The organism is Mesonia sp. K7, assembly GCF_003233725.1.
GTDB lineage: Bacteria > Bacteroidota > Bacteroidia > Flavobacteriales > Flavobacteriaceae > Mesonia.
Map to the genome: position 1 here is coordinate 56091 of NZ_QKQV01000010.1, position 51667 is coordinate 107757.

Annotated in this window: 48 protein-coding genes (1 of these 48 running past the window's edge); 26 read left to right on the forward strand and 22 right to left on the reverse strand. The window is 37.1% G+C overall.

Translation table 11 applies throughout. The features are described from left to right. The 9 genes from DNG35_RS08400 to DNG35_RS08440 all read left to right on the forward strand — a co-directional run. On the forward strand, nt 1–598 hold the 3' portion of the coding sequence (locus DNG35_RS08400) for a DUF6588 family protein (protein ID WP_146228848.1). Its footprint begins 395 nt before the window's first position; 598 of the gene's 993 nt are visible here — the last part of the coding sequence; the start codon falls outside the window, past its left edge; the stop codon is at nt 596–598. A 41-nt stretch (nt 599–639) separates the two neighbouring features. Beyond that, nucleotides 640–1653: a DUF6588 family protein gene (locus tag DNG35_RS08405; RefSeq protein WP_111127861.1), complete on the forward strand. Its 1014-nt coding sequence runs from the start codon at nt 640–642 to the stop codon at nt 1651–1653. A gap of 92 nt (nt 1654–1745) precedes the next feature. Continuing rightward, nucleotides 1746–2672, forward strand: coding sequence for a malate dehydrogenase (gene mdh, locus DNG35_RS08410; RefSeq protein WP_111127864.1), 927 nt, complete (start codon nt 1746–1748; stop codon nt 2670–2672). 154 nt (nt 2673–2826) lie between these two features. Next, nucleotides 2827–5853: a protein translocase subunit SecDF gene (secDF, locus tag DNG35_RS08415; protein ID WP_111127868.1), complete on the forward strand. Its 3027-nt coding sequence runs from the start codon at nt 2827–2829 to the stop codon at nt 5851–5853. 132 nt (nt 5854–5985) lie between these two features. Further along, nucleotides 5986–6846 carry an SPFH domain-containing protein gene (locus DNG35_RS08420; RefSeq protein WP_111127871.1) on the forward strand — a complete coding sequence of 287 codons (861 nt, stop codon included), beginning with the start codon at nt 5986–5988 and terminating at the stop codon, nt 6844–6846. A 33-nt stretch (nt 6847–6879) separates the two neighbouring features. Then, nucleotides 6880–7035 (forward strand): Arc family DNA-binding protein, encoded by a 156-nt coding sequence (locus tag DNG35_RS08425; protein WP_111127874.1) that lies wholly within the window; start codon nt 6880–6882, stop codon nt 7033–7035. Between the two features lie 3 nt (nt 7036–7038). After that, nucleotides 7039–8412 carry a S9 family peptidase gene (locus tag DNG35_RS08430; RefSeq protein ID WP_111127877.1) on the forward strand — a complete coding sequence of 458 codons (1374 nt, stop codon included), beginning with the start codon at nt 7039–7041 and terminating at the stop codon, nt 8410–8412. Between the two features lie 46 nt (nt 8413–8458). After that, nucleotides 8459–8893 (forward strand): hypothetical protein, encoded by a 435-nt coding sequence (locus tag DNG35_RS08435; protein ID WP_111127880.1) that lies wholly within the window; start codon nt 8459–8461, stop codon nt 8891–8893. Between the two features lie 150 nt (nt 8894–9043). Further along, nucleotides 9044–9748, forward strand: a complete 705-nt coding sequence (locus DNG35_RS08440; RefSeq protein ID WP_146228849.1) for a zinc-dependent peptidase — start codon at nt 9044–9046, stop codon at nt 9746–9748. Between the two features lie 48 nt (nt 9749–9796). On the opposite strand, the gene DNG35_RS08445 is transcribed toward DNG35_RS08440, so the two are convergent. The 8 genes from DNG35_RS08445 to rpsO all read right to left on the reverse strand — a co-directional run bounded on the left by DNG35_RS08445 (nt 9797) and on the right by rpsO (nt 18011). Further along, entirely contained in the window at nt 9797–10708 is a 912-nt protein-coding gene (locus tag DNG35_RS08445; RefSeq protein ID WP_111127887.1) for an alpha/beta fold hydrolase, read from the reverse strand. Then, on the reverse strand, nt 10686–11363 hold the full coding sequence (gene rpe / locus DNG35_RS08450) for a ribulose-phosphate 3-epimerase (RefSeq protein ID WP_111127890.1): 678 nt from the start codon (nt 11361–11363) through the stop codon (nt 10686–10688). The genes DNG35_RS08445 and rpe overlap by 23 nt, the downstream gene beginning before the upstream one ends. A gap of 76 nt (nt 11364–11439) precedes the next feature. Beyond that, complete coding sequence (locus tag DNG35_RS08455; protein ID WP_111127893.1) at nt 11440–12303, reverse strand: RNA polymerase sigma factor RpoD/SigA; 864 nt, start codon at nt 12301–12303, stop codon at nt 11440–11442. 207 nt (nt 12304–12510) lie between these two features. Further along, nucleotides 12511–13710: a glutamate-5-semialdehyde dehydrogenase gene (locus DNG35_RS08460; protein WP_111127896.1), complete on the reverse strand. Its 1200-nt coding sequence runs from the start codon at nt 13708–13710 to the stop codon at nt 12511–12513. Nucleotides 13711–13749: 39 nt separating this feature from the next. After that, the gene (proB, locus tag DNG35_RS08465) at nt 13750–14532 is read right to left on the reverse strand and encodes a glutamate 5-kinase (RefSeq protein WP_111127900.1); all 783 of its coding nucleotides are present in this window, start codon (nt 14530–14532) and stop codon (nt 13750–13752) included. Nucleotides 14533–14538: 6 nt separating this feature from the next. Beyond that, nucleotides 14539–15357: a pyrroline-5-carboxylate reductase gene (gene proC / locus DNG35_RS08470; RefSeq protein ID WP_111127903.1), complete on the reverse strand. Its 819-nt coding sequence runs from the start codon at nt 15355–15357 to the stop codon at nt 14539–14541. Between the two features lie 84 nt (nt 15358–15441). Beyond that, the gene (locus tag DNG35_RS08475; protein ID WP_111127905.1) at nt 15442–17604 is read right to left on the reverse strand and encodes a polyribonucleotide nucleotidyltransferase; all 2163 of its coding nucleotides are present in this window, start codon (nt 17602–17604) and stop codon (nt 15442–15444) included. A gap of 137 nt (nt 17605–17741) precedes the next feature. Continuing rightward, nucleotides 17742–18011: a 30S ribosomal protein S15 gene (gene rpsO / locus DNG35_RS08480; protein ID WP_111127908.1), complete on the reverse strand. Its 270-nt coding sequence runs from the start codon at nt 18009–18011 to the stop codon at nt 17742–17744. A gap of 135 nt (nt 18012–18146) precedes the next feature. On the opposite strand from rpsO, the gene DNG35_RS08485 reads away from it, so the two are divergent. The 3 genes from DNG35_RS08485 (at nt 18147) to DNG35_RS08495 (ending at nt 21298) form a co-directional block, all read left to right on the forward strand. Beyond that, nucleotides 18147–18566 carry a hypothetical protein gene (locus tag DNG35_RS08485; protein WP_233494468.1) on the forward strand — a complete coding sequence of 140 codons (420 nt, stop codon included), beginning with the start codon at nt 18147–18149 and terminating at the stop codon, nt 18564–18566. Nucleotides 18567–18663: 97 nt separating this feature from the next. Then, nucleotides 18664–20907, forward strand: coding sequence for a TonB-dependent receptor (locus DNG35_RS08490; protein WP_111127911.1), 2244 nt, complete (start codon nt 18664–18666; stop codon nt 20905–20907). Between the two features lie 25 nt (nt 20908–20932). Beyond that, nucleotides 20933–21298, forward strand: coding sequence for a heavy-metal-associated domain-containing protein (locus tag DNG35_RS08495; protein WP_111127914.1), 366 nt, complete (start codon nt 20933–20935; stop codon nt 21296–21298). Nucleotides 21299–21420: 122 nt separating this feature from the next. Here DNG35_RS08495 and accD read toward each other — a convergent pair whose 3' ends face one another. The 3 genes from accD to DNG35_RS08510 are packed head-to-tail and all read right to left on the reverse strand — an operon-like array spanning nt 21421 to nt 25975. Next, nucleotides 21421–22278 carry an acetyl-CoA carboxylase, carboxyltransferase subunit beta gene (accD, locus tag DNG35_RS08500; protein ID WP_111127918.1) on the reverse strand — a complete coding sequence of 286 codons (858 nt, stop codon included), beginning with the start codon at nt 22276–22278 and terminating at the stop codon, nt 21421–21423. Between the two features lie 11 nt (nt 22279–22289). Beyond that, nucleotides 22290–23363: a class II fructose-bisphosphate aldolase gene (gene fbaA / locus DNG35_RS08505; RefSeq protein ID WP_111127921.1), complete on the reverse strand. Its 1074-nt coding sequence runs from the start codon at nt 23361–23363 to the stop codon at nt 22290–22292. Between the two features lie 47 nt (nt 23364–23410). Then, nucleotides 23411–25975 (reverse strand): BamA/TamA family outer membrane protein, encoded by a 2565-nt coding sequence (locus tag DNG35_RS08510; RefSeq protein ID WP_111127924.1) that lies wholly within the window; start codon nt 25973–25975, stop codon nt 23411–23413. 37 nt (nt 25976–26012) lie between these two features. On the opposite strand from DNG35_RS08510, the gene DNG35_RS08515 reads away from it, so the two are divergent. Further along, a complete protein-coding gene (locus DNG35_RS08515) occupies nt 26013–26735 on the forward strand; it encodes an RNA methyltransferase (RefSeq protein WP_111128002.1) in 723 nt (240 codons plus the stop codon). Here DNG35_RS08515 and DNG35_RS08520 read toward each other — a convergent pair. From DNG35_RS08520 to ubiE, 4 genes are read right to left on the reverse strand one after another with little or no spacing between them, the layout of a single operon-like run. Further along, complete coding sequence (locus DNG35_RS08520) at nt 26732–26947, reverse strand: hypothetical protein (RefSeq protein ID WP_111127927.1); 216 nt, start codon at nt 26945–26947, stop codon at nt 26732–26734. The genes DNG35_RS08515 and DNG35_RS08520 overlap by 4 nt on opposite strands. After that, a complete protein-coding gene (locus tag DNG35_RS08525) occupies nt 26948–27169 on the reverse strand; it encodes a hypothetical protein (protein WP_111127930.1) in 222 nt (73 codons plus the stop codon). Between the two features lie 6 nt (nt 27170–27175). Next, nucleotides 27176–27871, reverse strand: coding sequence for a porin family protein (locus DNG35_RS08530; protein WP_111127933.1), 696 nt, complete (start codon nt 27869–27871; stop codon nt 27176–27178). Nucleotides 27872–27875: 4 nt separating this feature from the next. Further along, on the reverse strand, nt 27876–28535 hold the full coding sequence (gene ubiE / locus DNG35_RS08535) for a bifunctional demethylmenaquinone methyltransferase/2-methoxy-6-polyprenyl-1,4-benzoquinol methylase UbiE (RefSeq protein ID WP_111128005.1): 660 nt from the start codon (nt 28533–28535) through the stop codon (nt 27876–27878). 188 nt (nt 28536–28723) lie between these two features. Here ubiE and trkA point away from each other — a divergent pair, with 188 nt between their 5' ends. Then, nucleotides 28724–30073: a Trk system potassium transporter TrkA gene (trkA, locus tag DNG35_RS08540; RefSeq protein WP_111127937.1), complete on the forward strand. Its 1350-nt coding sequence runs from the start codon at nt 28724–28726 to the stop codon at nt 30071–30073. Next, on the forward strand, nt 30073–31569 hold the full coding sequence (locus DNG35_RS08545) for a TrkH family potassium uptake protein (protein ID WP_111128009.1): 1497 nt from the start codon (nt 30073–30075) through the stop codon (nt 31567–31569). Before trkA ends, DNG35_RS08545 begins: the two co-directional genes overlap by 1 nt. A gap of 3 nt (nt 31570–31572) precedes the next feature. Here DNG35_RS08545 and DNG35_RS08550 read toward each other — a convergent pair whose 3' ends face one another. Both DNG35_RS08550 and DNG35_RS08555 read right to left on the reverse strand, forming a co-directional pair. Continuing rightward, nucleotides 31573–32757, reverse strand: a complete 1185-nt coding sequence (locus tag DNG35_RS08550) for a pyridoxal phosphate-dependent aminotransferase (RefSeq protein ID WP_111127945.1) — start codon at nt 32755–32757, stop codon at nt 31573–31575. Between the two features lie 9 nt (nt 32758–32766). Next, nucleotides 32767–33870 carry an acyl-CoA desaturase gene (locus DNG35_RS08555; RefSeq protein WP_111127948.1) on the reverse strand — a complete coding sequence of 368 codons (1104 nt, stop codon included), beginning with the start codon at nt 33868–33870 and terminating at the stop codon, nt 32767–32769. Between the two features lie 120 nt (nt 33871–33990). Here DNG35_RS08555 and rsmG point away from each other — a divergent pair, with 120 nt between their 5' ends. After that, entirely contained in the window at nt 33991–34620 is a 630-nt protein-coding gene (gene rsmG / locus DNG35_RS08560) for a 16S rRNA (guanine(527)-N(7))-methyltransferase RsmG (RefSeq protein WP_111128012.1), read from the forward strand. Between the two features lie 346 nt (nt 34621–34966). On the opposite strand, the gene pruA is transcribed toward rsmG, so the two are convergent. The 4 genes from pruA to DNG35_RS08580 form a co-directional block, all read right to left on the reverse strand. Continuing rightward, nucleotides 34967–36598 (reverse strand): L-glutamate gamma-semialdehyde dehydrogenase, encoded by a 1632-nt coding sequence (gene pruA / locus DNG35_RS08565; RefSeq protein WP_111127951.1) that lies wholly within the window; start codon nt 36596–36598, stop codon nt 34967–34969. Nucleotides 36599–36726: 128 nt separating this feature from the next. Continuing rightward, nucleotides 36727–37113 carry a Co2+/Mg2+ efflux protein ApaG gene (gene apaG / locus DNG35_RS08570; RefSeq protein ID WP_111127955.1) on the reverse strand — a complete coding sequence of 129 codons (387 nt, stop codon included), beginning with the start codon at nt 37111–37113 and terminating at the stop codon, nt 36727–36729. Nucleotide 37114: 1 nt separating this feature from the next. After that, on the reverse strand, nt 37115–38107 hold the full coding sequence (locus DNG35_RS08575) for a DUF3667 domain-containing protein (protein ID WP_111127957.1): 993 nt from the start codon (nt 38105–38107) through the stop codon (nt 37115–37117). A gap of 7 nt (nt 38108–38114) precedes the next feature. Further along, nucleotides 38115–39365, reverse strand: coding sequence for a DUF5103 domain-containing protein (locus DNG35_RS08580; RefSeq protein ID WP_111127960.1), 1251 nt, complete (start codon nt 39363–39365; stop codon nt 38115–38117). A 177-nt stretch (nt 39366–39542) separates the two neighbouring features. Here DNG35_RS08580 and DNG35_RS08585 point away from each other — a divergent pair, with 177 nt between their 5' ends. The 7 genes from DNG35_RS08585 (at nt 39543) to DNG35_RS08615 (ending at nt 45881) form a co-directional block, all read left to right on the forward strand. Continuing rightward, nucleotides 39543–40892 (forward strand): Na(+)-translocating NADH-quinone reductase subunit A, encoded by a 1350-nt coding sequence (locus tag DNG35_RS08585; RefSeq protein ID WP_111127964.1) that lies wholly within the window; start codon nt 39543–39545, stop codon nt 40890–40892. Nucleotides 40893–40902: 10 nt separating this feature from the next. After that, nucleotides 40903–42126 carry an NADH:ubiquinone reductase (Na(+)-transporting) subunit B gene (locus tag DNG35_RS08590; protein WP_111127967.1) on the forward strand — a complete coding sequence of 408 codons (1224 nt, stop codon included), beginning with the start codon at nt 40903–40905 and terminating at the stop codon, nt 42124–42126. A gap of 2 nt (nt 42127–42128) precedes the next feature. Beyond that, the gene (locus DNG35_RS08595; RefSeq protein WP_111127970.1) at nt 42129–42881 is read left to right on the forward strand and encodes a Na(+)-translocating NADH-quinone reductase subunit C; all 753 of its coding nucleotides are present in this window, start codon (nt 42129–42131) and stop codon (nt 42879–42881) included. Between the two features lie 3 nt (nt 42882–42884). Further along, nucleotides 42885–43532, forward strand: a complete 648-nt coding sequence (locus tag DNG35_RS08600; RefSeq protein ID WP_111127971.1) for an NADH:ubiquinone reductase (Na(+)-transporting) subunit D — start codon at nt 42885–42887, stop codon at nt 43530–43532. Nucleotides 43533–43562: 30 nt separating this feature from the next. Continuing rightward, nucleotides 43563–44282 (forward strand): NADH:ubiquinone reductase (Na(+)-transporting) subunit E, encoded by a 720-nt coding sequence (gene nqrE / locus DNG35_RS08605; protein ID WP_111127973.1) that lies wholly within the window; start codon nt 43563–43565, stop codon nt 44280–44282. Between the two features lies 1 nt (nt 44283). Then, the gene (gene nqrF, locus DNG35_RS08610) at nt 44284–45591 is read left to right on the forward strand and encodes an NADH:ubiquinone reductase (Na(+)-transporting) subunit F (RefSeq protein WP_111127975.1); all 1308 of its coding nucleotides are present in this window, start codon (nt 44284–44286) and stop codon (nt 45589–45591) included. A gap of 62 nt (nt 45592–45653) precedes the next feature. Then, nucleotides 45654–45881 (forward strand): PLDc N-terminal domain-containing protein, encoded by a 228-nt coding sequence (locus DNG35_RS08615; RefSeq protein WP_111127978.1) that lies wholly within the window; start codon nt 45654–45656, stop codon nt 45879–45881. 9 nt (nt 45882–45890) lie between these two features. Here DNG35_RS08615 and DNG35_RS08620 read toward each other — a convergent pair whose 3' ends face one another. Further along, nucleotides 45891–46364: a Na(+)-translocating NADH-quinone reductase subunit F gene (locus tag DNG35_RS08620; RefSeq protein ID WP_111127981.1), complete on the reverse strand. Its 474-nt coding sequence runs from the start codon at nt 46362–46364 to the stop codon at nt 45891–45893. Nucleotides 46365–46442: 78 nt separating this feature from the next. Between DNG35_RS08620 and DNG35_RS08625 the strand changes: the two genes are divergently transcribed. The 3 genes from DNG35_RS08625 to DNG35_RS08635 form a co-directional block, all read left to right on the forward strand. Next, nucleotides 46443–46808 carry a Na(+)-translocating NADH-quinone reductase subunit F gene (locus DNG35_RS08625; protein ID WP_111127984.1) on the forward strand — a complete coding sequence of 122 codons (366 nt, stop codon included), beginning with the start codon at nt 46443–46445 and terminating at the stop codon, nt 46806–46808. A 1-nt stretch (nt 46809) separates the two neighbouring features. Next, complete coding sequence (locus tag DNG35_RS08630; protein ID WP_111127988.1) at nt 46810–47817, forward strand: FAD:protein FMN transferase; 1008 nt, start codon at nt 46810–46812, stop codon at nt 47815–47817. 125 nt (nt 47818–47942) lie between these two features. Then, a partial coding sequence (locus tag DNG35_RS08635; RefSeq protein ID WP_199489109.1) for a choice-of-anchor L domain-containing protein occupies nt 47943–51667 on the forward strand: 3725 nt, incomplete at its 3' end.

The window sequence follows — 51667 nt, forward strand, 5'->3', positions numbered from 1 at the left end:
TCCGCAGGGAATTGAAGACGAAAGTGTGAACAACGCGCCGAATATGATGTTACAAGGTTCTGTGGGGGTTTTTAAAGCTACGGAATTGAAATTGCGATTTTCACCAAAAATAAAATTTGATAATGTAACGAAAGAACTTTATGGGTTTGGGTTGCAGCACGAAGTGACACGCTGGTTTGATACAGAAAACTTTCCTTTGGATGTTTCTGCTTTAATTGGTTTTACGAATGTAAAAGGGTTTTATGAAGCGGGAATCAGCGACGAAAGTCAATTAGAACAAGGGCTGGATATCGATATGCAAACATGGAATTTTGCGGCCATCACTTCTACCAAATGGGAAAAATTTAATCTTTATGGCGGGGTTTCTTACCTAACAGCAACTTCAGAGAACAAGTTTAGGGGGTTGTATGATGTGTTGGGTAATAATGAGTTAATACAGGAATTGCTTAACGAATTTACCGTAGAAAACAAATCGAATGGGATAAGCGGTACACTTGGGGTTAGTTACGAAGCGTTGAAAAACTTGAAAATAAATGTAGGAGGTTACCTGCAGGAGTTTCCAAATTTTGAGGTGATTGTCACCTATCGAATAAAATAATTCCTATCTTTAGCTAACCAAAAAATCTAAATCTTAAAAACATGAAAAAGCTAATATCTATTATCTTATTGCTTGCTGTTGGAGTAATACAGGCGCAGAACAACATAGGTCAGTTATTAAACTCAGGTATAGAAGATGCAAAAACATTTACAGAAGATTATCTAATGCCTGCTACAGATGGTGTGGTAAATGCATTGAGTAATGGTTGGTACAATACCGCAGAAGGTAAAAGCTGGGGTAAATTCGAAATTAGCATTATTGGTAACGCTTCGTTTATTCAGGATGAGAATAAATCGTTTACTTTAAATGTTGATGATTATGAAAACTTGAGATTTCAAAATCCAAGTCAAACAATGGGTACAGTAGCTACTGTATTTGGAGAAAATAACCCAGATGTAGTGATGGTAGTAGAATACCAAGATGAATTTGGAATGACACAAGAGCTTGATATTACCCTGCCCCAAGGTTTGGGAACTGCAGGGGTAGATATTATCCCTTCTGCCTATCTGCAGGCAAGTGTAGGTGTTTTACCAGGTACCGAGATTAAAGGTCGTTTTATTCCAAAAGTAGATGTAGATCAAGGTTATGGTCAACTTTATGGGGCGGCAATTCAACACGAAGTGACCAATTGGCTTCCCCTGGCAGAAAATTTTCCAATACATATTTCTGCTTTGGTAGGTTATACCAATCTTCAAGGTGGTTATGATCTAGATGAAGCGAGTGATATAGAAGGCGAAAACCAACGAGTAGAAACAGAGGTCGATTCTTGGTTATTTACGGCCATTCTTTCTACCAAATTGCCTGTCATCAATTTTTATGGAGGTTTAGGTTACTATACAGGAAAATCAACTACAGATTTATTGGGAACCTACGAAATACAAACAGGTTTGGTTAGTACAGCTACAGTTACCGATCCTTTTAGTGTTACCCAAGAAGCAAGCGGAATGAAAGCAACCATAGGTGCCAAACTAAAATTGGCTTTTTTTAGGCTTCATGCAGATTATAGCTTTCAGCAATACAATAACTTCTCCGTTGGTCTTAACTTCGGGATATAAAATTCTTAGGCTATAAGAAATTCAAAAAAAAAAGTAAAATGTTTTTCGTACTTTTGCAACCTAATTTATTAATCTTAAAAAACTTAAAATAAATGAAAGTTACAGTTGTAGGTGCAGGAGCCGTCGGTGCAAGTTGTGCCGAATATATTGCTATTAAGAATTTTGCTTCAGAAGTGGTTTTGGTAGATATCAAACAGGATTTTGCCGAAGGTAAAGCGATGGATTTGATGCAAACCGCTTCCTTAAATGGTTTTGACACCAAAATAACAGGAAGTACCAACGATTATTCAAAAACTGCCAATAGTGATATTGCTGTAATTACAAGTGGAATTCCCAGAAAACCAGGGATGACGCGTGAGGAACTTATCGGAATTAATGCCGGTATCGTAAAAGAGGTTTCTTCAAACATTATCAAACATTCACCAAATGTGATTATCATTGTGGTAAGTAACCCAATGGATACCATGACTTATTTGGTTCACAAATCTACAGGTTTGCCAAAAAATAGAATCATCGGAATGGGTGGAGCTTTAGATAGCGCGCGTTTCAAATACCGTCTAGCGGAAGCTTTAGAAGCACCAATTTCTGATGTCGACGGAATGGTAATTGGTGGTCACAGTGATGTCGGAATGGTGCCATTAACAAGATTGGCGACAAGAAACAGCGTTCCTGTTTCAGAATTTATATCAGAAGAAAGGTTAAATCAAGTTTTGGAAGACACCAAAGTTGGTGGAGCAACCTTGACTAAAATGTTAGGAACTTCGGCATGGTATGCTCCAGGAGCAGCAGTTTCTGGCTTGGTTCAGGCAATTGCTTGTGATCAAAAGAAAATTTTCCCGTGTTCGGTTTTATTGGAAGGAGAATACGATTTGAATGATATTTGTATCGGAGCTCCAGTAGTTTTAGGTAGAAATGGTATCGAGAAAATTGTAGAAATTAAGCTTTCTAATGACGAAAAAGAACAACTTCAAACGAGTGCTGAAGGTGTAAGAAAAACCAACGGACTTCTAGAAGTATAGTTAAAAAATAGATGAAATATTCAAAGGCCTGCATTGTAAAAAATGTGGGCTTTTATTTTATTAAATATATCTTAAAAAAAATATTGGCATTTCATATTTGAAAGCCTATATTTGTCCGTTTTTAATTAAAGAATCAAATTAATTTTAATTTACAATGCAAAATAAAGGAGTTATAAAGCTGTTTGCAATTTTGTTTGGGTTGGTAAGTATTTACCAATTGTCATTTACTTTTATGACCAACAAAGTTGAAAATGAGGCAGAAGAGTTTGCCATTCAGAAAATAAGCAGCGATGTAGAAGACTATTCAAAACTTCGTGAGGCAGAAGAGAGCAGGTATTTAGACTCGATAGGGAACGAGAACATCATTGCGGGCGTGACCTATAACACTGCTAAAGAAAAAGAACTCAACAAAGGTCTCGATTTAAAAGGAGGTATCAACGTGATTCTTCAGATTTCTGTAAAAGATATTTTGATAGAATTGGCAAATAAAAGTACTGATCCTGCTTTTAATCAAGCTTTAGCCAAAGCAGACGAAATGCAAGCTTCTAGCCAAGATGCTTATATCGATTTATTTTTTGATGCTTTCGATGATATTCCTAATGCAAAATTGGCTTCTCCTGATATTTACTTTAATAGAAGTTTACAAGATGAGGTTGAATCATCTGAAATGAGTAATGATGAGGTAAAACCTATCATTAGAAGAAAAGTCAATGAAAGTATTGTTTCTGCTTTTGAAGTTTTAAGAAAGCGTATTGATAAATTTGGGGTTACTCAGCCTAACATCCAACGTTTGGGTGAGTCGGGTAGAATCTTGGTAGAATTGCCAGGAGCAAAGGATATCGAACGTGTAAAAGGACTTTTACAAAGTACAGCTCAATTAGAGTTTTGGCATGTTTTCAGAGGTCAAGAGTTGGGAGGTTTCTTAGTTCAAGCCGATGCTAAAATAAAAGAATTACAAGCGCCTGTAAAAGAAGAGGTGCAAGATACGGTTGCTCAAGACTCAACAGCGGTAGATCAGGAAGCAGACATCGAAGATTTAATTGCGGAAGCAGATGATTCTAGTGAAGAAGCAACTGGAGGAGAAGAAAGTCCGCTTTTAAGTTTAGTGCAAGGAGCTGGTTACCAAGGTGGGCCAGTAATTGCTACCTTTAAGTTGGCCGATACGGCTAAAGTAGGGAATTACTTAAGAATGCCGCAAGTTCGCTCATTGCTTTCAGCAGAACAGCGTTATGCAAAATTTGTTTGGGGTAAAGCTACCGACGACGAAATGGTAGATTTATATGCTCTAAAAGCCAATAAACAAAACGAACCAGATTTAAGCGGAAGCGTAATTACAAATGCAGTTCAAACTTATGATCAGATGAGTAGAGTTGCGGTTTCTATGGAAATGAACGGAAAAGGAGCGAAGAAGTGGGAAGAAATGACGACGCAAGCTTATAACGATCGTACTCAAATAGCTATTGTTTTAGACGACGTGGTCTATTCTGCTCCTGGTATTTCAAGTGGGCCAATTTCTGGAGGAAGAAGTGAGATTACCGGAGATTTTACGGTTAACGAAGGCCAGGATTTAGCAAACGTATTAAGAGCAGGTAAATTACCAGCTTCCGCAGATATTGTGCAAAGTGAAGTTGTTGGGCCATCTCTAGGTCAAGAAGCAATCGATAGCGGGATTATGTCTTTTGTCATTGCTTTAGCATTTGTATTGGTGTGGATGATTTTATATTATGGGAGAGCAGGTTTTTATGCTGATATCGCTCTTGCGGTAAACATTCTTTTCATTTTTGGTATTTTAGCAGGAATAGGAGCTGTGCTTACCTTACCAGGTATCGCCGGTATCGTTTTAACGATTGGTATGTCGGTAGATGCGAACGTTCTTATTTTCGAAAGGATTCGTGAAGAGTTATATAAAGGAAAATCGCAAGTTGATGCGATAAAAGACGGTTTCAATAATGCGTTATCTTCTATTTTAGATGCAAACATTACCACTGGTCTTACGGGTATTATCTTATTGGTTTTCGGAACAGGACCTATCAAAGGTTTTGCAACTACTTTATTGATCGGTATTTGTACATCATTATTTACTGCTATTTTCATCACGCGTCTATTTATCGATCGTTATGGTAAAAACGGTAAAGAATTGCCATTTGCAACAGGATTTAGTAAAAACTTGTTTAAAAATGTGAACATCGATTTTATCGGAAAAAGAAAAGTTGCTTATATGATTTCCGCTATAGCGATTGTAGCTTCTTTAGGTTTCTTGTTTACTTCAGGATTAAATCAAGGAGTTGATTTTGTTGGAGGTAGAACCTATACAGTTAGATTTGATAAAGATGTAAATGCTACAGATGTTCAGGCTAATTTAGCGCAAGCTTTTGGTAGTGCTGAAGCGAAAACTTTTGGAGCCGATAACCAGTTGAAAATTACAACCAAGTATAAAGTAAACGAAGAAGGTGAAGAAGTAGATAGAGAAATCACTCAAAAACTTTTTACATCGCTACAAAGCGAATTGCCACAAGGAATGACTTACGATGATTTTATGATATCTGACGAAAACAGTAAAGTGGGTATCATGTCTTCGATGAAAGTTGGGCCGACAATTGCAGATGATATCAAGAAAGCATCGGTTTGGGCGGTTCTTGGCTCGTTAATTGTCGTTTTCTTGTATATCTTATTCAGGTTTAGAAGATGGCAGTTTAGTTTAGGTGCCGTTGCGGCGGTTTTCCACGATGTACTCATCATTTTAGGAGTCTTTTCTATCTTCAAAAATATTATGCCATTTAATATGGAAATAGACCAAGCATTTATCGCAGCGATTCTTACTGTAGTAGGTTACTCGCTTAACGATACGGTGGTTGTTTTTGATAGAATCAGAGAATACTTCAACGAGTACGAAAAATGGCCGTTTAAGAAAACTATTAATGCAGCTTTAAATAGTACCATCAGTAGGACGGTAAATACATCGTTAACCACTTTAATTGTATTGTTGGCTATCTTTACTTTTGGAGGAGAAGGCATCAGAGGGTTTATGTTTGCTTTGATTATTGGAGTCTTGGTTGGTACCTATTCTTCATTGTTTATCGCAACACCAATTATGTATGATACAGCTAAAAATAAGAGTGAAGACTTATTAAAGAAAAAAGAAGAAGTGATTGAAGAAGAAAACAATGAAGCGCTAGCTTAAGTCCTCACTTCATAAAGAAATAAAAAAGCCACCAATTTTTTGGTGGCTTTTTTTATGTGTAAATTTTAGTTTGATAATTAAATTTATTTTAATATATTTATGATATCAAATTAATATCAAAAAATTTACATTATGGAAAATGAAAAAATAGTTCATCCAATCAATGGTTATGTAATGCTTGCTCTAACATTGATTATTTTAGCAGTGATTATTGCAGGAACTGCAGTGACTAACAATCCTTGGTTTATGGCGTTAATTCCTATCTTTTTAATTTTAACTATAGGTTTTGTCATGGTTCAGCCAAATGGTTCTAGGGTGTTTATCCTTTTCGGAAAATACATGGGAACCGTCAAAAAGAATGGCTTTTATTGGGTTAACCCTTTCTATATCAAAAAGAAAATATCCTTACGAGCGAGGAACTTCGATAGCGAACGCTTAAAAGTAAATGATAAGTTAGGAAACCCAGTGATGATTAGCACTATTTTGGTTTGGCGTGTTAAGGATACCTATAAGGCTGCTTTTGATGTCGATTTTTATGAAAATTTTGTAAAAGTGCAAACCGATGCAGCCGTAAGAAAATTAGCAAGTATGTATCCGTATGATAATTTTGCTGATGAGGGTTTAGACGAAGATATCACGCTTCGCTCTAGCGTAAACGAAGTAAGCCATGCGCTCGAAAAAGAAATAGAAGAACGACTTTCGATAGCGGGAATTGAAGTGTTAGAAGCAAGAATAGGTTATTTAGCTTATGCACAAGAAATAGCCAATGCGATGCTCAAACGTCAACAGGCGACCGCAATTGTAGCAGCAAGACATAAGATTGTAGAAGGTGCGGTAAGTATGGTGGAAATGGCCTTAGACGAATTGGGTAAAAAGCAAATTGTCGATCTTGATGGAGAACGAAAAGCGGCGATGGTGAGTAACTTGATGGTGATTTTGTGTGGAGATAAAGATGCCTCACCTATAGTAAATGCAGGAACTCTAAATCATTAAAAGTATATTTGCGGCTTGTAAATAGATAGAAAAATGTCGAAGAAAAAAGGATTTGCTTTGCGGATAAATGAAGATATGCTAAAAGCTATCGAAAAATGGGCTTCTGATGAGTTTAGAAGCACCAATGGGCAAATCGAGTGGATACTTAAAGAGTATTTAAAAAAACATAATCGTTTACCAAAAAAATAAAAAATGCTTAAAAAAATTATTCCGTTCTGCTTAACGATAGCTTTCGTTTTGAACATTTCAGCCCAAGAAAAAACAACAAATGCAATCGAAGGAGATTGGAAAGGGACACTCGATGCGATGGGTGCAAAATTACGTTTAGTTTTTCATATCTCTAAAGCTGATGATGTCTATAAAGTATCGATGGATAGTCCAGACCAAGGAGTCAAAGATTTTCCTTTACAGCAAATTAGTTACGCAAATGATACTTTAAAAATTGCTCATCCTGCGATGATGATGACCTATACAGGTATTCTTAAAGCAGATAAAATAGAAGGTGATTACGCTCAAGGCGGAATGACTTTTCCGATGAATTTAGAGCGAGGAACGGTAGAATTAAAAAGACCACAAACTCCCAAAAAACCATATCCGTACAACGAAGAAGAAGTAAGCATTCTCAATCATAAAGATCAAGTCATACTTGCAGGAACTTATACGACTCCAAGAGATAAAAAAGATTTTCCGGTGGCAATTTTAATCTCTGGAAGTGGCCCGCAAGATCGTGATGAAACTCTTTTTGAACACCGCCCTTTTCTAGTATTAGCAGACCATTTAACCAAAAACGGCATCGCTGTGTTACGTTATGATGATCGTGGTATTGCCCAATCGACAGGTGATTTTGCAAAAGCGACGAGTTATGATTTTGCCAACGATGTTAAAGCAATTATTTCTTTTTTAAAAGTAACTAAAGATATCCCATCAAACAAAATATACCTTGTAGGTCATAGTGAAGGTGGGATGATTGCTCCAATCGTTAATGCTTCCGAAAAAAACTTAGGTGGATTGGTTTTAATGGCTGCACCTGGAGTTGCTATCGAACAATTATTTGTTAAACAACAATATGACCTTTACTCCAAATCAGGGATGCCTATTTCAGCAGTAGATTCTATTACAAAAAACAATAAAGGTTTTTACGAAATTTTAAATTCAGTAGAAAAGTCAGAAATAGAACTAGCATTCAGAACCTACGGGAAGTCAATAAAAATGAGTGATATAGAAATCGAAGAGCAGCTACAAGTAGCAAATGATGCTTGGTTTTATAATTTTATTACTTTCAATCCTCAAGCATATTTGCAAAAAGTAAACGTTCCAGTTTTGGCCATTAATGGCGGAAAAGACTTACAAGTAGATGCCGATATGAATTTAGCCGGAATCGAAAATGCTTTAAAAATTTCTGGAAACAAAGCTTACGAAATCAAGAAATACGATAACCTTAATCATCTTTTTCAAGAAGCAGAAACAGGCTTGCCACAAGAATATGGGAAGATAGAAGAGACCCTTTCACCAGAGGTTTTACATAAAATAGCCAATTGGATTAACGAGCGTCATTCAAAGAAGTAATGAAAAAAATCCTTACTTTTATTTCAAATTAAATAACACATTTTCAATGAAAAAAATAAGCCTACTTCTTTTTGTTAGTTTGCTACTTATCGCTTGCCAAGAAGAAAAAAGTAATTTAGAAAAGGAGCACGAAAAAGCGTTGCAAGAGGTTTTAGACGTTCATGATGAAGCCATGCCGAAAATGGGAGAATTGTCGGGTCTGATTTCAGAATTAGAACAAAAGATAGAAGAAGATTCTACGCAAGTCCAATTGGTAAAAGCAAAAACCAATTTACAAGCAGCACACGACAACATGATGTCTTGGATGAAAGACTTTGCAGAGCGTTTTCCCGATGTTTACAATGATAAAGATTATACAGACGAAGAACTTAAGGCGCAGTTAAAATTACTTGAAGTTGAGAAAGATGAGGTAAACGCAATGCGTGATTTTGTTTTTGCGAGTATTGCAGACGCCAAGCGAGTTTTAGGCAAAGAAGAATAGTCCTTTTGTAATTGAGGTGTTTTGGAAGAAGTTGAGATTTTACTAAGTGTGATCCTCTTTCTTATTTTTATAGTTGTCTTATTTTTGATAATTGTAATTTTAGGTTTATCCACCTTAGAGCGCGTTTATGCTTATTTTTTTGATAAACCTATGGTTACGTACATTCACTTTCCTTTAAAGAAACTGCCACAAGCAGATGTAAATTTTATAAAAGCTAACTTTCCTTTTTATAACAAATTAGATGTAAGAAAACAGCAATATTTTAATCATCGGGTAGCTTTTTACCTTCAGAATAAAGAGTTTATAGGCAAAGAAAATCTAGTGGTTACTCAAGACATGAAACTCAGGATTTCCGCGACAGCGGTCATGCTTACTTTTGGCATGCGTGACTACACGCTTAAAAGACTCGAGCGCTTTTTGATTTACCCTAGCATTTATTATTCAAATATAAACCATGCCTATCATAAAGGAGAGTACAATACACGCTACAAAGCGCTTATTTTTTCTTGGCAAGACCTGATGAAGGGTTTTGATGTACATAACGATAACCTCAATTTGGCCATTCACGAGTTGATGCATGTTTTGCAAATCAATAGTTATAACAATTCGAGTATCAATGCAAGTTTGTTTAAAGATTATAACCAAATGATAGAAGAAAAGCTGAAAAACAAAGCTTATCGCGAGAAGTTGGTCAATTCTAAATACTTTCGTGACTATGCGTTTACCAACCGGTTTGAATTTTTAGCCGTGCTGGTCGAAAACTTCATCGAAACACCACAAACCTTCAAAGAAAAGTTTCCTTTCTTATACAACGATATCAAGAAAATGCTCAATTTTAATTTTGCAGGGTATTAGAGTCAATTCGAGTAAGTTAAAAAAAACTGTATTGAGAATTAAGACTTGTCAGTCTAATTTATTTAAAAAAGTATGAATAGCGGAATAGTAAGCTTCTTTTCTGTCGATCCAACCATAATGTTTACATTGGTCTAAAAAAACGAGTTCAGCATGTGGTAAGATTTCATGTGCTTTTGTGGGGATACTCATACTCACCAAATCATTTTTACCATGAATGATTAACACTGGCTTTTGAAAATTTTTCATTTCATCAGAAACATCAAAATTGATAGCTCTCATATTTTGCCAAACCAAGCTATTAATTTCCGAATTTACTTCCAATAAACGTTTAGCGACAGTTTCAATTTTACTAGTGTCGTACAAATAAGCATGCGACATAAAATAAGCTCGCTTGTATCGGGTGTTATAAGACAAATCACCATTGCTTACTTTTTGGTTATAATAAGAAAACGAATCTCTAACTTTTTCAGAAAGATGTCTAGTAAAATTGGTGTTGGCAAGAAGACTCAAATCACAACCGCCAGAAGAAGATTGAATCATAGCTGAAATAGTTTCAGGATATTTAGCGGCGTAAGCATAAGCTAACATTCCGCCAAAGGAATGTCCTAAAATAACCCAAGAGTCAAACTGAAGATGACATCGTAAAACTTCGATGTCTTCTACCATGTTTTGCAACGTAATGGTTTTTGAGTTGACCTCTTTTAGTGTTGAATTACCGGTTGCTCTTTGATCATAAAGAATAACCTGATTGGTTTTTGACAATTCCTGCGCTAAACTTGCAAACCCTTTTGAACTAAAACCAGGACCACCGTTGATGATTAAAAGCGGCTTTCCTTCTCCGTATATTTCATAATAAATGTTACCATCTTCAGTAGCGATATTTCCTTGTTGTTGTGCAAATACCGAGGGAAGACTCAGGAAAAATAAAAGGTAATATTTAGCTGTTATGAATATTTTCACTTCGGGTGATTTCTTTTAAATCTCTTATGGTTTCTATAGGGTCATTAGATTTAAACACATAGCTGCCAGCCACCAAAACATTGGCGCCGCATTTTACCAGTTCTTGTGCATTTTTGTTGGTCACACCACCATCAATCTCGATTAAAGTTGTGGCATTGTTGTCAGCGATAATTTCTTGTAACTGTCTTACTTTTTTGTAAGTGTTTTCGATAAAACTTTGTCCGCCAAAACCAGGGTTAACACTCATCACACAAACCAAATCGATATCGTTGATGACATCTTCCAGCAAACTCACATTGGTATGCGGATTAAGTGCAACACCGGCTTTCATTCCTGCGTTTTTGATGGCCTGTAAAGTGCGATGCAAATGTGTACAAGCTTCGTAATGTACCGTAAGAATATCCGCGCCAAGCTCGGCAAACGTAGTGATGTAACGATCTGGGTCGACAATCATAAGATGTACATCTATGGTTTTGTTGGCATGATGGTTAATCGCTTTTAAAACCGGCATCCCAAAACTAATGTTGGGAACAAAAACACCATCCATAATGTCGATATGAAACCAATCGGCTTCGCTTTGGTTCACCATTTCGATGTCACGTTGTAGGTTGGCAAAATCTGCTGCTAGAATAGAAGGTGCTATTTTTGTGTTCATAGAGCTGTATTGTTTATACAAAAATAAGGATAATAAAAAACCCCGAAAATTTCGGGGTTACTATTTTATTGGAAAATTATCCTAAATAAGTTTTTAATATCTTACTTCTTGAGGTATGTTTTAATCTTCTGATGGCTTTTTCTTTGATTTGTCTAACGCGTTCGCGAGTCAAATCGAAGGTTTCGCCAATTTCTTCTAAGGTCATCGGGTGTTGATTACCCAATCCAAAATAGAGCTTTACGACATCGGCTTCACGAGGGGTTAAGGTCTCCAAAGCTCTTTCGATTTCTGTTTTTAACGACTCGTGTAATAACTCTTTATCAGGATTTGGAGACTCACCAAAACGTAAAACATCGTAAAGGTTAGAATCTTCACCTTCTACCAATGGTGCATCCATAGAGACGTGACGCCCAGAGTTTTTCATAGACTCTTTCACGTCGTTTACAGTCATGTCTAACTCTTTGGCAATTTCTTCTGCACTTGGCGGACGCTCATGCGATTGCTCTAAAAAAGCAAAGGTTTTATTGATTTTGTTAATCGAACCAATTTTATTCAGCGGTAAGCGAACAATTCTAGATTGCTCGGCAAGAGCTTGTAAAATAGATTGACGAATCCACCAGACTGCGTAAGAGATAAATTTAAAACCCCGGGTTTCATCAAAACGTTTGGCAGCTTTAATCAAACCTAAATTACCTTCGTTAATTAAATCGGGTAGGGTTAAACCTTGGTTTTGGTATTGTTTGGCCACCGAAACCACAAAACGCAAGTTGGCATTGGTCAATTTCTCTAAAGCTCGGTTGTCACCCGCTTTGATGCGTTGTGCTAATTCTACTTCTTCTTCAGCAGTAATTAGATCAACTTTACCAATTTCCTGTAAATATTTGTCTAAAGATGCGGTTTCTCTGTTGGTTACCTGCTTTGTAATCTTAAGCTGTCTCATTTAAAAATACCTCTTTTTTTGGGTTACATTGGGTTATACGAGCAAATGTGCATTTATGTTACAAAAGCTCCTTACTTTTTTTGCAAAAAATTGGTCGGATATTTAAAAAATAGCTTACAGCTAAGTTATAAACAAGTTTTGAAAGTTTTTAGTATAAAAATACCCGCTTTTAAATTTAAAAGCGGGTAATCTAAATGATTTTATTTTTTAAACCCTTACGTGGCCATCACCATAGACATAATATTTATTGGTGACCAATTGTTTTAAACCAAGAGGTCCACGATGATGCAGTTTATCTGTGCTGATGGCTAGTTCTGCACCTACACCCATTTGCCCTCCATCGGTAAATCTTGTGGAAGCATTATGATAAACAGCGGCACTATCTATTTGTTCCATAAAAAGCGCAGCTTCTTTTTTATCTTCGGTGAGAATAGAAGTGGAGTGACCTCCAGAATAGTGATTGATATGTTCCATGGCTTTTTCGATGCCATCGACTTGGGCGATTAAGATCTTCATCGCCAAAAACTCTTCATACCACACTTCTTCTTTGTTGATAACTTTACTCTCCGTGAGTAGGTGTTTGGTGTCTTTGTCAGTTACAACTTCCACTTTTAAATCCGTTAAGATGGAATATAGTTCTTTGATTTTAGTTTTATATCCAGGAAGATTGACATCAATCAATACTTTATCTAAGGCGTTGCATCCCGATATTTTATCGGTTTTGGCGTTGATGATCACTTTTACTGCTTTTTCCCAATCGGCATTTTTAGAGACATATAAAAAGTTATTTCCTCTACCACTAACTAGCACAGCACATTTGGCGTGTTCTTTTACGAAACCAATGAGTCTTTCGCCTCCACGCGGCACGATTAAATCCAAAGGTTCGTTTGGGTTTCTTAAAAACTCTTGAGTTTCTTGTCGATCCATCTGCATCAGTTTGATCCAAGACTTGTCTAAATTGTTTTCTTCTAGCGCTTGATGCCAACATGATTCTAAGATAAGGTTACTGTTTTTGGCTTCTTTTCCGCCTTTGAGCAAAATCTTGTTGTTGGCTTTAAAAGCTAAAACGGCTGCTTCAATCGTCACATCTGGACGTGACTCATAAATAATCATAATGGTTCCGAAAGGGGCAGTTTTGTTTATAATCTTTAAACCACTGTCTAAAGTCCTGTCGGAAATGGTTTGCCCAACGGGATCTTCTTGTTCTTTTACTTCTCTGATGGATTGGATCATACCGTCGACTTTAGCTTGATTGACTACCAAACGGTCGTAAAGTGCTTGGTCATCACGGTTAAAAGCTTCTAGGTCTTTTTTGTTTTCGGCGATAATATCATTTCTTCTAGCGTCAATAATTTGCATCATCGACTCTAAAACTTCATTTTTCTTACTGGTGTCTAATAGTTGCATTCTTTATATTTTTTATAAATTTCAATCTCTTTTTTAATTTTAATCTTCCATAATAAATTTGGTTCCTATCTCCTTTCCGTCAATGATATCAACAATTACATTAGATTTTTTACCATTGGCAATATAGGTAGGAATGTCTTTGAGGGCTGTTTGCTTGGCAATTTTAAGTTTGCTTTTCATTCCGCCTCTTCCTTCACCTTCACCTTTACTAGATGCTTGTACATACTTTTCTACATTTTGGTGTGGTGTGACTTTCTGTAATTTTTTTGACGCCGCATCATCAGGATGACCTGTATAAAGTCCATCGGTATCGGTTAAAATAATAAGCCGATCGGCATGGACCATTTCGGCTACTAAACTTGCCAGTTCGTCATTGTCTGAAAACATAGACATCGTTAGCGAAACGGCATCGTCTTCGTTAGCAATGGGAATGATTCCTTGCGAAAGCAAACCTTCATAACAATTGATCATATTCTCCCGGTGCTTTCCAGGATCAAAATCTCTTTTGGTCGCTAAAACTTGTGCGCAACGCATTCCGTAATCGTGAAAAATACTGTAATAATGACGCATCATTCTAGGTTGTCCCACCGAAGAATAAACCTGTCTGCGAATCGAAGGATTTTCGATATCACACTGGTTAAGCACTTCCTTTCCGGCAATAGCCGAACCAGAAGAAACCAAGATGACCATGATATCACGTTCGTAGAGGACGGCGATTTGTCTAACAATTTCCCTTAAAACAGGCCCTAGAATTCTATTGTCTTTGTTGGTCATAACGTTCGTACCAACTTTTACTACAATTCTTTTTATTTTGTTGATCATATTGTTTTATTTTTCTTCTTGTGATTTTCCTAATTCAACAGCTCTATTGAAAGCAGCATAAGCTGCTTCTTTAATGAGTTCATTGACATTGTTGTCTTCCATAGAGTCTAAAGCCGCTTGAGTAGTACCTCCTTTAGAGGCGACGCGATCCATCCATGTTTTTGGTGATAAATCGGATTGGTTAAAAAGCTCTACGGCTCCTTCAAAGGTGTTACTGACCAATACTTTGGAATCATAATCAGAAAAGCCCATTTTCTTGGCTGCTTCCAGCATCGATTGCATAAAATAAAACACATAGGCTGGGCCACTTCCAGAGATACCAGTAGAAGCATCGATAAATTTTTCGTTTTCTACATGAATGGAAGTTCCTGTCGTGTCTAATAAATGACGAACAATAAGCAATTCTGCTCTTGAAACCTCCTTTTTTGCTTCTGTATAAGAAGTTACTCCCTTTCCTACTTTTGCCGGAAGGTTAGGCATAGTACGAACCACTTTTTTTGCACCTAACTCGTCTTGTATTTTACCTATTTTTACACCTGCCATTAAAGAAATAAAAATCTGGTTCTGATTGATCAGAGGTTTCATTTCTTTAAATAATGTTTCGCAGTGATAAGGCTTTACAGCTATGAGAACGATGTCTGCTTGTGGAAGGCACTCCTCCAAATTTTTGTAAGTATCAAAATAACCTATTTGGTCAATTTCATTTCTTTTTACCTCACTGGTATCAAAGATTTTTACTTTTTTGTTTTTTAAAAATGGAGAACTTGCGATGCCTTCTGCATAGGTTAATCCCATGTTTCCACCACCAATTACTAATAATTTCATTTTTTGTTTTTTGTAATGTTTGGCTATAAAATAAAAAAATCCTCTTGCTAGAAGAGGATTTAAGAATAGTTTAAGGAAATATGTCTATTCAGAATCTTTTTGGTCTCTTTTCTTCTCTTCGCGAGGAGGTCTTGGTAAAAGAGCTTTTCTAGACACTTTCTCTTTTCTTGTTTTGGGATCGATACCGAAATACTTCACATCTAGAATGTCTCCTAGGTTAACTACATCAGTAACATTGTTGGTTCTTTCCCAAGCGAGTTCAGAAATGTGTAGTAAAACTTCATTTCCTGGCGCATCTGTATATTCTACTACCGCACCAAAATCTAATAATTTGATTACTTTTACTTCGTAAACACTTCCTTTTTCAGGTTTAAAAGTAATAGCGTCTATTTTAGCCAATACCTTATCGATACCTTCTTGATTTGTACCTAAGATTTCTACAATTCCTTCTTCTGTCACAGGATCTTCGTTGATCACGATTTCTGTTTTCGTTTCTTTCTGAAGCTCTTGAATCACTTTTCCTCCAGGCCCAATTAAAGCACCAATAAATTCGTTGGCAATTCTACGCGTGATCATTTTCGGAGCGTGTGCTTTTACTTCAGCATTTGGCTCACTAATCGTTTCGGTAATTTTATCTAAAATATGTAGTCTTCCATCACGGGCTTGCTTTAAAGCTTTGATTAAGATTTCGTAACTTAATCCTTTTACTTTAATATCCATCTGACAAGCGGTTATACCATCTTTTGTTCCTGTCACTTTAAAGTCCATATCACCCAGATGATCTTCATCGCCTAAAATATCAGAAAGTACAGCATATTTACCAGAATCTGCGTCAGAAATCAACCCCATCGCAATACCTGAAACTGGTTTTTTAATTTGAACACCAGCATCCATCAAAGCCATGGTTCCTGCACAAACAGTTGCCATAGAAGAAGAACCGTTAGATTCTAAAATTTCTGAAACCACACGTACTGTATAAGGACATTCTGTAGGAATCATTCCTTTTAAAGCTCTTTGTGCTAAGTTTCCGTGACCTACTTCTCTACGAGAAGTACCACGAATTGGTCTTGCCTCACCGGTTGAAAAAGGAGGGAAGTTATAGTGTAAATAAAAACTTTCTTCGCCTTCAAAACTTGGCATATCTATTTGATTGGCTTCTCTAGAGGTACCTAAAGTTACCGTTGCTAAAGCTTGGGTTTCACCTCTGGTAAAGATAGCAGAACCGTGAGTGGATGGTAAGTAGTCTACTTCACACCAAATTGGTCTAATCTCGTCTGTTTTTCTTCCGTCAAGACGTAAACCTTCGTTTAAAGTAAGGTCTCTTACGGCAGCTTTTTCCGCTTTAGCGTAATATTTAGGAATAAGTTCTGCGTAATCCTCTATCTCTTCTTCGCTAAAACTAGCTATGATCTCTTCTTTTATTTCGGCAAAAGCAGCAGAACGCTCATGTTTTGAAGAACCAGCTTTTGCGATAGCATAAACTTTATCGTATGCCATATCGTGAATTTTTTGCTGAAGTGCTTCATCTTCTCTTTCGCCTTCATATTCACGAGTTTCTTTTTTGCCAAAAGCTTCTGCTAATTTTAACTGAGCTTCACATTGTACTTTAATAGCCTCGTGAGCAAACTTGATTGCCTCGGTCATTTCTTCTTCAGAAATTTCTTTCATTTCACCTTCAACCATCATCACAGAATCTGCAGAAGCTCCAATCATCATGTCAATGTCAGAATCTTCCAGTTGAGCGCGGGTAGGGTTGATGATAAATTCGCCGTTTACACGACCAACTCTAACCTCAGAGATTGGACACTCAAAAGGTGCGTCAGAAAGCTGAATAGCTGCCGATGCAGCTAAACCTGCCATTGCATCTGGCATCACATCTTCATCATGAGACATTAACTGAATCATAATTTGCGTCTCAGCATGGTAATCTTTTGGGAATAATGGTCTTAAAACACGATCTACTAACCTCATCGTTAGAACTTCGCCGTCACTTGGTCTTGCTTCTCTCTTAAAAAAACCACCTGGGTAACGACCTGCAGCAGCAAACTTTTCTCTATAATCTACGGTTAAGGGTAAAAAATCTACATCACTTTGGTTGTAGTTAGAAACTAACGTACAAAGCAACATACAGTTCCCTGATCGAACAACCACAGAACCATGTGCTTGTTTTGCTAATTTTCCGGTTTCGATAGAGATTTCTCTACCGTCACCTAAGTCAATGACTTGTTTAAATGTCTTTGGAATCATAAATAATTTTTTCTAAAATTTTACTTTGGTCGCTGCTTTTCCTGAGCAGGCAGGGTTGTGTGTGTTGTTGTAAAGTGACCAATGAAAAACTATACTAGCTTTTAAATATAAAAAAAGGGGCGTAATGCCCCTAAGAATTATTTTCTTAATCCTAATTTCGCAACGATCTCACGATATCTGGTGATGTCTTTCTTCTTTAAGTAGTCAAGAAGTCTTCTTCTTTTACCTACCAGCGATACTAGTGAACGCTCTGAGTTAAAATCTTTCTGATTTGTTTTTAAGTGATCAGAAATGTGAGAAATACGTTTTGTAAATAAGGCAATTTGCCCTTCTGTAGAACCAGTATCGGTTTTACCGCTACCGTGTTCTGCAAATAATTTTTGCTTGTCTTCTTTTGTTAAATACATGCCAATATTATTGTAAATGATTCTTATGTATATGATAGACTTTCTATCAAGCGGCAAATATAGTGTTTTTTTCTGAATAATAATGTGTTAGTGTTTTTTTTGCTTTTTTTGCTTGATTTTTTATATTTTTGCTTCGTGAAAAACACTTTTCCTCATCAACTCTTTTCTTCGGTAATGGCAATTTTGATATTGCTATCAACAACTTCTTTTACCATACAGAAGCATTTTTGTGGTGATTTTCTCATCGATTCTGCAGTATTTACCGCTTTAGAAAAGTGTAGCAAAGAACCTTGTTCTGGTGATGCCAAAGATACTTCTATCGCAAAACCCGATTGCTGTAACGACGTAGTCGATCTGGTTGAAGGTCAAGATGTGGTGACCACCAAAAACTATGACGATTTAGAGTACGAGCAACAAGTCTTTTTGTTTGCTTTTACGCAATCGTATTTTCAACTATACGAGTACTTGCCAACGCAAGTTATTCCTCATCAAAATTATACGCCGCCAACTTTGGTGACTGATGTTCAGGTTAGTCATCAGGTTTTTCTCATTTGATTTAGAATTTTATGTATAAAGTATTTCTCTTTTCACTTTCGTGGAAACTATGAAATATATCCCTAAAACTTATTCATAAAATCTATAAATCATACAAATGAAAAATATTGTAATTACCCTGTTTACGGTTTTTCTTCCGATACTCATCTTTTCGCAAACAAAAGTAGAAGGTGTAATCTATGAAGAAGGAACCAATGTACCCCTTTTGGGAGCCAATGTGTATTGGCAAAACACCCAAGTAGGAACCGTTACCGATTTTGACGGAAAATTTAGTATTCCGTACCAATCCGACTATAAAAACCTGGTCATTAGCTATGTGGGTTTTAAAACCGATACCATTGCGGTGACCAACCCTAACCAAAAAATAAATCACAAATTGAAACCCACAAGTACGCTTAACGAAGTAAAAGTGGTTTCGCGAAAGCAAGCGACTTCCCGTTCTTACCTAGAGGCACAAAATGTCATGAATGTAAGTAGTGATGAATTGCTCAAAGCAGCTTGTTGTAACCTTTCTGAAAGTTTTGAAACCAATCCGTCTATCGATGTAAACTTCGCTGATGCCATTTCGGGAACACGGCAAATTAGAATGCTGGGTCTTACGAGTCCGTATATTTTGATTGCTATGGAAAATATCCCGACAGTTCGTGGTGCAGCCCAAGCCTACGGACTCACATTTACACCTGGAACTTGGGTGGAGAGCATCCAGATAACCAAAGGTGCTGGAAGTGTCGTGAACGGTTACGAAAGTATCGCGGGGCAAATAAATGCCGAATTGCAAAAACCAACCAAAGATGATAAATTGTTTGTCAATCTTTATGGAGCAAGTAGCGAACGTCTAGAACTGAATACCCATTTCAATACTCAACTAAGCGAGCGTTGGAGTACAGGTCTTTACCTGCACGGAAACACGCATCAAAACGAACACGATGTCAATGAGGATAACTTTTTGGATATGCCATTGTACAACCAAGTAAATGTGATGAATCGTTGGCAATATACCGACAATGAAAATGGTTTTGTGGGTTTTATCAATTTAAGATACCTCAATGACCAAAAGCAAACTGGTGAATTAGGTTTTGACCCAGAGACCGATAGATTGACGACCAATGCTTGGGGAAATGAGATCAAAACGCAACGCTATGATATTTCCGGAAAAATGGGGTATGTAAACCCGAATATACCTTGGCAAAGTTTAGGAGTGCAATTTGCATTGAGCAATCATCAGCAAGATTCTTATTTTGGATTACGTGTGTATGATATCGAACATACGAGTATTTATTCTAACGTGATTTACAACTCGATTATCAGCGATTCACGTCATAAGATTAAAACTGGCTTAAGTTTTACGCAAGACAATTACGATGAATTAGTAGAAACTACAGCTTATGAGCGAATAGATAATTCAGTAGGTGGTTTTTTCGAATATAATTTCGACAACTTAGAAAAACTTAACCTTACCGCAGGTTTGCGTGCCGATTATCACAACCGATTAGGGTTTTTCTTGACGCCAAGAGTTCACGCACGTTATACCCCTTGGGAAAAATCGGCTTTTAGAGCATCTTTTGGTCGTGGCAAACGTTCAGCAAATATTTTTGCGGAAAACCAAAACCTGTTTGCAACCTCAAGAACTATCAATATCATTCCGTCTGAAGGTGGAGATATTTACGGTTTAGACCCAGAAATCGCTTGGAATTATGGTGTTTCCTACCTGCAAGGTTTCAATCTTTTTAATAGAAAAGCGGACATTACTGTAGATTTTTACCGCACCGATTTTCAAAATCAAGTGGTGGTCGATTGGGAAAATCCACGTGAAGTGAGTTTTTACAACTTAGAAAATGAGAGTTATGCCAATAGTTTTCAGATAGAAACCAATTACAATACCTTTGAACATTTTGATGTACGTCTTGCCTACAAATATTATGATGTCAAGACCAAATATCAAACAGGAGAGCTCATCAAGCCACTTACAGCGCAACATCGGTTTTTTGCGAATGCTTCTTACGAAACACACGTAAAAGAAGGGAAAACCTCACAATGGAAATTTGATGTCACTTACAATTGGTTGGGAAAACAACGTTTCTCATCTACAGCAAGTAATCCGGTAGCCTATCAATTATCAGAATATTCACCAACGGTAGGAACGATAAATGCACAAGTTACCAAAGTATTTTCACCCCGTTTTGAGATTTATGTGGGAGGAGAAAACATTACTAACGTTCGTCAAGATCGAGCAATTTTGGGAGCAGACGATCCTTTTGGTTCAAATTTTGATAGTACATTTGTGTATGGTCCTATTTTTGGGAGTTTGTACTACGCAGGACTAAGATTTAGAATACCTTAATTATAAAAACTTTAAAATATATAAAATGAAAAACTTATTAATAGCCTTATTTTTAATTACTTCAACAGCAACTTTTGCCCAAAGCAAAAACGAAAAAGCCACTTTAGAAGTAGATGGTGTTTGCGGGATGTGTAAAGAAAGAATTGAAAAAGCTTGCATCACTTCAAAAGGAGTGAAAAGTGCCATTTGGGATGTAGAAACGCACGAATTAGCATTGATTTACAATGCCCAAAAAACAGATTTAGCAACCATTAAAAAAAGAATTGCATCTGTGGGTCACGATGTAGAAGAGGTAAAAGCAACTGATGAAGCTTACAACAGTGTTCACCCTTGTTGCCGTTACAGAGACCAAGTTGTAAAAGACGATCACAAGACCGGTAAAACAGATTAAGCTCAAGGCGAAATCAAATAAAAAAAGCGACCAAAATAGGTCGCTTTTTTATGTTTTGCATTTCTGTCATTCCGATCGAAGAGAAGGAATCTCATTTTAAGATAACTTCTTTATTTTAGTGATTAAGCTCTTACTTCTCGATTTAGAATTAAATCGAGGTAAAGATTAATTTTATCTTTTAGGTCTTTACGTTTGGTAATAAAATCTAAAAATCCGTGTTCTAATAAAAACTCAGAGGTTTGGAAGCCTTCCGGTAATTCTTTCCCGGTAGTGTCACGAACCACACGCGGTCCTGCAAAACCAATTAAAGCACCTGGCTCAGAAATATTGATATCGCCCAACATCGCATAAGAAGCTGTTGTTCCGCCAGTGGTTGGATCGGTACAAAGTGAGATGTAAGGTACTTTAGCTTCAGCAAGTTGTGCTAATTTTACAGAAGTTTTTGCTAACTGCATCAACGAAAGCACTGCTTCTTGCATTCTTGCTCCTCCAGATTTTGAGATGATCATCAAAGGAATATTGTTTTTTAAGGCATAATCTGCAGCGCGAGCAATTTTCTCACCGACCACAGACCCCATCGAACCACCAATAAAAGCAAAATCCATACAAGCAATAACCAAATCTTTACCTTTTGATTTTCCTACAGCCACGCGAATGGCATCTTTAAGATTGGTTTTTTCTTCGGCTTCTTTTATTCGGTCTGGATATTTCTTTTTGTCTTCAAACTTTAAAGGATCTTTTGAAGTTAGGTTTTTGTCCAATTCCTTAAAACTATTGTTGTCAAACAAAATTTTAAAATATTCGGCACTTCCTATTCTTACGTGGTAACCATCTTCTGGACTTACATAAAAGTTGCTTTCCAATTCTTCGGCATCTACAATTTTGCCAGTCGGTGATTTGTACCATAAACCTTTTGGTACATCTTTTTTATCTTCTGTAGCGGTTTGTATCCCTTTTTTTGTTCTTTTAAACCAAGCCATATCTTCTAATTTTATTTACTTAAACTATTTACATTGTTTAAATCTTCGAAAGCCTTTTTAAGTCTTGCTTTAAAAGTTAGCTCACCTTCGCGTAACCATTTTCTTGGATCGTAATGTTTTTTGTTAGGGACATCATCACCTTCTGGATTACCTATTTGAGATTGTAAATAGTCGGTTTTATTTTTCATATAGTCTCTTACACCTTCGGTGAAAGCGTATTGCAAATCGGTATCGATGTTCATTTTGATGACACCGTAACCAATGGCTTCTCTTATTTCTTCCAAGGTAGAACCACTTCCGCCATGGAAAACAAAATCGATGTGGTTGTGACCTACATTGTATTTATCTGAAATATATTCTTGCGAATTTTTGAGAATCTTCGGAGTAAGCTTTACATTTCCTGGTTTGTAAACACCGTGAACATTCCCAAAAGCGGCAGCAATCGTAAATTGGTCACTTATTTTACTCAGCTCTTCGTAGGCATAAGCTACTTCTTCTGGTTGGGTGTAAAGTTTAGAGGAATCCACGTCAGTGTTATCTACACCGTCTTCTTCGCCACCCGTAATTCCTAACTCTATTTCTAAAGTCATCCCCATTTTGCTCATTCGAGCGAGGTATTTTTTACAGATTTCGATGTTTTCTTCCAGAGGTTCTTCACTTAAATCGATCATATGCGAACTGTAAAGTGATTTGCCTGTTTGCTTGTAAAATTCTTCACCCGCATCTAACAAACCATCAATCCACGGAAGTAATTTTTTTGCGCAGTGATCGGTGTGTAAAATCACGGTCGCTCCATAAGCTTTCGCTAATTCGTGAATGTGTTTTGCACCTGAAATTCCACCAAGAATAGCGGCTTGTTCGTTCTCGTTAGACAAACCTTTTCCGGCATTAAAAGTGGCGCCGCCATTAGAAAACTGAATGATGACAGGCGAGTTTAACTCTGCAGCGGTTTCCATTACTGTATTTACCGTATTCGAACCTACAACATTTACTGCAGGAAGGGCATAATTATGATTTTTTGCGTGGTTGAATATTTCTTGAACCTCTTTTCCTGTGGCAACTCCAGGTTTGATATTATGACTCATAAATAAAATTTACATTTAAAGTTACAAAATTAGTAAAATTATATGGGTTAGAAAGGATAATTAATTCCAACATTATAAACAGCATTCTTAAAATTGTAGTCGGTAAACCATCGTTGGTTGTCAAATGCTGGGTTATAGGTTTTAAACCCAACGTCTAGACGAATGATAAAAAAGTCGAGGTCATAGCGTAAACCAATACCAGAACTCACAGCCAATTCTTTGAGGTCTTGAAAACCAGAAAAAACATACCTTTCGTCCTCTACGTTATCCCAAATGTTCCAGATATTACCTATATCTACAAATAAAGCACTGTGGAGTGGTCCAAATAAATTGAAACGGTATTCTCCGCTAAAAGCAAGTTTCATGTTGGCTTCGTTAAACTCGTTGATACCACCAGAACTTCCTGGGCCTAAATCGAAAGCTTGCCAACCGCGATTGTCGTTGGCTCCACCAGCGTAAAAGCTTCGTGCAAACGGAATATTGTTGGAATTTCCATAAGGAACCGCCAAACCACCAAAAGCTCGTAGGGCAATAATATGGTCGCGCCCTAAATCCCAATAATTAATAAAATCTAATTCACCTTTGAGGTATTGTGAATATTGTACACCAAACAAATCGTAACCCCCGTTAGAATTTTCTTTCAGATTTAATGCGGGAGCAATGAGCGAAAGCGAATTTCCCGCGGATTCCAATTTTGCTCTAAATTTGGTGAAGTCGTCGTCATAGATACCTTCTCGTGTACTTTTGATGTAGCTAAAGCTGGTTGCAACAATCAAGTTGTTTTCGGTGAGACGATCTCTACGTTCTCTGATATTCCGTACTTGCTGATTATCTTCGTTGGTAAAGTTATAAGTTCCATTGTCAAAATCGGTGATAAAACCATTGGCTCCCGAAGGAATAAGCAAATCTGGAGGACCTTCTTGATCGGGTTCTAATTCTTCGAAATAATCAGGATTAACTTGACCCATATTTTCTTGGGCAACATTGTTTAAGCGATCAAAAGAATTACGGTAAACATTAAAATAATTACCCGCGTTGAGGTTACGTACATATTGTAGGTCTAGTAAATTAAAAATGTGCGTGAGTTGCTTATTGGGATACCACCTAAACGTATATTTTCCCGTAACGTTTTGCTTATCGAGCCCTATATTTCTTTGTGTACTCAAACCTGCACTAAAAGTGGTGAAAGGCGACATTTCTTTTGGAATAACCTTATCGGAACCGAGAAACGGAAATACAATTCGAGGCATCGTTAAACTCACGTCGGCACCAACTTCTGAAATATTAAAAAAGCGATCGTCTTCTATAGCGGCATCGTTAGATGAACCGATATTTGCCCTTGCTGAAATATCCAGAATTTCTGCTCCGCCAAAAACATTTCTAATGATAAGCGAGGGCGCAACTGTCATCCCAAAATCTTGAATATTACTACGCGAAACGCTAAAATCCATTCCAAAACCATATTTAGGTTTCTGGTTGAGAAAAACATTGGCAATAAGCCAAGTACCAGTAGTATCTGCAGGGTCGTGTTGGTAATTGATGGTAGGGTATTTAAAAACACCCAATTCGTTTACCCGTTTGTAAGTGAGCGAACGATCACGGTCACTATAAACACTTCCTTTATGGATAAAGACAGGATCGGTAATGGCTTTTCTCTTGAACTCGATTTCATCGAAACCATAAATCACATAACCGTCATAATGAATTGAATCGGTGACGGGTCTGTCTTTATTTTCGAAAGAATAATCGGTAAAAATATTAACGCCACTTATGGTATGAACCTTATAGGGAACTTTATAGGTCGTGTCGGTTTTATTTACCGTTCTTTTATTAATGGTGAGGTTTACGTTTACCTTGTGACCAGTATTAATGGTATCTGCCTCGTAAGTGATAAATTCTTTTTCGAAGTGATACAGACCTTGATTCCTGAAATTTTCGGTTATTCTTGTTCTTTCGTTATCAAAATCCTCTGTTCGGTATTGTTTACCTTTTTTTATTAGCGAACCGTCTTCTATTTTCGCATAAAGCGAATCGGCAACATCGGGAATTCTCTTGGTAATCGAATCGACAATATAAGGTGTTCGGGTTTTTACGGTGTAGGTGACTTGCGCCCGTTTGTCATCACCGCGATCTATGGTATAGTCGGTTTCTGCATTAAACCAACCGTTGTTCCAATACCAAGCACGAAGTTTTTCGGCAGATTTTTTGGTTTTCTCTTCACTTAAAATAACTGGAGCTTCACCACTTTTTTTCAAGCCATTATTAAGGCCAACATAACCTCTTCTTATTCTGGCTACTTGTTTGTTAGAATATATTTTATTTAAATTTTCTCTGCGGTTTGGCTTTTTGTCTAACCAAAGTGTAAACGTAGAATCGGGGTTTGGGTCTGCCAGGTTAAAAATGTGTAGTTTTAGCGGAAAACCCAAAGGGGCATCATTAGGTTGCTGGTAGAGCAAGCTACTGACATCATTGCTTTTCTCTTTTTCATCGTTTACCAAAATAGTGTTTTGAGTGAGCAAATGCTGCTTGTCACCAACTCTTTTTACGGCATTACAACCCGATAGCATCAGAACAAAAAGAAATAGTGCTATTTTTGTGAACGATATCTTCAAGAAGCTAGAAAATTTAGGTTCAAAAATACATGAAATTATGCTTACTAAAAGCCAAATAAAGTTAATAAACAGTTTATCACAAAAAAAGTACCGAAATCAAAACCAGCTTTTTGTAGTCGAAGGCATCAAGGTGATTAAAGAATTTTTGAATTCTTCTTTCGTACTTGAAAAACTCTACGCTACTGCGGATATATTTTATACCTCCCATGATAAGATTGAGCTGATTTCTGAAAAGGAGTTACAAAAAATCACGAATCTAAAAACGGCGCAAACGGCTTTGGCAGTGTTTCAAATTCCGAAAAAGCAAGAGAAAAAAATCACGGGTTTAACTTTGGCTTTAGACGGTATTCGTGACCCGGGAAACCTCGGTACAATCATCAGGCTTTGTGATTGGTTTGATGTGCAAAACCTCATCTGTTCTGAAGATACCGTAGATTGTTTTAATGAAAAAGTAGTACAAGCTTCGATGGGTTCGCTGTCGCGGATTATTCCACAATATGTCGATTTAAAAATGACTTTAAACGAAACAAAACAACCCATTTTTGGAGCTTTTATGGACGGTAAAAATATTTATAAAACCTCACTTCCTAAAGAAGGTGTTTTGGTTTTGGGCAACGAAGCCAATGGTATTTCTAAGCCAATCGTAGAACTGATGACCCAAAAAATAGCGATTCCACAATTTGGGAAACCACATACCGAAAGTTTGAATGTTGCCACCGCGACTGCGATTTTGTTGAGTGAGTTTAAAAGGAGTTTTTAGTTTTCTTTTTTGATTTGGTTTTTGAGAACAAACCAATAAAAAAGAATCATAAAAAGACTTTGTGTAGAAAAATGAAAAAGAAATCTTTCTGTGTGGAAATTTTCACCTTTTGAATAATAGTAACCAGCCATTAGAGAAGCGTGAATTAATCCAAATCCTAAACCTAATAGAATAGACTTTTTTATCGCTTGCTTTTTGGTAAGGTTTTTCATTTAACTATTCTCTTTTTTCAACCTTCTTTTATAATTTATCCAGCTAAAACCTATCAAAATAGCACTAAAAAATATAAAATCTAGTGTTAGTTTAGAGAATTTAAATCTATCATGTTCATAATATTCAACAATAGCCATTAATGAAGCATAAACTACGCTGCCAAGTAATATAGCAATTGTATGACCAATAATTATTTTCTTTCTACTTACTTTCTTGCTCATAAATTTTTACTGAAACGTAAAATTAATAAAAATACCTCGGGTTTGCATTTGGCTAATGTTGCTGGTAAAAATACTCCCGGGTTCGTTGTCGGGTTTTAACTCATCGTTGAGCCCAAAAACTCCACGAATAGAAGGTGTAAACTTAAAGTAAGGCAAGTAAAAATCGATACCAAAACCTATTTCGTAAAAATAGGCGTTGTTCATCATTCTAAATTCGCCAGCAGTGTTGTCGTCTGGGTTGTCCTGGTTACTCGAGAGGTTAATTGCGTAGGAAGCTCCGCCCACCACAAAAGGCTTGAAATTGTTCAAGCGTTTGGTAGAAAATTTCACTAAAAGTGGAATGTGTACATAGGTAGATTTTACCTCTCTGAAATTACGTTCTGTCACTTCAGGAAAAGTGATGTTTCTGTTGGCAAAAACAACGCCAGGTTCTAAGCGTAAATCGATATAATCGTTGATTCTCATATTTCCGAGAAGCCCCACATTAAAACCAAGACTTTTTTCTACAATAATATCTTCGGTGGGGTGTTCTTCATATTCAAACTTAAAATCATACGAATTGAATCCTAAAAAGTAACCCCAAGACCAACGTTGTTTGTCAAAATTTTCTTTGTTTTTTATTTTTTCTTTAGAGAAAATACCTTGAGCTTCTATGTTTTGGAAAGAAACAAATAATAATAAAATAAAAACAATTTTCTTCATAAATCTATTTACTTGAAGTGTAAATGGTGGCAACTCCCATCGTTTGCGGATGATGTTGTACATGTGTAAACCCAATTTTTGCTAAAATATTGTTGAAAGCTTTCCCGTGCGGAAAAACAGAAGCGCTATCGCTCAAATATTTGTAAGCCACTTTATCTTTTGAAAAGATTTTTCCGATAAGTGGTAAAATGTACCTGCAATAGATTTTATAACCTTGTTTAAATGGAAATTTGGTAGGAACCGAAGTCTCCAATACCACAAATATTCCACTAGGAGCGAGAACCCGATATATTTCTGAAAGTCCTTTTTCTAAGGTTTCAAAATTACGCACGCCAAAAGAAACCGTAATTGCATCAAAAGTATTGTTTTCGAAAGGTAAATTTTCGGAGTCCCCTTGTTTGAGTTCGATATCAAGGTTTTTTTCTGCCACTTTTTTTCTGCCTACTTTTAGCATGCCTTCCGAAAGGTCGAGACCAATCACGTTTTTTACGCCCGCTTCGGCAAGACTTATGGCAAGATCACCAGTTCCTGTAGCGATATCCAAGGCATTTTTAGGCTTGGTTTCCACCACTTTTTTAATCACTTTTTTTCGCCAACTTTTGTCAATTCCAAAAGAAATCACTCGGTTTAAACCATCATAACCATCAGAAATGGTGTCAAACATCTGCTGAACTTGCTGTTTCTTTTCTAGGCTTGAGTCTTTATACGGAGTTACTTTTTTCACTGCAAAAATTTTGGCAAATATAAGAGTTACTACCTAAACTTAATTTCTCATTTATAAATATTTAAGGGAAGATTTTATAGAACGTTTGCAAATTACCTATCTTTGTGAGGCTAAAATTTCATGAATTTATGAAAATTGTGATTGCAGGCGCAGGAGAAGTTGGTTTTCATTTGGCAAAATTGCTCTCTTACGAATCTCAAGATATTACCTTAATAGACAACAACAAAATCAATCTTGAATACGCAGATGCTCATCTTGATATTAGAACCATCAAGGGCGATGCCACTTCCGTAAAAACACTCTATGATGCCCAAATTGAGGAAATAGACTTGGTGATTGCAGTGACCAGCAGCGAAACTACCAATATCACTATTTGCGTTTTGGCAAAGCAATTGGGCGCCAAAAGGGCGATTGCCAGAATATCCAACACAGAGTTTATTCATTACAAAGACAAGCTGGGCTTTTCTAAATTTGGAGTCGACGAATTGATTTCACCAGAAGCTTTAGCAGCAGAAGAAATTAACCTGCTTATTAACCAATCGGCATTCAACGATACTTTTCAGTTTGATCAAGGCGCCTTAACCATGGTTGGGTTTAGACTTTCTTCGACCGCACCTTTTGTCAATAAAATGGTGAAAGATGCAGCCAATATTTTCCCAGATTTACATTTTGTACCTATTGCTATACAACGTCTCGGTACACAGTATACCTTGATACCGAGAGGTGACACCTACTTTAAAGAAGGTGATCAGGTCTATTTTATCACGACCGAAGATGGTGTGGAAGAACTTTATAAACTCACCGGAAAAGTAAAACAGGAAATCAAAAATGTGATGATTCTTGGCGGAAGTAAAATAGGGAAGAAAACCGCAAAAAATTTATGCGATACCAAGTTCAATGTAAAATTGGTAGAAAGCGATAACGAAAAAGCTTTCGAACTTGCTGATGAACTTCCAAAAACATTGGTCATCAATGGTGATGGGCGTAATGTTGGGCTTTTGGAGGAAGAAAACATTCACGATATGGATGCTTTTATTGCGGTTACCGGAAATGCAGAAACCAATATCATGTCTTGTTTGGTCGCCAAATCTAAAGGTGTAAAAAAGACCATTGCGCTGGTCGAAAATATGGATTATTTTCAGCTGAGCCATTCTATTGGCATCAATACGCTCATCAATAAAAAACTCTTAGCGGCCAATAATATTTTTAGGTACATTAGAAAAGGAGAAGTAGTAGCGATGACCAAGCTCAATAATATGAATGCTGAGATTTTAGAGTTTATCGTCAACCAGAAATCCAAAGTAGCCAATAAAAAAATTATAGATATCAATATTCCGCGCTCAGCAATTATTGGTGGCGTGGTAAGAAAAGGCGAAGGTGTGATTGCACTCGGTGATTTTGTGATCGAACCTGGAGATCGGGTGGTGGTTTGTTCTTTACCGAGATCTATCCAAAAGGTAGAAAAACTATTCTTATAATGCCAAAAATAAATCTTTTAGTGATTTTACATGTGATGGGTTTGCTTTTGCTCTGCAACGGTGGATTTATGATGTTGGCTACTGTTACCAGTTGGGTTTATGCCGATGGGCAGACCATAAATATTGCTGGAGCTTCCGTGACCACGATGTTGGTCGGTATGCTTCTCATGTTTATTACCCGAAATCACAAAAAAGAAATGAAACCTCGCGATGGTTATATCATCGTGACTTTTGGTTGGATTTTTATGGCTTTAAGCGGAATGTTACCGTATTTATTTACCAAATCGATACCTGCAATTACCGATGCTTTTTTCGAAACCATGTCTGGTTATACCACAACAGGAGCGACGATTCTGAGTGATATTGAAGTTTTACCAAAAGGGATTTTACTTTGGCGAAGCCTTACCCATTGGATTGGTGGAATGGGAATTATTGTGCTTGCGGTAGCTATCTTGCCATTATTGGGAATTGGAGGGATGCAACTTTTTGCTGCGGAAGCTCCAGGGCCAAGTGCCGATAAACTCAAGCCAAGAATTGCCGATACTGCAAAACGCTTATGGCTGATTTATGTAGGTTATACAATAGCAGAAACAATCTTGCTTAAATTGGCAGGAATGAGCTTTTTCGATGCGATTAACCATTCACTGAGTACACTTTCTACAGGAGGTTTTTCTACTAAAAATGCCAGTTTAGGCTATTGGAATGATAAACCCTTGATTCAGTATATCGTGATTCTGTTTATGTTTTTGGCAGGTACTAACTTCGTGATGAGTTATTTTGCATTTAAAGGAAAAGTGCAGCGTATTTTAAGGGACGAAGAGTTTAAAGCCTATTTCTTTTTTATCTTTTTAGGAACGCTTATCGTAGGAACTACAGTTTACTTTTTTGCTGATGCCAGTGTGTCGAGTATCAACCATCCCATGGTTTGGGGTGAAGCAGAAAGTGCTTTTCGTCATGCTTTATTTCAGATACTTACCGTGATCACGACGACCGGTTTTATTTCGGCAGATTTTACGTTATGGACTCCTTTTCTTACCATTTTCTTCTTCGGATTGTTCTTTTTGGGCGGTTCTGCAGGTTCGACTGCTGGAGGTGTAAAAGTGGTACGACATATTATTCTTATCCGGAATGGTATTACGGAATTTAAGCGAACTCTACACCCAAATGCAATTCTACCAGTCCGTTATAACGGAAAAAGTATTCCTGGAAATATTGTATTTAATATTTTGGGCTTTTTTATTCTTTATATGCTTGCCTTTATTATCGGAGCTGTTGGTCTTGCGATTCTTGGTTTAGATTTTCCAACAGCCATTGGTGGAGCAGCTTCTTCGCTGGGTAATATTGGTCCTGCTTTTGGGGACTTAAGTCCAGTTGATAATTTTGGTACTCTCCCAACCGCAGGAAAATGGTGGTGTACTTTTCTAATGCTTATCGGCCGTCTCGAACTATTTACCGTATTGATTATTCTAACACCTTTCTTTTGGAGGAATAGGTAGGGTTTAACTCAAAGCTGCTTTTATTTGCTGAATCGCTTGCGTAATATCTTCTTCACTAGCCGCATAAGAGATGCGAATACAGTTGGGGTTTCCAAAGGCTTCACCGGTTACCGTAGCTACCTGAGCTTCTTCCAACAAATACATCGATAAATCAGTTGCGTTGTTGATTTGCTTTCCGCGGAAGCTTTTGCCGAATAAATCAGTTACATTAGGGAATACATAAAATGCACCTTCTGGCGAATTGCACTGAAAACCAGGAACTTCTTTTAATAAGTCTAAAATCAAGGTTCTACGCTCTTTAAACTTATCTACCATATAAGCGATTTTAGAAACGGGTGCTTCGAGTGCTGCAATCGTAGCACGCTGCGCAATACAATTGGCTCCGCTGGTAAATTGCCCTTGAATTTTGTTGCAAGCACGAGCTATTGCGGTTGGAGCTCCAATATAACCGATACGCCAACCTGTCATAGCAAAGGCTTTAGAAACACCATTTACAGTAACCGTTCGCTCATACATATCTTCAAATTGGGCCATCGAAACGTGACCGCCCACAAAATTGATATGTTCATATATTTCATCACTTACCACTACAATATTTGGATGTTTTTTCAAAACATCCGCTAAAGCGCGAAGCTCTTCTTTACTGTATAAAGAGCCGCTTGGGTTGCAAGGTGAACTGTACCAAAGCATCTTGGTTTTTGGAGTGATGGCAGCTTCCAATTGCTCTGGTGTCATTTTAAAATCATTCTCGATATGGGTTTGCACTACCACAGGAACACCTTCGGCTATACTAACAATGTCACTATAACTTACCCAATAAGGAGCGGGTAAAATCACTTCGTCACCTGGGTTGATACAAACCATGGCGACATTGGCCAAGGATTGCTTGGCACCAGTAGAAACTACAATCTGTGATTTGTCATAAGACAAGTTATTGTCCCTTTTAAATTTTGTAATAATCGCTTGCTTCAATTCGTCATAGCCATCTACAGGTGTGTAAGAATTGTAATTGTCTTGAATGGCTTGTATCGCAGCTTCTTTGATAAAATCGGGCGTATTAAAGTCAGGTTCACCTAAACTCAAGCCGATAATTTTTTTTCCTTCAGCACGTAATTCACGAGCTTTGGCAGCCATTGCTAGCGTGGCTGAGGTTTCCAAACGATTGATTCTATCAGAAAGGTATTGCATAAAAGAAGATTAAGCTGTTAAAGCCGGTTTTGCTCCCATCTCTTTTAAGTGCTTAAAATGGGCAATAATCGCAGCTCTGGTTGTTTTGTATTCGTTATAAGGTAAATCAAATTCTCTTGCGGTAGATTTGACAATTTTTGAAATTTTATGGTAGTGAATATGACTAATGTTCGGAAAAATATGGTGCTCTACCTGATGATTTAAACCTCCTGTAAACCAATTGACTATTTTATTTTTGGTAGAAAAATTAACGGTGGTAAACAGTTGATGTATTGCCCAGGTATTTTTAATCGTTCCGTGTTGGTCGGGAAGAGGCATCTCGGTATCTTCTACCACGTGCGCCAATTGAAATACAATACTTAAAATTAGCCCAGCCGTATAATGCATGATAAAAAAGCCAAGTAGAATTTTCCACCAAGCGATGTGCATAATCACCATAGGGATGACAATCCACATGGCAATGTAAATAAGCTTAGTGATGGCAAGTGTACTCCACTGCTTAAGCGGTGACGGCATTTTTCCGTAAGCCAGTTTTCTTTTCAGGTAACGACGGGTTTGTTTAAAATCGGTGGTAATTACCCAATTAAAAGTGAGTAATCCGTAAAGAAAAATAGAATAGTAGTGCTGAAATTTATGAAACCTTCGCCATTGGGAATGTTCGCTAAAGCGAATTACCCTTCCTGCTTCCAAATCTTCGTCGTGACCATGGATGTTGGTATACGTGTGATGTAGAACATTATGTTGTACTTGCCAATTGTAGACATTTCCGGCAAGAATATACATGCTGCCTCCTAAAATTTTGTTGACCCATTTTTTAGAAGAATAAGAACCGTGATTGGCATCGTGCATCACATTCATCCCAACGCCCGCCATTCCAATTCCCATAACAATGGTGAGCAGGAGCATCCACCATTCAGAAATTTCCAGCGTAAGCATCAAAAAATAAGGAGTGAGAAACAGCGAGAACATAATGATGGTTTTCAGGTGCAGTTTCCAATTGCCATTTTTAGAAATGTTGTTTTCTTTAAAATAACCGTTGACACGCTGATTAAGCGTTCTGAAAAAACGGGCGGAATCTACTCTGGAAAATCGAATGCTTTCTGTTTGCTTCATACGTTTTGATATGAATGTTCAAATTTATGATTTTAAAATGAAAATAAGAATTTTCATCCGTTTTTAACGCAATAAATTATTGATAGAAAAACCTTATTTTTGCTTTCAAATAAAATCGATTTGAAAGAAATTTTAAAATATTTTCCAGACATCACCGAAGAACAACAGTCGCAGTTTATGCAACTCAAAGACTTGTATCAGGATTGGAATCTAAAGATTAACGTGGTTTCGCGTAAGGATATCGACGAAATTTACATACGACACGTTTTACACAGTCTCGGAATTGCCAAAGTGATGCCTTTTTTACCGCAAGCCGAAGTGATGGATGTAGGAACAGGAGGTGGTTTTCCGGGAGTTCCGTTGGCGATTCTATTTCCCGAAACACAGTTTCATTTGGTCGATAGTATCGGAAAAAAGATAAAAGTGGTGGATGAAGTTGTTGCTGGTTTGGGTTTGCAAAACGTCAAAACCTCTAACTGCCGTGTAGAGGAAATCGATGCCCAATACGACTTTATCGTAAGCCGTGCCGTTGCCCATATGGAAACTTTCACACGTTGGATAAAAAACAAAGTGAAAAAGAAAAGTGTTCATCCGCTCAAAAACGGAATACTTTACCTAAAAGGTGGTGATTTAAGTGAAGAGCTACAAAAATTTGCTTCCGCGAAAATCTATCCGTTAAGTGATTATTTTGAGGAAGACTTTTTTGAGACCAAAAGTGTCGTACATCTTCCTGTAAAATATAGGGGATAAGATTTAGAATTTAGAAACTAAAATCTCACTATCCATTTGATGATAATATTGGTTTTGAACAATCTCAGACATCCAAAATGTAAAACCCTGCGATTTTCTTTTAAAGTTGTATTCTAGATTATTCAATTTTAGGTTATTAGTTTTCATATCGTAAACTTTATAAAAAGCAATGCTTTTTGGGTTAGTTCACTTTATGAGAAACAAACAACAATCCAAAGTCACCGATTTAAGATAATTATAACAAAAAATCCGCTTTAAGCGGATTTTTTGTTCATTATATATGATGTCATGCTGAACCTGTCTGCCGATAGGCAGGCTTGTTTCAGCATCTCATCATCAACTGATTTTAATTCTCTCCCAAAAACGGATACCTGTAATCGGTTGGAGGGACAAAGGTTTCCTTAATCAATCTCGGAGAAACCCAGCGTAATAAGTTTAATTTAGAACCTGCTTTGTCGTTAGTTCCACTAGCTCTTGCTCCGCCGAAAGGTTGCTTGCCTACAACAGCTCCCGTACACTTATCGTTGATGTAGAAGTTACCGGCGCAGTTTTGCAACATTTCGGTTGCTTTGGTTGCCGCGTAACGGTCGGTTGAGAAAATAGAACCTGTTAAGGCATAAATACTGGTTTCGTCAACTAACTTTAAGGTTTCTTCGTACTTTTTATCTTCATATACATAAACGGTTAGCACGGGGCCAAAAAGTTCCGTTTCCATCGTCGTGTATTTTGGATTGGTTGTTAAAATAACCGTTGGTTCTACAAACCATCCTTTTGATTTATCACAAGTTCCACCGATAATCACTTCAGCATCTTTGTCTTTTTTAGCTTTATCGATATACTTTTTTAATTTATTAAAAGAGCCTTCGTGAATGACCGCAGTGATGAAGTTATCCATATTTTCTGGAGACCCCATTTTAAAGGATTTTAAATCTTTTTCTAAATCCTTTCTCACTTTTGCCCACATACTTTTTGGAATATAAGCACGAGAAGCAGCGCTACATTTTTGTCCTTGGAACTCAAATGCTCCTCTTGCAAGTGCTGTAGAAACCTGCTTAGAGTTTGCAGATGGATGAGCCACAATAAAGTCTTTACCACCAGTTTCACCTACAATTCTCGGGTAGGTTTTATAAGTATTGATGTTTTTTCCGATTTTAGACCAAATGCCTTTAAAAACTTCAGTGCTTCCAGTAAAGTGAATTCCTGAAAAATCTGGGCTTGCCAAAACCGTATCGGTAATCATCACCGGATCTCCCATGACCATGTTGATCACGCCATCAGGAACACCAGCCTCTTGGAAAACCTCCATAATTACTTGTGCAGAATAAACCTGAGAGTCACTTGGCTTCCATACCACTGTATTTCCCATTAAAGCTGCTGAAGCAGGTAAGTTTCCAGCAATAGCGGTAAAGTTAAAAGGTGTAATCGCATAAACGAAACCTTCGAGTGGTCGGTATTCTACTCGATTCCATTCTTTTTCGGTAGATTCTGGTTGCTCGTCAAATATTTGCGTCATATATTCTACGTTAAAACGTAAGAAATCTATAATCTCACAAGCTGAATCGATTTCTGCCTGAAAAATATTTTTCGATTGCCCAATCATGGTTGCGGCATTCATTTTCTGACGGTAAGGACCTGCAATGAGTTCAGCCGCTTTTAAGAAAATAGCAGCTCTTTGTTCCCAAGGTAGTGCTGCCCATTTTTCTCTAGCATTCACGGCTTCATCTATTGCTTTTTCTATATGTTTTTTATCGGCATTATGAAAAAAACCAACTTTATGTTGATGATCGTGTGGCGGAAATATATCTTGAGTATTTTTAGTCTTTACTTTTTTAGAACCAATATATAAAGGTACTTCAACTTGTTTTTTGTACATTTTGTGGTACGTCTGAAGTACTTCTTCTCTTTCAGGAGTTCCTGGAGCATAACTTTTTACAGGTTCGTTTACTGCCGGAGGAACATGAAAAAATCCTTTTCCCATATTTTTTACTTTAAATTTTGACTATTAGAATAATGGCTTCAAATTTAGGAAAATTAATCTACCTAAAAAAGCTAATTTAAAGACTTAAGAAAAGGGAATTGTTATTTCAATGAAAATGAAATATGAAATTAGTTGAGAGCGAAAGGTGCGCTCAACTTAAACGAAGGAATAATGACATTAAACCTTTTGGTAGAAGTAAAGTTAACCATATGGTAATGACCACTCATCGAACCGAAAGGAGAAGTAAGCAAGCAACCACTGGTGTAAGTATGCGATTCTCCTGGTTTTAATACCGGTTTTTTGCCAATCACACCTTCACCTTGTACAGTCTCACTTCGATTTAAAGCGTCTTTGATACGCCAAAAACGCGAGGTGAGTTGTACTGAATCGTTACTTTGATTTTCGATAGTAATCCTATAAGAAAAGGCAAAATGTAGTTTGTAGTTTTTCAGGAAAGTGCCTTGAAAACTAGTCTTTACAGAGATTCTAATGCCTTTTGTGATTTGTTGTATCATCTTAATAAACTGCTAACGAACCAAATAAGGTTATGATTGTAATTGTAAACGCTAAGATAGCAAAAATAACATTTAATACGATAAATTTAAAAGCCGTTTTTAAAAATCCTTGCTGATAGAATTTTCGCAATGCTTTAAAAAGGTAAAAAGCAAAAATTAAAACAAATATGGAAGTCGTAAAACTATTTGGAAAAATGAACATAAACAGCTCATTTATGATCAGTAAAAAGAAAAGCATGGTTTGGGTATGAAAGGTAAACACCAGATGTTCCATATAAGTATATGAACTTTGGAAGTACACCAATAATAAACCCAGGGTAAAAACGGGTAGCGAAAAGAAAATAATAAACGGAACTTTGCTTAAAACATAGCTTTTGAAATCGACCGAACCTTCACTTATTCTTTCGATAGCAACGGTTCTTTGAAATATCCAGCGGTTTTTAAAATTGTTTTCATGGTTAAGGTTTTCTAAAGACTTTGGAATGCTAAGGCTTGGATTTTCGCTACGGTATTTGTAATATATTCTTCCTTTTTCCCACATTCGATCTAACCAAGCTAATGTGTCTAAATCACTTTCTGGGCTTAAAGCCACATCTTTAAGTACGATTTTTCCTTCGCCGTTTTGAAACAACGAACTTTTGTTTTCATAAGTGCTATCGTCAAATTTTAAGGCTAAACCGTTGATGATAAAAAAGATAATCGATACGCTGAGGTAAAACCGAAAAGGATTAGCATAAGTAGTTCTTTTGCCTTTGATGTATTCTAAAGAGATTTGACCAGGTCTGAGAGTAAGTGTTTTTAAAGTTTTGTAAAGTCGTGAATCATAAGAAAAAAGACTCCCGAAAAATTCATTAAAAAAGTCTTTGAAGCTTAATTTTTTGGTCGTGTTGATCTGTCCGCAATAATGGCAGTAGCGCTCGTCTTTATCTAGAGGAACCTCACAATTTAAGCACTTTGTACCTCGATATTTGTAAGACAAACGAGAATTTTCCATAAGAAGCTTAGTTGGTTATATTTCTGCTGTTGGCGCTTCCTACGCCAATAATTCGGTCATACCTGCCACCAACATCACGATAGTAAGCTAAAATGACGTATTGGTTTTCGGTTTCGTCAAAACTCCCGCTAAAAAAAGTTTCGTCTATACTGCCGTCTTGATTCACCAAGACGTATTTATAATTGTAAAAACCTTGTTTGAACAAATGCTTTCCGAAATATACTTCATTTTTTTCGTCGTAAGACAATTTTGTTTCGTTGCTAATGGTGTAGTTATTGAAATTTCCATAAACGTGAATTTCTCCACCTTCGAGGTCGTCGTAATTAAATAAAGTAAAATGTACCCAAGTGTACTCAGACTCTACATCGTCGTCTTCGCCTTGTATCGCATTGATGCGAAAAGAACCATTGATGTCAGGGTTGTAAGTATATGGGTCGTTTTTTCTCGATTTGTCAGAATATAAATAGGTGTTGTAAATATTTTTGAGTTCGATGGCTCTAATGTTCATCGATGATCCTCTAAAATCACTAGTGTCAAAAAATAAAAATTCGTTTCCGCCCCAAAAAGAAGCTTCTTGGTCGTATTTATAAACCATCTCATTGCCTATCGTAAATTGGGGTTTGAGGTTATAAATAGACATTTGCAAGTTATTGTTCGGAATGATGAGTGTTTTTAAATTTTCATTGGGATTTCTGAATATGATTTTGTCGCTTCCGTCGATAGAAAAATTGAGAATTTGTTTTTCGTGCACGTATTTTAGATCGCGGGTTCTTCTCACTTGTGCTCTTACCAAAGCAATATCTTCATACACCATAAACTTTCGTGAAAAAACTAGTTTTCTATCTGCACTCCATATTTTGAGCATATAATTCCCACTTACTTTGATGCCTTTGGTATTTCTATTGGGAATTTGTAGTGTATAATGTGAATAGATTTGCAGGCTGTTAAACGAATTTTTATAAGTGAGAATTCTCAAATTATCCAATCCGTCTAAGTATTCGTTTTTGGATAGGTTAGAAGGTTTCCAGTCAAAATTATAATGCTCGATGGTGTAATAATAATCAGCTTCGTCACCAATCAAATCATCAAAAGTTAAGACGATAGGCGAACCCAAACGCAAGATGGGTGTTCCTGCAAATTCTTCTTCTCCCATAAACTGAACCGTTTTGATATATTCTGGAGGTGTCGTTTCCAGCTCTTGTGCGAAGCTAAAATTTAGGCCAATGAGAGAGCAACAGAAAAGTAAAAATGATTTCATCGAATTATAATTTTAAGCACAAATATACAAGAAATGTACCATAACATGACCTAAAAAATATTCCCTGAAAAGGAATTATTTAGAAAGAGTATAAATAAAACAACTTCTTAAAAGATTAAACATAGAAAATGTTTTTATTGCTAAATTTGCATCCGCGAATATTAATAGATTGAAATTATGTCAAAAGACATTAGAGTAAGTAAAGGTCTGGATTTGCGATTAAAAGGTGAGGCAGAAAAGGTTATCGTTGATGCTGCTCAGCCCAAAACAGTTGCAATTAGACCAGCAGACTTTCATCTCATTACCCCAAAAATGGCGATAAAAGAAGGTGAAAAGTTAAAAAAGGGAGAAACGGTTTTTTATCACAGAGATAATCCGGAGATCAAAGTTGTTTCGCCAATTTCAGGAACACTTACAAAAATCGAGAGAGGAGCAAGAAGAAAAATCTTATCGATTACCATCGAAACCGATGGTGCTAACGAAACTGCAGATTTTGGTACATTAGATGTGCAATCTGCTTCTCCAGAGCAAATCAAACAAAGACTTTTAGAATCGGGTTGTTGGGTGTTTGTCGAGCAAAGACCTTATGCGGTCGTCGCTTCGCCAGGCAAAACACCAAGAGATATTTTTATCTCAGGCTTCGACACCAATCCGTTAGCAGTAGATTTAGATTTCGCTCTTCGCGGAAAAGAAAAAGAGATACAAGCTGCTTTAACCGCTTTCGCGAAATTAACCACAGGAGCAATCCATGTAGGTGTGAGAGAAGGTAATTCTGTTTTCAATAATTTTTCTGAGGTGGTAACGCATCAAGTAAAAGGACCACATCCGGCAGGAAACGTGGGTACGCAAATCGCAAAAATTGGCCCAGTAAATAAAGGAGAGGTTGTTTGGACGGTAAAAGCACAAAACTTGGCCATTATTGGCGAAATGTTACTCACGGGTAAATTTAATCCAGAAAGAATTGTAGCTGTTGCAGGATCAAGTCTTGAAACTCCAAAATATATTAGAACGCAAATCGGAGCTGAAGTTTCAAGTTTACTTAGCGTAACTGGCTTAAAAGAAGACAATGTTCGTGTGATTTCAGGTAACGTTTTAACGGGAGATAAAATCTCAAAAGACGGTCACTTAGGTTATAACGATAATCTAATTTCGGTCATTCCAGAAGGAGACGATTATGAATTTTTTGGTTGGAATAAACCTATTTTTGATAAGGTTTCTACTTCTAGGGCAATGACATTTTCTTGGTTAAATCCAAAGAAAAAATACGAGCTCAACACCAATACCAATGGTGAGCACAGAGCTTTTGTGATGACAGGTAGTTACGAAGAGGTTTTTCCTTTAGATATCTATCCTTTACAGATTTTAAAGGCTTGTAAAGTAAAAGATTTAGACCAAATGGAAGCTTTGGGAATGTACGAAGTTGCTCCAGAAGATTTTGCTTTAACCGAGTTTATTTGCGTATCAAAACAACCGCATCAGAAAATCATTAGAGACGGTTTAGATTTAATGTATAAAGAAATAGGATAGTTTAAGTATTATGGGATTGAAAGAAAAATTACATAAGCTAAAAAAGAAATACGAAGGCAAAAAAATGGCTCCGGCTTTTAATGCTCTTCACACGTTCTTATACCTGCCTAACGAAACCACTCATGGTGGAACACACGTAAAAGTGGCAGATGATTTAAAACGTACGATGAATACGGTGATCATGGCTTTGGTACCGTGTTTAATTTTTGGTATGTTCAATGCGGGTTACCAACATTATTTAGCCTTAGGGGAAATTCAAGCTGCAGAAAGCTTCTTTAGTGCTAACTTCTGGTCGTGGGATAACCTTTGGGTAGGATTAATCACGATTCTTCCTTTAGTAATAGTATCATACGGAGTTGGTCTTGCGATCGAGTTTTTGTTTGCAGTAATCAAAGGTCACGAAGTAGAAGAAGGTTATTTAGTAACAGGAATGTTGGTTCCGTTAATTGTGCCGGTAGATATTCCTTTATGGATGCTTGCCGTAGCCGTTGCTTTTGGTGTAGTTATCGGGAAAGAGGTTTTTGGTGGAACAGGAATGAATATTTTAAATCCAGCCTTAACCATTCGTGCCTTCTTATTCTTCGCTTACCCAACTTGGATGAGTGGTGATAAAGTTTGGGTGCACGGTGCTGTAGAGCGTACCAAAGAAATCGCCGCTGGGGCAAAACTAGATGCGATTTCAGGGGAAACCATCTTGGGTTCTTTAGCTCAAAACATGGAGCCTGCTTACAGTTTGTGGGATTCATTTATTGGTTTTATACCAGGTTCTGTAGGAGAAACTTCAAAATTACTCATCATACTCGGGGCTTTATTTTTAATCTTTACTAAAATAGGTAGCTGGAGAATTATGTTGAGTACTGTTTTAGGTGCTTTGGTAATGGGATTAATTTTTAATGGAGTTGTAGATGCAGGTTGGATAGATAATACATCTAAGTTCTACGGATTGATGAGTTTACCATTCTGGGAACATTTATTGGTAGGAGGTTTATTGTTTGGTGCGGTTTATATGGCAACAGATCCGGTAACGGCATCACAAACCAACAAAGGAAAATGGATATACGGTTTCCTTATCGGGTTTATTTCGATACTCATACGTGTGTTTAACCCAGCATATCCAGAAGGTGTTTTCTTAGCAATATTATTGATGAACGTGTTTGCACCAACCATCGATCACTACGTGGTACAAGGAAACATTAAGAAAAGAAAGAAACGTTTAAAACTTAAAACAGCATAACAATGGCTATCAATACAGATAAAAATAGTTACACGGTTATCTTCGCTATCATTATGGTGGTAGTCGTAGGAGCTTTATTAGCCGGTTTTGCAAGTGGTTTAAAACCGATGATAAAAGCCAACGAAAAGTATGAAAAGCAACAAAATATACTTTATGCACTTGGCGTGAATAATAATGAAGGACCAAATGATGTAGAATTTATTCCAACGACAGAAGTAGAGGAAGAGTTCAATAAATACATCACCAAACAATTAGTGATACAAGGTGATGAAGTTACCGAAAACGATGAGGCTTACCTTATCGATATCAAGAAAGAGGAAGATCAAGCAAAAAAAGACGAATCTTATACCCGTAAATTACCTCTTTTTGTCGCTGAAAAAGATAGTAAAGAAGTATACATCATGCCAGTAAGAGGAAAAGGTCTTTGGGATGCGATTTGGGGGTTTGTAGCGGTTGACAAATCGATGACAGTTCAAGGGGTTTATTTTGATCATAAAGGAGAAACACCAGGTCTTGGTGCAGAAATCAAGCAACGTTACTTTATGGATGATTTTACAGGAGAAAAATTTTTAGACGGAGGTGCTTTTAAAGGTATTGACGTAGCTAAAGGGAATAACGATCCGAAAAATGAAGATACAACCGATAATGAAGTAGATGCTTTGGCAGGAGCTACCATTACTGGAGACGGTGTAACAGCAATGTTGAAGAAAGATGTAAGATTGTATGTGCCATATTTTAAAAACTTAAATAAATAAGCGATGGGATTATTATCTAAGAAAGACGCAAAATTAATTTCTGACCCATTAGCAGATAACAACCCAATTACGATTCAAGTATTAGGTATCTGTTCTGCTTTGGCTATTACCGCACAGCTGAAACCTTCTATCGTGATGGCTATATCGGTAGTGTTTGTGTTAGGAGTCGGAAACGTAGTAATATCGTTGATGCGAAATGTCATTCCATCAAAAATTAGAATTATCGTTCAGTTGATTGTCGTGGCAACTTTGGTAATTATTGTCGACCAAGTTCTGAAAGCTTTTGCTTATTCACTAAGTAAAGAATTATCGGTATTTATCGGATTGATTATCACCAACTGTATCATTATGGGACGTTTTGAGGCATTTGCTCTAGGAAATGGGCCTTGGCGTTCTTTCCTTGACGGAATAGGAAACGCAGCAGGATACGGTTTGATTTTGATCATCGTAGGTTTCTTTAGAGAATTGTTAGGTTCGGGTACTTTATTCGGGTTTAAAGTCTTGGGAGACCCTGTTGAGAAAACAGGCTTGTACGCTATTGGTTACGAAAACAACGGTTTTATGGTATTGCCTCCAATGGCATTAATCGTGGTAGGAATCATTATTTGGGTGCAAAGAAGTAAGAACAAAGAATTAATAGAAGAACATTAATAGTATTTCGTTACTATAAAAGATATTATTATGGAACATTTAGAATTATTTTTTAAATCCATTTTTGTTGACAACATGGTATTTGCCTATTTCTTAGGGATGTGTTCTTACCTTGCAGTGTCTAAAAAAGTAAGTACAGCTGTTGGTTTAGGTGCTGCAGTTATTTTTGTACTTACGGTAACTGTACCACTTAACTGGTTGTTAGATCGGTATATTTTACGCGAAGGAGCTTTAACTTGGTTAGGTGCAGAGTATGCAGATTACGACCTGAGCTTCCTTTCGTTTATTCTATTTATTGCTACCATTGCAACCATGGTGCAATTGGTAGAAATTATTGTAGAGAAATTTTCTCCATCACTGTATAACTCTCTAGGTATTTTCTTACCCCTTATTGCGGTAAACTGTGCGATTCTAGGAGGTTCGTTATTTATGCAATCAAGAGATATCGCATCTTTTGACCTAGCTTTAAATTACGGTTTTAGTTCTGGAATTGGTTGGTTTTTAGCCATCGTAGCGATTGCAGCGATTAGAGAAAAAATCCGTTACAGTAATGTGCCAGCACCATTAAGAGGATTAGGGATTACTTTTATTCTTACGGGATTAATGGCTATTGGTTTTATGAGTTTCGGAGGAATGTTAACGGGAGGTGAGGAAGAAAAACCTGCTCAAGTAGAAGAAGCAAGTATCGAAAAACAAGAAAATGTACAATCTACTGATATTTCTATGATATCAGAAAATACGAGCAAATAATATGTTTTTAGCAAGTACAACAGGCGTTATTGTCGCAACTATCGTTGCCTTTTTGGTCTTAACTTTATTATTGGTAGCACTTCTATTGTTTACTAAACAAAAGCTATCACCATCTGGACCTGTAACGATTACCATAAACGATGAGAAAAAAATTGAAGTGGAATCGGGAGGAACACTTCTTTCTACTCTAGGTAATCAAAAAATATTTTTACCCTCAGCTTGTGGTGGTGGTGGAACCTGTATTCAGTGTGAGTGTCATGTTTTAGAAGGCGGTGGTGAAGCATTACCTACAGAAACACCTCACTTTACAAGAAAAGAACTTAAAGAAGGAGCGCGTTTATCTTGTCAGGTAAAAGTAAAACAAGATATGAATATCCATATCCCAGAAGAAGTATTTGGTATCAAAAAATGGGAAGCTGTTGTGGTGCGTAACTATAACGTAGCTTCTTTTATAAAGGAGTTTGTAGTAGAAATTCCTGAAGATATGAATTACAAAGCGGGTGGTTATATTCAGATAGAAATCCCAGCTTGTGAGGTAAAATATGAAGATATGGATATCACTGCTCACCCAGAAGAGCACGATACTCCAGACAAATTTAAGGAAGAGTGGGATAAATTTGGTCTTTGGCCACTGGTGATGAAAAACACCGAGTTGGTCGAAAGAGCCTACTCAATGGCTTCTTACCCTGCAGAAGGACGTGAGATCATGCTCAACGTTCGTGTGGCGACTCCGCCTTGGGATAGATCAAAAAACAAATGGATGGATGTAAATCCAGGTATTGCGTCGAGTTATATTTTTAACTGTAAAAAAGGTGATAAAGTAACCATTTCTGGTCCTTACGGGGAATTCTTTATCAACGAGTCTGAAGCAGAAATGCTTTACGTTGGAGGTGGAGCTGGAATGGCGCCAATGCGTTCACACTTATACCATTTATTCAAAACCTTAAGAACGAACAGAAAAGTAACGTATTGGTACGGTGGTCGTTCAAAAAGAGAATTATTTTACTTAGAACACTTCCGTGAATTAGAAAGAGAGTTTCCAAACTTTAAGTTTTACTTAGCACTTTCTGAACCTTTAGAAGAAGACAATTGGAAAGTGAAAAAAGACATTCACGATGAATCAGGAGATGGTTTTGTAGGATTCATTCACCAAGTGGTTATCGATAACTACTTGTCAAAACATGATGAGCCAGAAGAAATAGAATTGTATTTCTGTGGCCCACCATTGATGAACCAAGCCGTACAGAAAATGGGAGAAGATTTTGGTATCCCAGACGAGAACATCCGATTCGATGATTTCGGAGGATAAAAACAAAAAATCCGCTTATAAAAAGCGGATTTTTTTATAAATTAAATTTATAAAAAATAATTATGATATTTGCGATACACAGTGCCACTTTTTTAATTGCCGTTTTGGGTGTCACTATTATTTTGCCTTTATTGGCATTAATACATGTTTTAAAAAACGAGTTTAAAGGAAATGATAAACTTATCTGGGTTTTGGTAATCTTATTACTTCCTATTCTGGGAGCGTTCTTATATTTTAATATGGGAATGAAACAGAAATTGTCAAAGAAAAATATTTTTAATAATCAATAGAGCATATTTTTAAAAAACTTCAGAAACACGACTCTTCTTATCATAATTGTTTCTGTTTTGACTAGGTGTAAAATCAAACAACTTAGAACAATCCATCATATTTTCTATATTTTCCCACTTACAAAAAAGATTGACAACCGCAGATAAGCCCTCAGACAAGATATCTTCATTTAAGGTTGGTTTTTTGCTTTTATAATTCAGCGGAAGCTGATAACCACAAGCTAGTAAAAATACTTGTTCGATAACGAGTAATTCTCTTGGAGTAAAACCATAAAACCTCTTGCCTAACTTTTCGTTGACAAGACCAATATAGTTAAGTTGGGTAGAACCGTGATCATCACTAAAGTTTTTCCAAAAATCTTGGTTGTTACAAATATTCCCAACAGCACATTGGCAAGCACAATCGGGAAGTAATTCTTGCGCGTGAAAAGCCTCGTATAATTTTTCTATCGCTATTTCTGCTCTGGGAGATAAAGATTTCATACGATTTTAATTTTAACCTAAGTTACAAAATTCTACGGAGTTGGTTCTTAACGAGCTTATAATTTGTAATTTTGTGATATGCAAAATCCAAATGAACTTACCGAACAAGAACTGCACAATTTGGCAATGAATGTGGTTGGTGAAGACCTCAAGAGTCAAGGCTTCGACTTTTTAGCAGTCAATTCTAAACTGAAGAAAAATCCGCAATTTGTGGTCCAAAAAGGCAAGCAAATGAGTTTTGTGTTGGTTCGTGCGATTTGTTTTCCGGAGAAGTTGCATAACGAAGACAAGTTTTTGTTAGATAAAGTAAAAGCACACGCCCAAAAGTTTGATGCCGATTTGTATTATGCGGAGGTGGGCTTGGGTCACGCCGAAGATATGACCAAAGCCTTGGTAAAAGGTGAACCTTATTCAGAGATTTATCAAGGTTTAAAAAAGATTTAAAATGAGAAAAATACTGTTTTTAGGAGTTGTTTTATTATTCCTAGGTTGTAAATCTGAAAAAAATGAAGAGCTTATACGGCTTTCTGGTGATGCTTTTGGAACCATCTACAATGTTCAATACGAAGGTGATCAGGATTTTACCCATGCAATAGATTCGATTGTTCAAGCGGTCAATAATTCGGTGAGTACCTATCAGGATAATAGTCTGATTTCGAAAATCAATCAAGGAGACTCGACAGTAGTTATCGATCAAATTTTTAAGGATAATTTTGAATTGTCCAAGCGCATACACCAAGAATCTTTTGGCTATTTTGACCCAACGGTTGGGGTTTTGAGAAATGCTTATGGCTTCGGTACCGAAAAACCTATAAAAAATCTGGACAGTATCGTGTTAGATTCACTCCGACAATTGGTGGGTCTAGATAAAGTAAAACTTTCTAAAAAAAATACGCTTGTAAAATTGCATCCTAAAATTTACCTAGACTTTAATGCCATTGCCAAAGGTTATGGTATTGATTTGATCGGGGAATTTTTAGAAGGTAAGAACATTAAAAACTATTTGGTCGAACTTGGTGGCGAAATTAGAGCCCAAGGAAAAAACACAAGCAAAAACCAAGCCTGGAAAGTAGGTGTAGAAGGCATCGACTCACAAGTAGAAGATCGATCTTACACGCGCATCATTAGCTTAGTAGATGAGGCTTTGGCATCCTCAGGAAATTACCGAAAGTTTCGAGTAGATTCCCTTTCGGGGAAAAAGTTTGTACATACAATCAATCCGCTTGACGGAAAAGCAGAACAGAGTGATATTACCAGCGCTTCGGTCATTGCCAACACCTGTGCAGAAGCCGATGCTTATGCAACGGCAATTATGGCGATGGGAAAACAGAATACTCTGAAAATGCTGGAAACGGTAAAAAATATAGAAGTTTATTTTACTTACCTCGATAGCCTACAAAAACCTAGAGAATATTCAACACAAGGTTTTAAAAATAAAGTTCAAAAAGAATAATGTTAAAGTTCTAATTTAAAGGTAGGAGTTTTACTGTTAAAGTTGTTTTATATAATGATAAAGTAAATAAAAAGTTTACTTTTATCATCTTAACCTAACATAGTGTTGATTTTTAAATCATTAGCATGAGAAATAACTACCTCATTATTTTATTTTTATTCGTAAGTTTTATCAGTTTTGGACAAGGACAAGATTGTGCTACCCCTATAACTATTCCTTCGATTCCTTTTACAGATACGGATAACACTTCTAATTTTGGAAACAATATTCTTGGAATTCCTGGAGCTACAGGATGTAACTCAACATCTCCTACAATTTTTAGTGGAGATGAAGTAGTATATCACGTGAACTTTCCTCAAGATTCCCCAGTAAATATTAGTGTATCGAATTGGTCTTCTCAATATGGAGGTGTTTTTATTTATGAAGATTGTGCAGATATAGGTGTCGTCTGTGTAGCTGGAAGTGTGAATGGAACAAACACCAATACGATAAATATTAATTCTTTTTTATTTACCCAAAATCAGGATTACTACATCGTAATTACTTCGGATGCAGTACAAGGAAATCAAACGACAGATTACACTTTAAATATCGTTTGCGATACTCCAAACCCGCCAACAGGAAACACTGTGCAAGATTTTTGTCAAGGAGACACTTTAGCGGATTTAACAGTAATAGGAACCAATATTACATGGTATGTGAATCTTCCAGCTGGCTCGGCAAATTACTTTCCGGTGAATCCCCCAACAGCATATCAATTAGTAGATCAAGAAGTTTACTACGCAACCCAAACCGTAAATGGCTGTGAGAGCGGATATTTTTTAGTAACCGCAAATAAGACTCCGCCAGCACCTACAGTAAGTTCTCCTCAAACTTTTTGTAGTGGAGATACGTTAGCAGATTTAAATATATCGGGGACTAATTTGATTTGGTATTCTAACACAAGTGGAACGAATCAAATTCCAAATACGACTGTTTTAGTTAACGGAACCACGTATTACGTTAGAGATCAGGTAGGAGGTTGTTTAAGTGACGTAGTTGCTGTAATGGTAGAGCAAGATCCTATTCCGCCAGTAGGAGATGGTCAACAGGTTTTCTGTACAGGAGAAACCGTTGCCGATTTAATCGTTGGAGGGCAAAACTTGACTTGGTATTCCGATGCTGCGGGCACCAATGTAATTGCTAATCCATCTGGTGTGGCACTTACAAATGGCACAACTTATTATGTGAGCCAAACAGAGGGAAGTTGTGAAAGTGATTTGCTACCTATCGAAGCTATATTGATTACACCCCCAATAGGTGATGCCACACAAGGCTTTTGTCCAAACATGACAGTGTCAGATCTTGAAGTGGAAGGAAACGATTTAGTGTGGTATTCCGATGCAGCGGGTACACAAGTGATTACAGACCCAAGTACTACCACTTTAACCAATGGAACGACCTACTATGTCTCTCAAACCTATGGTCCGAATTGTGAAAGTGCTTTATTAGCTGTAACGGTTAATCAGTTGTCCACAAGCCAATGTAATTATATTTCCGTAGATGATACTACCTACACAACGACTCAGTTGGTGCAAGACATATTAATAGAAAATCCTTGCGCATACACCACTGATATACAAGGGATAACAGGGGTGAATTTTGGGAATGCTGCCAATGGTATAGCTTACTTTAAAAATTACAACCCTGCCTTTCCAATTGGTTCGGGATTACTATTAGCTACTGGTCATGCAGAAGCAGTAGAAGGACCGCTTTCTAATGTTAATTTCTTTCCAGGAGGGGGTTGGCCAGCAGACACACAACTCTCTACGTATACAAATAATCTATTATCAGTTACAGATACTTATCACGATGCTACAATAGTAGAGTTTGAATTTTTTCCCTTAAGTGATCAAGTAAGTTTCAATTATGTCTTTTCTTCCAATGAGTATGGTACTTATCAATGTGGTTTTTCAGATCCTTTTGCTTTCTTCTTAGAGGATCCGAACGGTAATGTGATCAATATGGCAAAAGTGCCCGTTACAGGAGATATTGTTTCTGTGGTAACCATTAGAGATCAGCAGTATAATCCTGGTTGTTCTTCAGAGAATATTACCTATTTTGACAAATTTTATGGTGCCTCACCTGGAGCTCCAGGTTTACCCGGAAGCTCAGCGCCTATTAATGTAAAAGGACATACGGTAAAAATGTTAGCGTCAGCGACAGTTGTTCCTTTGACCAATTACAAAATGAAGATGGTCATTCAGAATAGACAGGATTCTTCTTTTGATGCAGCAGTATTTATCGAAGAAGGAAGTTTTTTTATTGGTTTCGATTTAGGACCAGACCTTACGTTTGCTAATGGAGGTGTAGATTGCGATGATGAAGATGTAGAAATAGGCTACACGAGTAGTAGTAGTATAGCAACCTATCAATGGTATGTATATGACAGTAATTTTGGAGAATATATCCCATTAGTAGGTGAAACCAACCCGATGTATACGGTTACCGAAACAGGAACATACCAATTAGGAATTAATCTAGGCGGAGATTGCGAATCAACCGATGAGATTTATGTAGAAATAGGTACACCACCAATCGTACCAACCAGCCCCATCGAATTTTTCGATTGCCAACAAGGAGGTGGGTCATCAGGTACAGCAACCTTTGATTTAACCACGCAACATGCCAATATCCTTAACGGACAACAAAATGTGTCTTTAACTTGGTATGAGGACCAAATTGATGCCGATGCTGGAAATGCAAATTCTATCCCAACTCCAACGGCATATACCAATACCACGCCATACAACCAAACGATTTATGTGCGTATGGAAAGTCAAGAAATAGGAAATTGTTATGAAGTGGTTCCTGCTATCATAGTAGTAGGAGAGGCTCCAGATGTTCCTACACCTATTGCTAATCTAGAACAATGTGATGATGATACAGATGGCGTGATGACTTTTAACTTAGAGGATAATGAAGCTGCCATCGTTGTAAATGAACCAAACCCTGGTGATTATACCGTAACTTATCATGATTCGGCTATCAATCGTACCAATGGAGTTGCGATAACTACTCCAACAGCTTACGACAATACGTCACCCACACAAACAATCTATGTACGTGTAGAAAACCCTGATGGTTGTATCACCGATTTAACTTTTGACATTATAGTTTATCCTTTGCCTACCTATAACGTTCCAATAACCTATACTTTGTGTGATCAAGGAACACAAGATGGACAAACTCCTTTTGATTTAACCATAAGTACGACTCAGATTGCAGGAGCAAACACCAACTTAAATATTACGTATTACGAAACGGCAAGTGATGCAGATGGAGATTTGCCAGTAAATCCGATAGCAAGTCCGTATACCAATACAACGCCTTACAATCAAACCATTTATGTTAGAATTGTAGATATTAATACGGGTTGCTATGTAGTCGAACCATTAGATTTAGAAGTAGTACAAACTCCCGTTCTTACGACCCCTCCGGTTTATGAGCTATGCGATGGCGATGGCGACAGCCAGGCGAGTTTCGACCTGACGACGCTGGACAACCAGATATCCACCGACCCAGGATTGACCTTCACCTACCATGCGACACAGGCCGATGCTGACAGCAACAGTACCTCCACGATAGCTACTCCGTACCAAAGTTCTTCAACGACGATTTATGTACGGGCAGAGTATGCAGGCTCAGGCTGTTATGAGACGGTAGCAGTGGTGCTAACGGTCAACCCCGATCCGGACGTACCTGCAACGATATCCGATCTGGAGCTTTGTGACGATGACACCGATGGCATAGCGACCTTTGACCTGACCGATAGGGAAGGGGATATTACGGTTAACCAACCTACAGGTAC

Bases quoted from the DNA above. Each gene is read 5' to 3' on its own strand.
- DNG35_RS08620 (WP_111127981.1), bottom strand. From the start codon at position 46,364: ATGAAATCTTTATCTCCCAGAGCAGAAATAGCGATAGAAAAATTATAC.
- DNG35_RS08615 (WP_111127978.1), top strand. From the start codon at position 45,654: ATGATATTTGCGATACACAGTGCCACTTTTTTAATTGCCGTTTTGGGT.
- apaG (WP_111127955.1), bottom strand. From the start codon at position 37,113: ATGATACAACAAATCACAAAAGGCATTAGAATCTCTGTAAAGACTAGT.
- DNG35_RS08430 (WP_111127877.1), top strand. From the start codon at position 7,039: ATGCTTAAAAAAATTATTCCGTTCTGCTTAACGATAGCTTTCGTTTTG.
- rpe (WP_111127890.1), bottom strand. From the start codon at position 11,363: ATGAACACAAAAATAGCACCTTCTATTCTAGCAGCAGATTTTGCCAAC.
- DNG35_RS08595 (WP_111127970.1), top strand. From the start codon at position 42,129: ATGGCTATCAATACAGATAAAAATAGTTACACGGTTATCTTCGCTATC.
- DNG35_RS08580 (WP_111127960.1), bottom strand. From the start codon at position 39,365: ATGAAATCATTTTTACTTTTCTGTTGCTCTCTCATTGGCCTAAATTTT.
- DNG35_RS08475 (WP_111127905.1), bottom strand. From the start codon at position 17,604: ATGATTCCAAAGACATTTAAACAAGTCATTGACTTAGGTGACGGTAGA.
- accD (WP_111127918.1), bottom strand. From the start codon at position 22,278: ATGGCTTGGTTTAAAAGAACAAAAAAAGGGATACAAACCGCTACAGAA.
- DNG35_RS08515 (WP_111128002.1), top strand. From the start codon at position 26,013: ATGCTTACTAAAAGCCAAATAAAGTTAATAAACAGTTTATCACAAAAA.
- nqrF (WP_111127975.1), top strand. From the start codon at position 44,284: ATGTTTTTAGCAAGTACAACAGGCGTTATTGTCGCAACTATCGTTGCC.
- secDF (WP_111127868.1), top strand. From the start codon at position 2,827: ATGCAAAATAAAGGAGTTATAAAGCTGTTTGCAATTTTGTTTGGGTTG.
- nqrE (WP_111127973.1), top strand. From the start codon at position 43,563: ATGGAACATTTAGAATTATTTTTTAAATCCATTTTTGTTGACAACATG.
- DNG35_RS08420 (WP_111127871.1), top strand. From the start codon at position 5,986: ATGGAAAATGAAAAAATAGTTCATCCAATCAATGGTTATGTAATGCTT.
- pruA (WP_111127951.1), bottom strand. From the start codon at position 36,598: ATGGGAAAAGGATTTTTTCATGTTCCTCCGGCAGTAAACGAACCTGTA.
- DNG35_RS08600 (WP_111127971.1), top strand. From the start codon at position 42,885: ATGGGATTATTATCTAAGAAAGACGCAAAATTAATTTCTGACCCATTA.
- DNG35_RS08625 (WP_111127984.1), top strand. From the start codon at position 46,443: ATGCAAAATCCAAATGAACTTACCGAACAAGAACTGCACAATTTGGCA.
- DNG35_RS08525 (WP_111127930.1), bottom strand. From the start codon at position 27,169: ATGAGCAAGAAAGTAAGTAGAAAGAAAATAATTATTGGTCATACAATT.
- fbaA (WP_111127921.1), bottom strand. From the start codon at position 23,363: ATGAGTCATAATATCAAACCTGGAGTTGCCACAGGAAAAGAGGTTCAA.
- DNG35_RS08490 (WP_111127911.1), top strand. From the start codon at position 18,664: ATGAAAAATATTGTAATTACCCTGTTTACGGTTTTTCTTCCGATACTC.
- DNG35_RS08545 (WP_111128009.1), top strand. From the start codon at position 30,073: ATGCCAAAAATAAATCTTTTAGTGATTTTACATGTGATGGGTTTGCTT.
- DNG35_RS08555 (WP_111127948.1), bottom strand. From the start codon at position 33,870: ATGAAGCAAACAGAAAGCATTCGATTTTCCAGAGTAGATTCCGCCCGT.
- DNG35_RS08630 (WP_111127988.1), top strand. From the start codon at position 46,810: ATGAGAAAAATACTGTTTTTAGGAGTTGTTTTATTATTCCTAGGTTGT.
- DNG35_RS08585 (WP_111127964.1), top strand. From the start codon at position 39,543: ATGTCAAAAGACATTAGAGTAAGTAAAGGTCTGGATTTGCGATTAAAA.
- DNG35_RS08495 (WP_111127914.1), top strand. From the start codon at position 20,933: ATGAAAAACTTATTAATAGCCTTATTTTTAATTACTTCAACAGCAACT.
- proB (WP_111127900.1), bottom strand. From the start codon at position 14,532: ATGATCAACAAAATAAAAAGAATTGTAGTAAAAGTTGGTACGAACGTT.
- DNG35_RS08405 (WP_111127861.1), top strand. From the start codon at position 640: ATGAAAAAGCTAATATCTATTATCTTATTGCTTGCTGTTGGAGTAATA.
- DNG35_RS08435 (WP_111127880.1), top strand. From the start codon at position 8,459: ATGAAAAAAATAAGCCTACTTCTTTTTGTTAGTTTGCTACTTATCGCT.
- DNG35_RS08455 (WP_111127893.1), bottom strand. From the start codon at position 12,303: ATGAGACAGCTTAAGATTACAAAGCAGGTAACCAACAGAGAAACCGCA.
- DNG35_RS08440 (WP_146228849.1), top strand. From the start codon at position 9,044: ATGGTTACGTACATTCACTTTCCTTTAAAGAAACTGCCACAAGCAGAT.
- DNG35_RS08425 (WP_111127874.1), top strand. From the start codon at position 6,880: ATGTCGAAGAAAAAAGGATTTGCTTTGCGGATAAATGAAGATATGCTA.
- DNG35_RS08590 (WP_111127967.1), top strand. From the start codon at position 40,903: ATGGGATTGAAAGAAAAATTACATAAGCTAAAAAAGAAATACGAAGGC.
- DNG35_RS08530 (WP_111127933.1), bottom strand. From the start codon at position 27,871: ATGAAGAAAATTGTTTTTATTTTATTATTATTTGTTTCTTTCCAAAAC.
- DNG35_RS08460 (WP_111127896.1), bottom strand. From the start codon at position 13,710: ATGCAACTATTAGACACCAGTAAGAAAAATGAAGTTTTAGAGTCGATG.
- DNG35_RS08550 (WP_111127945.1), bottom strand. From the start codon at position 32,757: ATGCAATACCTTTCTGATAGAATCAATCGTTTGGAAACCTCAGCCACG.
- DNG35_RS08575 (WP_111127957.1), bottom strand. From the start codon at position 38,107: ATGGAAAATTCTCGTTTGTCTTACAAATATCGAGGTACAAAGTGCTTA.
- DNG35_RS08520 (WP_111127927.1), bottom strand. From the start codon at position 26,947: ATGAAAAACCTTACCAAAAAGCAAGCGATAAAAAAGTCTATTCTATTA.
- proC (WP_111127903.1), bottom strand. From the start codon at position 15,357: ATGAAATTATTAGTAATTGGTGGTGGAAACATGGGATTAACCTATGCA.
- rpsO (WP_111127908.1), bottom strand. From the start codon at position 18,011: ATGTATTTAACAAAAGAAGACAAGCAAAAATTATTTGCAGAACACGGT.
- trkA (WP_111127937.1), top strand. From the start codon at position 28,724: ATGAAAATTGTGATTGCAGGCGCAGGAGAAGTTGGTTTTCATTTGGCA.
- ubiE (WP_111128005.1), bottom strand. From the start codon at position 28,535: ATGTTTGACACCATTTCTGATGGTTATGATGGTTTAAACCGAGTGATT.
- mdh (WP_111127864.1), top strand. From the start codon at position 1,746: ATGAAAGTTACAGTTGTAGGTGCAGGAGCCGTCGGTGCAAGTTGTGCC.